Raw genomic sequence first — 49,358 nt, forward strand, 5'->3', positions numbered from 1 at the left:
CAAAATCTAGTACCGAGCGCGCGGCGGCCCCGGTGACCGACGTCGGAGGTCGGCGCCGGGGTCCTTGTCCCGCGCCATCGATACGCCTGAAGGGATCGACTTAGTGGCCGACCCCGAGCAGGAACAAGAGAACGATGAGCAGGAGCGGCGCGCCGAGCAGCCAGAGCAGGATCAGGATCATCGCTCGCCTCCTCTATCAGATGCGCGTGGTTCGGTCGCCGCGGAGCGGCTCGACCCGCACGCGGTAACTGCCGACGGTCATCGGCTCACCACTGGCCATCCAGGCCCCGACCACGGGGCCCATCAGGCCCATGAGGAGCGCGGCTGCCGCTGCGAGCGCGCCGTTTCGGGCAACGATGGCGACACTCGGGTCCACCGGCGAGCCGGGCACCGCTGGGACGGCCGGCGTCGGCGCGAGGCTTGTGTACCAGCCGTTGAAGATGGCGCCGGAGAGCCCGGCGACGATGAACATCACGAACACTGCGACCACCCAGCTGGTCGCGCCGGTCAGGATGGCGGGTTCCGCGCGCCGGATGCCCGCGACGCGCACAGCCGCCCAAGCGCCGATGACGAACGCGAAGAACGATGAGATCACCGCGAATGCGAGCCCTGCGAAGCCGACGCCGCTCCACGAGGTGATGCGGCCCTCGGCCCCAGCCTTGTGCGCACCGATCGCGGTGCCGATGAGCCCGAAGAGCACGGTCGCGACGACCGCGGCCATCGCGCCAAGGATCACCGGACAAAGGAACACCCCCGCCGAGTGCGTTTTGACACGGCGGGGGTGCAGAGGTCATGCCAAGCTGCGCTGGCCCGGAGACCCCGGGCGCCTGGTCAGCGGCGGCGGAGGAAGCTCGGCACCTCGAGGTCGTTCGGGTCGAATTTCTTCTCCTCGTGGACCTTCGTCACGGTCGGCGCCGGTGCGACGGCGGCCATCGGACGCTCGGCGGCACGCTGCTCGACCTGCCGCTTGTACATCGGCTGTTCGATCCGCTTGAGCGGCCGCTGTTGGTCGAAGCCAGTCGCGATCACGCTGATCTTCACGTCCTGGCCCATGCGGTCGTCGATCACGGCGCCGAAGATGATGTTCGCCTCGGGGTCGGCAGCGGCGTGGATGATCTCGGCCGCCTCGTTGACCTCGAAGAGCGCGAGGTCCGGTCCGCCCGTGATGGTGAACAGCACGCCGCGCGCGCCGTCGATCGATTGCTCGAGCAGCGGCGACTGGATCGCCTGTCGCGCGGCGTCCGCAGCACGCGTCTCTCCGGTGCCGTGGCCGATGCCCATGAGCGCGGATCCGGCGTTGGTCATGATCGTCTTCACGTCCGCGAAGTCGAGGTTGATCAGACCGGGCACCGTGATGAGGTCGCTGATCCCCTGTACGCCTTGGCGCAGAACGTCGTCGACGATGCGGAACGCGTCGACCATGCTGGTGCGCTTCTCGACGACCTGCAGCAGACGGTCGTTCGGGATCGTGATGAGCGTGTCGACCTTGTCGACGAGATCCGCGATCCCCTGCTCGGCCAGCAGTCGCCGCTTCGCGCCCTCGAAGGCGAACGGCTTCGTGACCACGGCCACGGTGAGCGCGCCGATGTCCTTGGCGATCTCGGCGATGACCGGAGCGCCGCCGGTCCCCGTTCCGCCACCCATACCGGCGGTGACGAAGATCATGTCGGCTTCCTTGAGCGCCTCGTACAGCTTCTCGCTGTCGTCCTCGGCGGCTTTGCGCCCAATACTGGGATCGGCGCCGGCGCCAAGGCCCTTGGTGACCTTGTCGCCGATGCGGATCTTGTGTGGTGCGTCCGAGAGGAGCAGCGCCTGAGCGTCGGTGTTCACCGCGATGAACTCGACGCCCATGAGCTCCGCGCGGATCATGCGATTTACGGCGTTCGAACCGCCGCCGCCAACACCGACGACCTTTATGAGAGCGAAATTCTCGATGTCGCTCCGGAGGGGCATGGGCACACTCCAAACCAGTTCCCTGCTGCTGCCCCTCCCCTGACGGCCCCAGCACGGAGTTCTTAAGTTGTTGACCTGACTCTATACCCGAACGCAGCACCAGGTCGAGCGTTAGGGCCCGATCACCACGATGTTCACGGCATGAGCGAGCGGAAAAGTCGCGAGAGGCGGCCGCCCACACCGTCGAGAGAACGGGAAGCGACGCGGTCTTCGTCCGCGGACCAGTTCTTCGCACCCCAGACAAGGAGTCCCGAGGCCGCGGAGTAGGGCGGCGACGAGATCGAGTCGGTCAGACCGCCCAGCCCGTCCGGCGCCATCACTCGCGCGGCCATGCCGAGCTGGTCGCGCGCGGCCCGGGCGATGCCGGTGAGGAGCGAGCCGCCCCCCGTGAGCACGACACCGGCCTGGAGCCGGTTGGTGGCCCCGGCCGCCTCGATCTCCCGGGCGACGTGGTCGAACAGCTCCGCCGTCCGTGCCTCGATGATCTGGGCCATATGCCGGCGCGTGATCGGCCGCGGCACCTCTTCGCCGATCGACGTGATCTGCATGACCTCGTCGGGATCGACCTCCAGTGGCAGGGCCGTCCCCTGCTTGATCTTGAGGCTCTCCGCCACGTCGGGCGTGACCCGGAGGAGGAGCCCGAGGTCGCTCGTGACGCTTCGTGCGCCCATCTGGATGGTCGCGCAGTGACGGATCGAGCCGTCCTGGAAGACCGCGACGTCGGTCGTGTCGCCGCCGATGTCGCAGAGGACGACGCCGAGCTCTTTCTCCTCGTCGGTGAGGACGACCTCGGCCGTCGCGAGCGGTGTCAGGACCAGCTCGTCGATCTCGACACCGGCCTTCTGAACGCACTTGGTGAGGTTCGTGACGCTCGAGGACGACGCCGTGACGATGTGCGCCTCGACCTCGAGACGGACGGCGCTCATCCCGATCGGGTCGCGCACGCCTTCCTGCCCATCGACGACGTAGCCACGCGGGATGACGTGGAGGATCTCACGCGTGTTTGGGATCGACACCGCGCGGGCCGCCTCGATCGCCCGCAGGGTGTCCTCCCGCGTCACGTCGTGCTGGCGGCCCGACACCGCGATCATCCCGCGCGAGTTCTGGGAGCCGACATGCATCCCGGAGATCCCCACGAACGCGGACCGCACCTTGAGTCCCGAGAGGCGCTCGGCCGCGTCCACGGCGGCGGCCACCGACTGCACGGTGCGGTCGATGTCGATGACGACGCCCTTGCGGAGGCCATCCGAGGGCGCTTGCCCGATGCCGATGACGTCGACCCCACCGCTGCGACCGCCCACCTCGCCGATGAGCACGCAGACCTTGGTGGTGCCGATGTCGATCGCGACGAGCACGGTCTGGTCAGTCACGGGCGTCCGCCTTCCTTGACTCTCCTTCTGCTCCCCGCCCGCGTCCGCGTGACCGCCCGCCCGAGATTAAAGGAAATGCCGCCTGATTACAGCGACGTTCTGGAAGATCCGCCAGCCGAAGGCGAACAGGGCCACGAGATAGAGGTCGATACCCAGCCTGTCGCCCAGGAACGTGAGCGCGGCCGCGAGCAGCGCGTTCGTGTAGAAGCCCGAGAGGAAGATGCGGGTGTCGAAGTGCCCTTCGAGCTCCGCGCGGAAGGCACCCAGGAGCGAGTCGAGGGCCGCCAGGATGCCGACAGCGGTGTAGCGCGCCCACTCGATCGGGAGGTTGAAGCGGAGCGCGAGTCCGAGCAGCACCCCGGCGACCAATCCGAGGAGCGGAAGCCACACCTAAGCGCTAATTCGGGCTGAAGACGATGCGGTCGGGGCTGCGCACGTCGACGTAGTCTAAGCGCCGCGTCGGGTTGTCCCTGAGGAAGCGCTTCGCGAGGGACAGCTTCTCGTCGAAGCGATCGGCGCCCCCGAATCGGATCTCCCACTTCGCGCCGGTGCGGAGCACAAGGCCGTTCGCGCCCGCCGTCATCACGACCCGCAGGTCCGTCGCATCGGTTCGCAGTTCGCCTGGCGCGAGCGCCGCGAGGCGCAGCGCGGCCTCGACGAGGGCGGGTGGGTCGATGAGCTCGCCCGCGCTCCGCGGACCGCGCTCGTCGAACACCCGCAGGTCGGGCGCACCCGTCCGATCGATCGAGGGGAACAGCACGCCACGGGCGTCGATGAACCACTCCACGTTGTCGCTTGCGACCCAGCGGCCGACCGCCTCGCGCTCGACCAGCGTGATGCGCGCGGCGGAGGGCAACAGGATCTCGACCCGCGCGTCGCGCACCGCGGGCAGCGTTCGCAGCTGGGCGCGAGCGTCCGCCGCGCTGGCGCGGAACGTCGGCGCCCCGTCCAGCCCGCTTTGCGACCGCGCGGCGTCGCGCGACACGTGCTTCGCGCCGACCACGACGACCTCCTCGACGCGCGCGAGATCAGCGAGGCTCACGACGAGCAGCGCGGCGGCGCAGGCGATCGCGATCACCGCGGCGAGCGCGCGCCCCGGATCCTTGATGCGGAACGCGGGCCGGCGGCGGCGGGCGGGTTTGCGGGTGGTGCGTCGGGAGCGAGTACTCAGCGCGCGCGCCGGCGCGCGTCCTCGAGGGCCCAGTCGACGAAGCGCGCGAGGAGGTCGCCGAACTGGATGCCGGCGGCGCGCGCCGCCTTTGGCAGCAGGCTGTTCGCGGTCATGCCCGGGATCGTGTTCACCTCGAGGGTGACCATGCGATCGCCGGCCCACATGAGGTCGGTGCGAGACATCCCTCGACAGCCCAGAGCCTTGTGCGCGCGGACGGCGATGTCCTGCGCGCGGCGCGCGACGTCGTCGGGGATGCGCGCGGGAACGATCTCCTCGCTCTCACCGGTGCTGTACTTCGCGGTGTAGTCGAAGAACTCGCGCTTGGTGACGATCTCGATGACCGGCAGCGGCACGAGCTCGTCGTTGCCGATCACCGCGACGGTCAGCTCCGTTCCGCCGACAAGCTCCTCGACAAGTGCGCGCTCGTCATACTTCAGCGCCTCGACGATCGCCGGCGCGAGCTGCTCGGCGGACGTGACGATCGCCGCGCCGACGCTCGAACCGCTCGCGACCGGCTTCACGAACACGGGAAGGCCAACGGATCGCGCGCTGGTGAGGTCCGCGCCAGAAGCCGAGGTCACGACGACGCCCCGCGGGACATCGAGACCCTCCGATGCGAGGACGCGCTTGGCCATGACCTTATCCATCGCGAGAGCAGAGGCCAGCACGCCCGACCCTGTGTACGGGATGCCGATCGTGTCGAGCAGGCCCTGGATCCGACCGTCCTCGCCCCACGTTCCGTAGACGGACAGCAGGACCACGTCGACCGGGCCGCCCGCGTTCGACATCGCGGTCGTTGCCGGCACGAGCGATCGCTCAGCGCTCTCGATCTGCTGTTCGAGACCTTTCGGTAACGCGCGGGGTCGTTGGATCACGCCACCATCCAACAGCGCGCGAGCCTGATCACGCTGGTGTTGGGTCAGCGCTGGGTTGCGGACCATCAGCGCAAGCGGGTCGAGGAGCACCGTTTCGAAACGATCCGCCGGAAGGCTGGCGGCTATCTGCGATCCGGCAGCAAGAGAGATATCGCGCTCGGCGGATGCCCCACCAGTGAGGATGCCGACGCGGATCTTCTTCACCACTCCCCCACCAGCTCGACCTCGGGCACGAGATCCACGCCGAACTTCTCCTTCACCTCTCGCTGGCAGCGCTGCATGAGCTGCCAGACATCCATCGCGCTCGCGTCGCCGACGTTGACGATGAAGTTCGCGTGCTTCGTGCTGACCATGGCCCCGCCGATGGTCGCGCCCTTGAGCCCCGCGGCTTCGATCAAACGGCCGGCGTGGTCGCCCGGCGGATTGCGGAAGATCGAGCCCGTGTTCGGCTGCGCGAGGGGCTGCTTGGCGATCCGCTCGTTGGCGATCTCTTTGATGCGCTTCACCGCGGCCGCGCGATCGCCGGGCGATCCGCGGAAGCGTGCACGCGCCACGACGATCGGCGTCTTTTGAAGCTTCGACGTCCGGTACGCGAATCCGAGCTCGGCCGCCGTCTCCGTCCAGCTGTCGCCGTTCAGATCCATGAGGGTCACGTCGACGAGCACGTCCTTCGTCTCACTACCGAAGGCACCGGCATTTCCATGAACGGCACCGCCGACGGTCCCGGGCACCGTGGCCATCCACTCAAGCCCGACGATGCCGTTCCGTGCCGCAGCAGCGGCCACCGATGCCAGCGGTGTGCCGGACGCGGCGGTGATCGTCGTACCGTCGACCGACGTCTCGCTCCAGTCGTTCTGCAGCACGACACCCCGCACGCCGCGGTCCGAGACGAGCATGTTCGTGCCGCCGCCGAGCATCGTCACCGGAAGCTCGTGCTCACGCGCGACGGCGATCGCGCCCACGAGGTCGCGCTCGGTCGTGACGCGCACGAAGTAATCGGCCGGCCCACCGATGTGCAGCGAGGTGTGCTTGCGCATCGGCTCGTCGCGCACACCGAACGGAAGAAGCTTCACACCGGTGTCCGCAGCAGCTCGAGTAGCCGTTCTCCGACAGGCCTCACGTCCCCCGCGCCCATCACGAGGACGGTATCGCCCGGCGCCACGAGCTCGGCGACGATGTGCGCCGCCTCTTCGCCATTGCGGGCGTATCGGCCGTCGACCGCCTCCGCGAGCGCCATCGCGCGCGAGCTCTCTTCGGGTCGCTCGCGGGCGGATGAGAAGGTCTCGACGATCACGACCGCGCGAGCGCGACGAAGCACCGCGGCGAACTCGTCGAAGAACTTCGCCAGCCGGCTGGGCGTGTGTGGTTGGAACACGACGACCGCGTTCTCGAACGCGTTCAGCCCGACCGCGATCTCGGCAGGGTGGTGGGCGTAGTCGTCGAAGACCCGGACCCCGCCGGCCGTGCCAAGGGGCTCGAGCCGTCGTTCGACCCCGGAGAACTCCGACACGCCGAGCGCGGCGGCGGACCTGGTGACGCCGAGGGTGTGGGCCGCGAGGACCGCGCCGGCCGCGTTCAGCGCGTTGTGCTGACCGGGGATCTGCAGGCTGATGTGCGTGTCGCCGAGCGTGTAGACCTTGTCGGTGTCGCGCGTGATCGGCAGGTTCGCCTGTTCGCCGAATCCGTAGGTGAGAACTTCACGGCCAAGCTCGGTCGCCGTGTACTCCGCAAGCTCGCGTGCGCCTTCGTCGTCGATGCAGGTCACGAGTGTTCCGCGCGCCTCGATGCCGCGGACGAAGACGCGGAAGGCATCGCGGTACGACTCGCGGGTCGGGAACATGTCGACATGGTCGTGATCGACCGTCGTCACGACCGCGATGAGCGGCTGGAGTGCGTGAAAGGTGTTGTCGTATTCATCGGCCTCGATCACGAGAACGTCGCTGGTGCCGGCATGGGCGTTGGACCCGAGACCTCGCAAAACGGCACCGCAGATGAGGGAGGCATCGACGTCCCCCGCCCGCAGGGCCGCCCAGACGAGGGCCGTCGTGGTCGATTTGCCGTGGGTTCCCGCGACCGCGATGACGCGCTTGCCTTTCGCGAGGAAACGCCAGGCGTCCTCGCGCTTCCAGACCGGTATGCCCCGCCTCAGCGCCTCGGCTACCTCGACGTTGTCCTCCTTATAGGCGCTTGAGCGCAACACGAGGTCGGTACCCGGCACGTTCTCGGCCGCGAAGCGCTCGTGGACCGCGGCACCCTGCCGCGCCAGGGCCTCCGACAGCGGCCAGCGACCGCTGTCCGAGCCGGTCACGGCGTGACCGCCCGCGAGGAGCAGCTTTCCGATCGCCGACATCCCCGCGCCGCCGATGCCGACGATGTGGATCCTCAACCGCACTTCCCAAGCGCGAGGAGCTCTCGTGCGATCTCCTGCGCGGCGTGAGGGCGACCCGCCGCGCGGGCCGCGTTCGCCATCCGGCGCAGGCGATCCGGGTTGTCGATCAGCCCACTCACCTGCGCCGTGAAACGGTCACCGTCCAGCTCGCCCTCGCGCATGCTGATCGCCGCGCCCGTCTCGACCATCGCGCGCGCGTTCGCATCCTGGTGGCCCTCCATCGCGGCGCCGAATGGCACGAGCAGGAGCGGTCTGCCGAACGCCAGGGGCTCGGCGATCGACGACGCGCCCGCGCGGCCGATGACCAGATCCGCCGCGGCGAGCGCCCCGCCCATCTCGTCCCCCAGGAACGCACGCACGATGTAGCGATCCCGCACCTCCGCGGCGAGATTCGCGCGGCGCGCGTCGGCGCGCGCTCCGTGCTTCTCCCCCGTGATGTGGAGCACGTATGCGCGCCGGAGGATGCGGCCGAGCGCGGACCACAGGGCGTCGTTGATCCTCTCGGATCCCTGGCTTCCCCCGCTGACGACGACGAGCATCGCGTCCGCCGGGACCGCGAACGTCTCGCGGCCTCTCTCGCGCGTCCACTTCAGCAGCGACGCGCGGATCGGTGTGCCGGCGAGGACGGTGCGCCCTCGCGGCAGCGAGCGGCGCGCCTGCTCGTACGAAACGCCGATGCGCGAGCAGAACGACGCGAGCAGCCGCGTCGCGCGGCCCGGCAGCGCGTTGCCATCCCAGAGATAGACCGGCACAAGCGTGAGACGCGCGGCCAGCGTCACCGGGATCGCGACGATGCCGCCGGTCGTGCAGCACACGTCGGGACGAAATCGCGCCAGTTGAACGAGCGCGTCGAAGAACGCGAGCGGCACGCTGACGAGCGTGCGCAGGAACGCGAGGCGCGAGTCCGGGTCTCGCAGCGACGGCATCGGTGTCGCGTGGAACGGGATGCCCGCGGCCGGCACGAGCTCAGCTTCTTTGCCGCGACGCCCACCGAGGAAGAGGAATCCCACGTCCGGATCGATCTCGCGTAGCGCCTCCGCGATCGCGAGCAGCGGGCTGACGTGCCCGCCCGTCCCGCCGCCGACGAGGAGCACGCGACACGGTCGCTGACGCCGGCGCGGCCTGCCGTCCAACATTGAGGAGGATACCGACCGCGATGAGCCCGACGCAGAGTGACGATCCGCCATACGAGATGAACGGAAGCGTGATCCCCGTCATCGGGATGAGGCTCGCGACGACGGCCATGTTCACCCACGCCTGGAACACCAGCCACGTCGTGATGCCCGTCGCGACGAGCGCGCCCATCGCATCGGGCGCACGCAGCGCGATGCGCACGCCGCGATACGCGAAGACGAGGAACAGCATGATCACCGCGAGCGTTCCGATGAGACCGAGCTCATCGCCAAGGATCGCGAAGATCGAGTCGGTGTACGGGAACGGGAGGAAGCCGAACTTCTCACGGCCGGCGCCAAGTCCCTCGCCAGACAGGCCGCCAAGCGCGAGACCGTACAGAGCCTGGATCGCCTGGTAGCCCGCGTCGCGCGGATCCTTCCACGGATCGATGAACGTCATGAGCCGCTCGACCCGCTCCGGATGCGCGAGCGCACCCGCGAGAGCGAGGACGCCGGAGAGCATCGCCAGCGCGGCGAACATCCAGAGGCGCGCGCCGGCGACGAAGTACATCGCGAGTGCGACCGCGCCGATGACGATCGCGGTGCCGAGATCCGGCTCGGCGAAGACGAGCACGCCGATGATGCCCGTGACGAGCACGAAGCCGACCGCTGTTCCGCTGCGTTCGATCCGATCGCGCCGCGCGCCGAGCCAGAAGGCGAGATAGAGGATGAGCGCGAGCTTGGCGAACTCCGCCGGCTGGATGCCGACCGGCCCGGCGCGCAGCCAGCGCGCGGCTCCGTTGACGGTCGTCCCGACGCCGGGCACGAGGACGGCGCTCAGCAGCAGGATGGCGACGGCGAGGAGCGGAAGGGCGAGCACGCGGTAGCGGTGATAGTCGACGCGCGCCGCCACGAGCATGCCGACCAGGCCGAGCGTCGCCCACAGCGACTGCCAGCCGAGGAAGTAGCGCGGATCGTCGAGCGCGTCGAGGGCCTTGATCCCGCTCGCGCTGTAGACCATCGCGATCCCCATCAGGGTGAGCGCGAGGACCACGACGAGGAGGACGAGGTCGTACGACGTCGTGCGTGGCATACCAGGTAGGCGCAGCCTCACGAGCGCACCGGTTCCGCGAACGACCGCACCAGCGCCGTGAAGCGGTCGCCACGCTCATCGGCGGAGGAGAACATGTCGAACGACGCACATGCCGGAGATAGCAGGACGACGTCGCCGGAGCGCGCCAGCCTGCGCGCGGCGGTGACCGCGTCTTCGAGCGTGCGAGCGCGCTCCACCGGGAACCCAGCTCGCGCAGCACCGGCGGCATCGAGAGCGCTCGCGATCTCATCCGCGGCGGCTCCGATGAGCACCGCGGCGCGGGCGCGTTTGGTGACCGCGCGCGCGAGCTCGCCGAAGTCGGCGCCCTTTCCGACACCGCCGAGGATCACGACCGCGGGTCGTTCGAACGCCTCGAGCGCTTTGATCGTCGCGTCGGGGGTGGTCGAGGCCGAGTCGTTCACCCAGAGGATGCCGTCGCTTTCGGCGACCGTCTCGAGACGCCGTGCCACCCCCTCGAACGCACGAAGCTCCGCGCCGATGACGTCAGGCGGTATGTCAAAGATGTCACCGACGATCGCGGCGGCGAGCGCGTTGGCGATGTTGTGACGGCCCGGGATGCGGAGCTCGCGCGCCGACACGATCGGCGTACGCCGGTCGCCATCCGTCAACACGAGCCGCCCGTCCGATTCGAGAAAACCACCGTGACGCGGATGCATCGTGAGCGAGAAGCCGCGGACCATCGACGCGGCGCCGGTGTGTATGGCCGTCGTGGTCGGATCGTCGAGATTGAGCACCGCGATGTCGCCCGCGCCCTGCCAGGCGACGATGTTGCGTTTGGCGGCGATGTAGTTCTCGCGCGTGCCGTGATGGTCGAGGTGGTCTTCGCCGATGTTGGTGACCACGGCGACGTGCGGACTGCGCCCGAGCGTTTCGAGCTGGAACGAGGAGAGCTCGAGCACGACGATGTCGTCGCGTGTCAAGGTGTCGAGCTCCTGGATGATCGCACGCCCGATGTTCCCGCCGACGACCACGCGCCGCGTACCGCGCGACAGGATGCGGCCGATCAGTGTCGTCGTCGTGGTCTTCCCCTTCGTGCCCGTGACACCGACGATCGTCGCCGGGCATAGCCGGAAGAACAGGCTGATCTCCGTCAACACCGGGATCCGCCGCTGGAGCGCGCGAAGGATCGTCGCCGAGCGCGGGCGAACGCCGTTGATCACGAACACGAACTCCGCGTCGGCGAGCGCTGCGTCGTCGCTCGATGGCCCGAGCACGAGCTCGACCGGCGTGTCGCCGACACGCCCGATGCCCTCCGCGAGCTGCTCACGCGATTTCGCGTCGGTGATCGTCACGTGCGCACCGGACGACACGAGGAAGCGCGCGAGTCCCGACGCGGTGCGCCCCTTGCCGAGCCCGACGATCGTGACGCGCCTGTCGCGGAAGTCCTCGCGTCGGACGTCGGCGTCGAACAGGAGGCTCACGCCGGCCTCCCGATGAATCCGAGCTGGGTGCCGTACATCCCATCGGGACCGCGACCGCGGTACGACCAGAGATCCGCACCACCCGAGAGCGTGCACACGCCGGACATCTCGATGCGCGTCACGCCCACCGATCGGAGCTGCGCGGTATTCGCCGCCCACAGGTCCATCACGATCCGGTCGCCGACCCTCCGGAGGCAGCTTTCGCCGATGCGCTCGTTCACAGTCGTCGCGCGCTCCATATCGATCACATAGCAGCACGGACCGATCGCCGGGCCCAGCGACGCGACGAGCCGTTCGCGGACGGCGCCTCCGGCGACCATGGCCTCAACGAGCGCCTCGGCGACACGCAGGGTCGTGCCCTGCCAGCCGGCGTGGGCGGCGCCGATCGGTCCCTCCGGATCGGCGACGAGCACCGGCACGCAGTCGGCCGCCGCGACGCCGAGGAGCAGGCCGGGTCGGTCGCTCCACATCGCGTCGGCGGTCGGCCACGGTTCCGCTGGAGCGTCGACGCGCACGACGTCACTACCGTGCACCTGCCTGACGCGTTTGATGCCGTCGAAGCCGAGCGTCCGCGCGAGCGCCGCGCGATTGCGCGCCTGCTCCTCGAGCGGATGGCGCGACCCGGCCATGCTCCCCTGCGCCCGCGTGGTGAAGCCGGCGACCAGGCCGAGCGAGCCCAGCAGCGGCGACCAGAGCATCGCATCACGCTCGACCCAGGTCCCGCGCCAGGTCTTCTTCGGCGCACGCGCGGCGCTCCGATCGGCGCGGCTCACTTCGGCGTCGCATACGCGAGGACCGCCGCCGCGATCCCCGCGACCGCACCGATGAGCCAGAAGCGGATGGTCACCTTCTCCTCGGCCCAGCCGATGAGCTCGAAGTGGTTGTGCAGCGGCGACATGCGGAAGATGCGCTTGCCGCGGAGCTTGAAGCTGCCGACCTGGATCATCACCGAGACGGTCTCGGCGACGAAGATGATCCCTAGAACAGGCAGTAGGAGCACGAACCCGGTGGTCAGCGCGATCGTGGCGAGCGTCGCACCGAGCGCGAGCGCACCGGTGTCGCCCATGATCACTTCCGCCGGGTGCACGTTGAACCAGAGGAACGCGAGGATCGCGCCGACCATCGCGGCGCAGAAGACCGTGAGCCACGGGAAATTGATGGAGGCGGCGATGAAAGCGACGGACAGGAACGCGAATACCGCGGTCCCGCCGGCGAGGCCGTCCATCCCATCGGTCAGGTTCACGCCGTTCGACATCGCGACGATGGTGAAGAGCGCGAGCGCCACGAACAGCGCGCCGCCGATCTCCCACTCACCGACGAGCGGGACGTACACACCGGTGATGCCGAAGTGGCGTTGGATGTAGATCGCCGCGACGAGACCGACGATGAGCTGCCAGACGAGCTTGTGGCGACCGCGGATGCCGAAGCCATAACGCACGTTGACGAGGTCGTCGATGGCGCCGAGCAGACCGACGGCGATGAGCGTTCCGATCGGCACGATCGTCTGCGGGATGAAGACGTCGCGCTGGACCTGCGGCAGCAGTACCAACACGAACAGCCACAGGACGCTCGTGACGCCGATGAAGAGAGCGCCGCCCATCGTCGGGATGCCCTGCTTGACGTAATGCGACTGCGGACCCTCGGGCCGGATGTTCTGTCCGATCCGGAGCCGCCGCAGCGCGCGGATGTACGGCGCGCCGAGCACGAGGCCGAGAAGGAACGCCGAGAGCAGCACTCCAAGAGCGAGGATCTCCACCTAGACCGCGACCGGTCGCACGAGCGTGTCGGCCAACCGGTCGAGCGCGAGCGAGTGCGAGCCCTTCACCAGGATCGTGTCGCCCTGCTGCTGCATCCGTCGCAGGACGACGAGCGCCTCGCCCGGCTCGCTCGCCCAGTACGCCTCCGCTAAGCCGGCCGCGCGCGCCGCATCGACGGCGGTGCGCGCCAGCTCACCGATACCGATGAGGACGTCCGTGCTGCGCGCGGCATCGCGGCCGAGCGCTTCGTGCGCGTCCGCCGAGAAGGATCCGAGCTCGAGCATGTCGCCGAGCACCGCGATCCGCCGTCCGGGCACGTCGCGAAGGACCGCGAGCGCGGCCTCCACGGCCGCGGGACTCGCGTTGTAGCTGTCGTCGATGACCGTCACGCCGGGGCCGCGGCGCACCTCCATGCGATGCGCGGGCTGCTCCAGCGTCCCCAGCGTGAGCGCTGCCTCGTCGAGGGGCACACCCAGGGTGTGAGCCGCTCCGAGCGCCGCGAGTGCCGCAGGGACGAGCTGCCGACCGGGGATCGGCAGCGCAACGGGGACACGCTCGCCCTCGTACTGCGCCGTGAAGCGCAGTCCGGCGAGGCCTTCGGCTCGGATGTCCGTGGCCCGGAGCTGCGCGTCATCGCTCTCGCCAAAAAGCACGACGCGAGCGCGCGTCCGTGGCGCGAGCGCCCGGACACGCGGGCTGTCGGCGTTGAGCAACGCGATCCCATCGTCGGGCAGTGACTCGATGAGCTCCGCCTTTCCCGCGGCGATCGCCTCGACATTCGGTGTGCGCGCGAAGTGGACGGGGATGGCGGGGATCTCCGTGATGATCCCGATGCGCGGACGTACGAGCCGGCAGAGATCCGCGATCTCGCCCGGGACGTAGAAGCCGAGCTCTATCACGGCGACCTCGTGTGTCGGCTCGAGGCGCAAGAACGTCAGCGGAACTCCGATCTCGTTGTTGAACGATGCCGCGGTCCGCAGCACGCGGAACCGCGCGCCGAGCGCTGCCGCGGTCGCTTCCTTCGTCGTGGTCTTGCCGACGTTCCCGGTGATGCCGACAGCCGGGATCGGATGCGCATCGCGCAGGGCCTCGGCCAGGCGGCGCAGCGCGTGGAGCGGCTGCGAGACCTCGATGAGCAGCGCATCGTCGGGAGTGGGAACCGCGCGATCGACGACCGCCGCGCGCGCACCTCGCGCAAATGCGTCGGCCACGAACTCGTGGCCGTCCCGTTGATCGCGGAGCGCGAAGAACACCTCACCTGGCTGAACGATCCGGGAATCGAACGCACCGCCGACGAACCGCTCGTCTGCGCGCGGCGTGCCCTGGATCACACGCCCGCCCGTCGCCGTTAGTAATTGTTCAAGTGTGAACACCAGCGAATGGTAGCGAGCGATCAGGGCCGGTCCGGCTGCACGCGCGCGTTACGGAGCACGTCAAGAGCGAGATCATGGAACGCATCCATCGCCGTGACGGTCCCGAGCAGCTTCGTCTGGGGCCGCTCGAGCACGACGACGACGGCAAAGCGAGGATCGCTCGCTGGGACGAAGCCCGCGAACGACGAGATGTAGGCATCGTCGACGTACCGGCCGTCGTCGCTGGGGATCTGCGCGGTGCCCGTCTTCCCGCCGACGCTGTAGCCAGGCAAGCTCGCTCCATGCGCGATGCCACGATCGACCGTGGACACGAGCATCGTGCGCAGCGTGTCGGCGGTGTCGGCACCGATCGGGCTGCGGATGGCGACCGGCGCGGTGCGGTGCTCCCCATCCGCATCGCGCGTCGCCGCCACCACGTGCGGCCGGTACAGCGTGCCGCCGTTCGCGATCGCCGCATACGCCATCGCGAGCTGCAGCGGGGTCACGGCGATGCCCTGACCGTACGCGACCGTGCCGACATCCACGGGATACCACTCCGCCAGTGGACGTACCGCACCCGAGGCCTCGGCGGCCAGATCGATGCCGGTTGCGTCTCCGAACCCGAAAGCGCGCAGGTACTGGTACAGCGGCTCCTGGCCAAGCTTGGACGCGACGAACACCGCGCCCGCGTTCGCGGAGCGCTCGAGGATCTGCGTGACGGTCGTCGTCCCATAGACCTTGCCCTGCGCGTTGCACAGCCGCCGTCCACCGATGACCATGCAGCCCTTGTCTTCGTAGGTCGTCGTCGGCGTCACGACTCCCTTGTCGATCCCAGCCGCGATCGTGACCGCCTTCATCGTCGATCCCGGCTCGAACGTCCATGACACCGCGCGGTCTTGCAGTGACAAAGGATCTGCGACCGCGACGCGTGCTGGATCGAAGGTCGGCCAGGACGCGAGCGCGAGGATCGCCCCGTCGCGTGGGTCCAGGACGATGATCGAGCCGCCCGGAGCCTTCTCGCGTTCGACCGCGCGTCGGAGCGCCTGCTCGGCCGCGGTCTGCACGACGACGTCGATCGTGAGGACGAGATCCGCGCCGTTCTTCGGCGGCACGGCGGTCCGGAGACCGAGCGCGAGCTCGCGATCCTTCCCGTCACGTTCGACGACGAGCCGGCCTGGGACGCCGCGTAGCACCTTGTCGTACGCGCCCTCGACACCGTACTGGCCGACGCCCTCGTCGTTCACGAAACCCAGGACGTGAGCGGCCAGCGCGTCATTCGGATAAAGGCGCTTCGGCTCGGGCTCGAAACCCAGACCGGGGATCGCAAGAGCCTCGACCGCGCGCGCGACCGGCTCGGGCAGACGCCGTTTCAGGTAGAGCCATTCGGCGCCCGAGTCCAGCGCGGCGCGGATCGTCGCTGCGGGAGTCGCCAGGACAGGCGCGAGCTTCGCCGCCGCGACGGCGTGATCGGGGATCCGTTTCGGTATGGCGTACAGGGAACGGAGGTCGACGGTCGTGGCGAGGACCTGACCGCTTCGGTCGCGGATCACCCCGCGCTGCGCCTCTACCACGAGCTCACTGCGCACCTGATCCGTTGCGCCTTCGAGCAGAGCGGCCCGGCCAATGGTCTGCCAGTACCCGACGCGCAGCGAAAGCAGGAGCGTCGCGACGGCGAAGAGCGCGAACAGGACGCGCAGACGGCTCCGCGAGATCCCTTCCGTCACTCTTCCTCCGTAATGAGGCGCTCGCTCCCCAGCAGCGCCTCCGCGACGTCAGCGCCTGGCGGCGATCGGCTCCGCTTGGACCACTTGGACCGCGGCGGCACGCACCAGGCCGAGGCGCCTCGCCTCGGCTTCGATGCGTGCGGGGGAATCGAGTCGCGCGCTCTCCACCTCGAGAAGGGCGTTCTGCCGTCGCAGCTCATCGCGCTGCTGCTCGAGGCGCTGCGCCTCGTAGCCGCGCGTCGCGACGGTGGTCGCCTGGGAGAGATAGAGGACGGTCAAGAGGAACACCGCGCAGATCGCCGCCGAGACGACGACGAACGTGCGCACTTCCCAGGTGGTGCCGGCCCCGTGCCGTCGGCGCGGAGTCGCGTGCGCGCTGCGCGAGCGCGACGGAAATTGGCGGCGCATCGGCGCCGCCCTGACCGCCTGCGCGGCGATCAGGAGATCTTCTCCGAGATGCGGAGGACTGCGCTGCGGGCGCGCGGGTTGCGTGCGACCTCCGCCGAGTCCGCACGAAGCGGACGCCGGGTAACGACACGCAAGCCCGCGCGATGCCCGCAGACGCAGGTGGGGAGGTGGGGAGGACAGATGCAGTCGCGCGATTCCCGGACGAAGAACTGCTTCGCGATCCGGTCCTCGAGCGAGTGGAAGGAGATGACCGCGAGGCGGCCACCGGGGCGCAGCGCACGCATGGCGGCCTCGAGGCCCTGCTGAAGATTCTCAAGCTCGTGATTGACGGCGATGCGAAGCGCTTGGAACACACGCGTCGCGGGATCGATACCGCGGCGGCGCTGCGTCTTCACGCCCGCGACAAAGCGACCGAGGTCGTCGGCCGACAGGAACGGCTCACGTGTGCGACGGCGCACGATGGCGGCGGCCACACGACCCGCCTCGGTCTCCTCGCCGAGCTCGCCGAACGAACGGCGCAGCTCGCGCTCGTCCCAGCTGTTCACGATGTCTGCCGCCGTGACGCTGAGGTCCGGGTCGGCGCGCATGTCCAGTGGGCCTTCCGCGCGAAAGCTGAAGCCTCGCCGCTCATCCGCGAGCTGGAGCGAGGAGAGACCGAGGTCAAGGAGGACGCCGTCGAGCGGCGCGAGGCCGTGGCGCGCGGCCACGACGTCGAGAAGCGCGAAGTTGGATCGGACGAGGACCGCGCGCTCACCGAAACGTGCGAGAACGCGGTGGGCTTCGGCGAGTGCCGCGGGATCGACATCGAGGCCGATGAGGCGCCCGCTCGGGCCGATGCGTTCGAGGATGGCCTCTGCGTGGCCACCCGCTCCCACCGTGCCATCGAGAAAGCGGCCACCTTCGCGGGGATCAAGCTGGGCGAGTACTTCGGCCAGGAGAACCGGCTCATGAAGCCTCCCATCACCATCAGCTGGAGTTCCACGATCAGATCCCGAGGTCCGCGAGGTCGTCAGCGATCTCGCTTTGGACGTTCGCGAGGTTGCTCCGCCAGCGTCCCGGCTCCCAGACCTCGAGGTGGTCGGAGTTGCCGATGACGACGGCTTCGTTCTTGAGGCCGGCGTACTCGCGGAGGTGCGCCGGGATGGTGAGGCGCCCCTGGGCGTCCGGGTCCGCTTCATGTGCTCCGGCAAGGATGAAGTGCCGGAAGCGGGTTGCCTTCGGATCGGTGCGCGGCCGCTTGGTGATGTCGGTATTGAGGGCGACCCACTCGGACTCCGGGAACACCGCGAGGCATTCCCCACCGCTCACCCAACGGGTCACGACCGCTCCCTCTTTGAAGCGCAGGCGGAACTTCGCCGGGATCGCGAGGCGGCCCTTTTCGTCGAGTGAATGGGCGAATTCGCCCGCGAAGAAACCTTCCAATTACCCTTCTCGTCTCGGGGGAGGATGCCCCACCCTTCCCCACTACTCACCACGCAGTGGGCATTCTCCACCACCCGCCAACTCTGTCAAGAGGCCAATCCGATCCGCGACACCGCTGAGACCGCGCGAGACCGCGCGAGACGCGCTCAGCGAGGAGACGACCCGGACGACGATGCGGAGAACGACTTGGAAGAGCTGAAGGCTCCGCACGCGCATCACACGGTCAAGCGCAGTCAGCGCAGGATGCGCAGCGAGAAGGGCCTGACCGAAGGACGACCCAGCTGCGCGACTAGACCGGACGCACCCGCTCGACGACGTCTTCGATCGCTTCGCGCGCGCGCTCAAGTGCCCCCGGTGGTCGCGCTCCGTCGAGCGTCCCGAACCACTCGAGGACGGATGCGCCCCATGTGAAGCCTCCACCGAAGGCGACCAGAAGCACCTTGTCCCCGCGGCGCAGCCGGCCGGTCGCCTCGGCCTCGCAGATCGCGATCGGTATCGAAGCCGCCGAGGTATTGCCGTAGCGCTGGATGTTCACGAACACGCGCTCCATCGGGAAGTGGAGGCGCTTCGCGACCTGCTCGATGATCCGGATGTTCGCCTGATGCGGGATCATCAGCGCGATGTCATCGAGGCCCAGTCCGGCCTCGGCCAGCGCTTCTTCCGCGGCGTCCGCCATCGACTTCACAGCGAGCTTGAAGACGTCTCCGCCCTGCATCGTGATGAGGTGCTGGCCACGATCGAGCGTGTCCTGCGTCGCAGGGATACGAGCGCCGCCCGCGGGGATCATGAGCTTGTCGCCCTGCGAGCCGTCACTGTGCAGGATCACCGACTCGATCCCGACCGAGGCGTTCGTCGCCTCGAGCACCACGGCGCCGGCACCGTCACCGAACAGCACGCACGTGGTGCGGTCCTTCCAGTTCAGGAATCGCGACAGGGTCTCGGCACCGATGACCAGCGCGTTCTGTATCGCCCCCGAGACGATCATGCCGCGCGCCACCGCGAGTGCCGAAACGAAGCTCGTGCACGCCGCTTCGATATCGAACGCGCCGGCCTTGGTCGCGCCGAGGTCGTTCTGCACGAAGCAGGCGGTGGCCGGGAACACGTAATCAGGGGAGCAGGTGCCGACGATGATCATCTGCAGGTCCTGCGGTCGGAGGCGCGCACGGTCGAGGGCCACGCGCGCCGCGCGCGTCGACATCGACGAGGTGTTCTCACCGTCAGAGGCGATGCGGCGCTCGCGGATGCCGGTGCGGCTCGCGATCCACTCGTCCGAGGTATCGACGATGCGCTCGAGCTCCGCGTTGGTCATGATGCGCGACGGTACGTAGAACCCCCAACCGGTGATGACCGCGTTCTTCGCCACTTGCTAGGTCTCGGTCGAGCCGACGACCTTCCCTCTACCGGCGAATAGCGCACGCACGTCGCCGTCGAAGCCCTCAAGGAACTCGTGCGCGTCGATGACATCGTCCAACGAGACGGGCGGGCGCCGCGCGCGGACCGGCCGTTCGTTCATCGGCGCGAGCGAGGCGCGTTCGCGGTCGACGTAGACGAGCAGCTTGAACTGGGTCTCGCAGCGCGAGCACGTCACGCGGACGATCCATGCGGCCTCGAGTCGGCCGAGAAGGCGGATCTCGGAGTGGGCGTGATTTGCGCCGCAGACGCTGCAGTCGTATTCCTTCGCCTGCTCGCGAAGGCGCCGAAGGATGTTCACCGTCGTTCGAGCATACCCGAGCCCGTCGGCCCGAGGCCCAGCCGCCACGAGAGGAACGAATACTGGTCGGCAAGGTCGTCGATCTGCATGTCAAGGGGCTTTCCCGCACCGTGCCCGGCATCGCGGTCGACGCGCAGGAGGACGATCGCCTCCGGATCTTCGGCCGACTGCGCCTGGAGCAACGCGGCCATCTTACGCGCGTGCATCGGATCGACGCGGCTGTCGCCCTCGGCGGTCGTGAACAGAACGGCCGGATAACGGACGCCGTCGCGAACGTGGTGGTATGGCGAGTACTCGCGCAGCCACGCGTACTGCTCGGGATCTTCCGCGGTGCCGTACTCGGCGATCCAGAGCCGAGCGATGAGGAAGTTCTGGTAGCGGAGCATGTCAAGAAGTGGCACCGAGCAACAGACTGCCCCGAATAACTCGGGCCGTTGCGTCAGCGCCGCGCCCGTCAGCAATCCGCCGTTAGACCCTCCAGTGATCCCGAGGCGTTCGGGCCGCGTCCACCCGCGTGCGATGAGCGCCTCGGCCGCGGCGTGAAAGTCGTCGAACACGTTCTGCTTCCGTTCCAGCATCCCGGCCCGGTGCCAGCGTTCGCCGTACTCCCCGCCGCCGCGCAGGTTCGGGAGCGCGAAGAGACCGCCCGCCTCGACCCAGGCGGCGGCACCGGCGATGTACTGCGGCGTTCGTGAGATGTTGAAGCCGCCGTAGCCGTTCAGGACCGTCGGCACGGCTCCATTCGCGACCACGTCTCGGCGATGCACCATGAACATCGAGACGTCGGTGCCGTCCTTCGACGAGTAGGTCGTCTGCTCCACCACGATCGCGTCGGGATCGAATCCGGTCGGCGATGGAAGACGGACGAGCTCGCGTACGGCGCCTGTGCGCGCATCAGCAGCGAAAGCGATCGGTGGTTGCGTGAACGACTGGTAGGTGAAGCCAACGAGTTCCCCGGCATGATCGCCGCTCACGAACTCGACCATCCCCAGTCCCGGTAGGGCGACCTCGCGGTCGCGGCGGCCATCCTTCGTCCAGACGCTCACGCGCGACGTGGCACGCTCGAGCGTAACGACAGCGACATGGTCACGCGTGACGTGGAAGGCCGCGAGCGCGTGCTCGCTCGGGGGGACGATCGTCCGCCATCGCACGCGCTCGGGTGCCGCGAAATCGGCGCGCGCGACTCGATAGTTCGGCGCATCGAGATTGGTGCGTATCCAGATCGCATCATCGCGGACGAAGCCCTCGCTGATCCCCTCCTCACCTTCGACGAGCACCTGCGGTCCGCGGCCAGGCGCGCGTCGATCGAGGAGATAAAGGTCACTCCGGGTCCAGCCTTTGAAGGCATGAAAAAGGACCCAGCGTCCATCGGGTGAGGTGCGCGCCCACACGATATCCTCCTTCGGCCGCCCCTCGCCGAACACGGTCTCGTCGCGCGCTGGGTCGTCGCCGAGCCGGTGGAAGCGCACACGTCGGTGGTAGTGCTCTTCGCCAGGCGGGACGGAGCCGGGCGCTGGTTTGACGGAGTAGTAGAAGCCTTCACCCGCCCACGCGACGGTCGAGAATTGCGTGTGCGGGATCCGCTCGGGCAGCTCGCGGCCGGTCGCGACCTCGATCACATGGAGCGTCGACATCTCATCGCCACCGCGAGAGAGGCCATAAGCGACGTACTTCGCGTCGTGTGAGGGGTAGTACCAGTCAATGGTCACAAGGCCCGCGGCGTCCATCCGGTTCGGATCGACCAGCGCGCGGTCCGCTCCCGCCACACCGTCGCGGACATACAGGAGCGACTGACGCTGTGTTCCCGCACGGCGCGTGTGGAAGATGCGGCCGTTCACCGGCCGAGGGGTGTCCAAGAGCCCGACGGCAAGCAGTTCGCGCAGGCGCTGCGCGAAATATCCCCGCTGCGGTAGCTGGTCCAAGACCGCGCGCGTGCGCGCGTTCTGTGCATCGGTCCACGTTCGTGTCCGCTCGCTGGCGGTGTCCTCGAGCCACCGATAGTGGTCGATCACGCGATCGCCGTGCCACACGTCGACCGCTTCGTCGCGTGGGGTCACGGGCGGCGTTGGCAGGCGCATCCGCCGAGATTAGAGCAGACTGCGCGCGTGTTCGACCTGAACTCGATCTTCTTCATCTTTTTCATCGCGCAGTTCTTCATCCCGCTGCTGCAGAAGAGGATGCTCGAGGCGCGGCGTCAGGCGGCGATCCGCGCGATCGAGCAGTCGCGGCACTCGCGACTCATCACGATGATCCACCGCCAGGAGACCATGAGCTTCCTCGGCTTCCCTATCGCGCGGTACATCGACATCGAGGATTCCGAAGACGTGCTGCGAGCGATCAGGTTCACTCCGCCCGACATGCCCATCGATCTCCTGCTGCACACGCCCGGCGGGCTCGTGCTCGCGTCGGAGCAGATCGCCTCCGCGCTCAAGCGGCGTCAAGGGAAGGTGACGGTGTTCGTCCCGCACTACGCGATGTCGGGCGGAACGCTGATCGCGCTCGCCGCCGACGAGATCGTGATGGATCAAAACGCGGTGTTGGGCCCCGTCGACCCGCAGCTCGGGACTGCCCAGTCGTCGTTCGCCGCGGCCTCAGTGCTCAAGGCGCTATCTCAGCCGAACCCGAACCGGGACGACACGACGCTCATCCTCGGCGATCTCGCGGAGAAGGCCCTTCGCCAGGTGCACGCGACCGTGCGAAAGCTGCTTCTCGAGCACCACACCGAAGCCGAGGCCGAGCGCATCGCGAGCGCGCTCGCCGACGGTCAGTGGACGCACGACTATCCGCTCGACGTCGACCAGCTCCGCGAGCTCGGGATCAAAGTCGAAAGCGAGCTCCCGCGCTCGGTGTACGACCTCATGGACTTCTACCCACAGGCGACGCAGCGCCGTCCCGGCGTCGAGTACATCCCCATCCCGTATCCGCAGCGGACTCCGGAGCCGAGCAAGACCGAGCGCTAGCCGGAGGCGGGCACGTCCTTCAGGAAGTTGATGCTGCCGACCGATTCGCGGTAGCCCATGGACGCGTTGATGTGGAGGATCGGATCGTTCGCGCCGTCGTTGCCTGTGCGCACGCGGTCCACGCCGAGCGCGATCGCCTGCATCAACGTCTCGCATTTCAGCGCCCGTGCGATCCCGCGGCCGCGCACGCGTCGCGCGGTCGCTGTCCAGGCGGTGCCGACGATGCCGCGAACGGGCGGGTACTCGAGCACGGATACGCCGACGACCTCGTCATTTTCGCGAGCGATCCAGAAACGATCCTCGTGCATGCCCGGTGACCGGAGCCAGCGCATCGTGTCCTCGAACGACCCCTCGACGATCGGCAGGGTCGTCGGCACGTCCTGCGCCGCGTCTTCGTTCATTCGCCAGACCTTGCGGTACTTCTCGGGATCGCGTTCTCGATCGAGGGTGACGAACGCGATGCCCTCGTCTCGCATGCGCTCGCGGCTCTGTCGTGTCATGCGCTCGATGCGGTCGCGGTTCTCACCGAGATCGAGCACCCAGCGACGACCGCGGCGATCTTCACGGAATCCGCGACCGACGATCGCGTCGATGCGCACCTCATCGTCTTCGTTCGCGCGCGCGGCGATGCGCTTCGCGCCGTCGGCCGTGAGCCGGCGCTCCATCTCCGCGAGCAGCGTTTGCAGCGACGCACGATCGCGCTGGTCCGGCAGCAGATCACCGTAGATGTCGCCGTGTGGCACCTGCAGCCGCGCCGGTGCCCATGCCGGATGGTCGAACCCGGCGACGCCGATATCGTGTCCATCGCGCTGAACGATCCAGCGCCGCGACACGAACGTGTCGTCGGGCTGCTCCCACCAGTACCGCTCGATCACGGGATCGGTCGGCCGCGCCGGGAACACCGCGGTCTGAACGTCTGCGCTGAAGGTGGCGTCATCGAGCGTCGCCTCGCGGAACTGGAGGTCGCCCATCACCCGCTGCGCTTCAGACGGCCCGTGCGCTTCGCGTAGCGCTCCACCTCGATGAAGAGACGCAGGCCGAGCGGGACCGAAAGGACGCCGACGACCAGAGCCGGCCACACCTTCGGCCAGAGCGTCACGAGATCGGCACCGTCGAGCAATGCCATGCGCATGCCCTCGATCACGTATGTCGCCGGCGAGATCGTTGAGAGCGCCTGCATCCATCCGGGCAGAACGTCGACCGGGTAGTACACACCGGAGACGAGCAGCACGACGGCCTGGACGATGTACGCCATCTGCAGGCCCTTCTCGGTCCAGAGCAGCGGGAACGACGCCGACGCGATCCCGAGGCCGACGAACGCCATCGCACCGACCGCGAGAAGCACCACCGCGGACAGCACGTTCGCGCGCGACAGGTCGACCGGCACGAAGAGCGTGACCGCGCCGAGGATCGCGATGCTGAACGCGGTTGCGCGAACGAGCGTCGCGCCGCACATGCCGATGAGGTGCGTGAAGCGCGGGACGGGCGACATGAACGTGTGCTCGATCGTCCCTTCCCAGCGCTCCCAGGCGATCACCTCTCCGATGTTCTCGAAGATGATCCCGAGGAACCGCCAGGCGATCGTGCCGACGAGCAGGTAGAGGACGGTCCGCGAAACGACGGCCGGATCGACGGCGCCGCCACTTATGGTCGGCAGGGCGAGGCCGATGTACGCGACCGAGAGCGACGTCACGATGCCGTAGACGAGCCATACGAGCTCCCACGCCCAGTACCGCTTCGAGAGCGCGATCTCGCGCTCGACGAATGCGTAGGCGAGTCCGAGCTGTCCGCCCATAGCGGTCATCACTTCGTCTTCTCTTCAGCCGCCGCATCGGCCTCGTCGAGCCGCCGGCCGGTCACCGACATGAAGACGTCCTCGAGCGCCGTGGCGCCATGACGCGCCCGGAGCTCCTCGGCCGTGCCTTCGGCCACGAGACGTCCGTCGTGCAGGATCCCGATGCGGTCGGAAAGTCGCTCGGCCTCATCCAGGTCGTGCGTCGTCAGCACGATGGTTGCGTCGTGCTCGTCGCGAAGGTCTCGCACGAACGTTTGCACCTCGCGCTTGCTGCGGATGTCGAGTCCCGTCGTTGGCTCGTCGAGGAGCAGCAGCGTCGGAGCGGTCAGGAACGCGCGCGCGATCGCCACCTTCTGCTGCATGCCTCGCGAGAGCTTCTCGAGGGGCTCTTCCACCCGATCCATGTCCACACCGAGTCGCCTCAGGATGGCAAGCGCCTTCCCGCGCGAGTCGTCCGGCCCAACGCCGTAGAGACGCGCGGAGTACACGAGGTTTTCCATCGCCGAGAGCTTCTTGAAGAACGACGCCTCGACGGACACGCGATTGATGAGCCGCTTCACCGCATCCTCGTTTTCGCGGATGTCGAGACCGAACACGCGCACCCGGCCCTGATCGGGCGTGAGGAGCGTCGAGAACATGCGGATCAGCGTCGACTTCCCGGAGCCGTTCGCGCCGAGCAGCCCGTAGATCTCGCCGCGCACGACGCGCAGCGACACGTTGTCGACCGCTCGACGGACACCCTCACGGGAGGACTTGAACGTCTTGGTGACCGCGTCGGCCACGAGCGCGTCGCGGCCGGGCGTTCGTATGACTTCTGGTCTGGTCGCTGTCAGCGTGGCCACTTCGTTCTCCCGTCGTTTCTTAGGAACCAAAAGACCGTGGGTCCTGGCCCACGGTCCGAAGGTCACGAAGCGGGAGTCGGGTCCCTAGACCATTCGGAGAGTGGGCAGGCTCCGCCGCGGGCGGACCGGCCCGACGGCACCAGAGCGCGCATTTGCGCTGATGAGCACTGCGCCACTTCCTTTCAGCAAGTCACGCGTGAGCGTGCGAGTGGGCACGATACCAACGAGGGCGCGCGTCGTCAACGGGATGACGACGGACAGAGCGAAACGGGCGAGGGGTCTCCCCTCGCCCGTTTCAATTCGGCGCTACGCCTAGAGCGCTACGCGTCGGCCGCTCAGCAGCTGCAGCACGAGCACGACAAGCGCGATCACGAGCAGGAGATGAATGAGCGAGCCGGCCGCTGGCAATGCGACGACGCCAAGCAACCAGAGGACGAGAAGGACCAGGACTATGGTCCACAGCATTTGCACGCACCTCCTTTTGTCACGCGACTCGCTCGCAAGGTCCGTGCCATGGGCGACGCGGCGCCCGCTCGCTCGCGTTGGAGCGCAGAATCGTCCACGCGCAGGAGGAGTGGTATGAGCAGCGACTTTTTCACCGAAGTGCCAGAACGGATCGGGTACGGCGGGCCCGAGTCCTCCGATCCACTGTCGTACGCCGTCTACCAGCCTGACCGGGATGTCCTTGGGAAACGGATGGAGGACCACCTGCGCATCGCCGTCTGTCTCTGGCATTCATTCAACTGGCCCGGCTCGGACGTCTTCGGTGTCGGCACATTCGATCGGCCCTGGCTCTCCGGCGGTCTCGATGTGGCGACTGCCTCGCGAACGAAGCTCGACGCGGCGTTCGAATTCATCGAAAAGCTCGGCGTGCCCTTCTTCACATTTCACGATCGTGATGTCGCGCCCGAGGGCCACAGCTACGCCGAGACGCGGTCGAACCTCGCTGCCAGCGTGGACCAGATCGAACGACACATGGCCCGCACCGGCGCGCGTCTTCTGTGGGGCACCGCGAACCTCTTCTCACACCCCCGCTACGCCGCCGGCGCTGCGACGAATCCCGATCCCGCGGTGTTCGCGTACGCGGCGGCCCAGGTCAAGACCATGCTCGAGGTCACCCACCGTCTTGGCGGTGCGAACTACGTTCTGTGGGGCGGGCGCGAGGGCTACGAGACGCTGCTGAACACGGATCTCAGGCAAGAGGAAGCCCAATTCGCGCGTTTCCTGGCACTTGTCGCGGAGCACAAGCACAGGATCGGTTTCAAGGGCACGCTGCTCATCGAGCCGAAGCCACAGGAACCGACGAAGCACCAGTACGACTACGACGTTGCGAGCGTCGTTGGATTTCTCCAGCGCCACGATCTTGCCGGCGAGTTTCGCCTGAACCTCGAGGCCAACCACGCGACGCTCGCGGGCCATAGCTTCCACCACGAGGTCGCCAGCGCGATCGCGCTCGACGCGTTCGGCAGCATCGACGTCAACCGCGGCGACTACCAGAACGGTTGGGACACCGACCAGTTCCCGAACTCGGTCGACGAGCTATCGCTGGCGGTCTACGAATGTCTCGCCGCTGGAGGCTTCACGACCGGCGGCTTCAACTTCGACGCGAAGCTGCGGCGGCAGAGCGTGAGTCGGACCGATCTCTTCCACGCGCACATCAGCGGCATCGACACTCTCGCGAGATCGCTGCTTGTCGCCGCGGATATGGTCGAACAGAGCACGCTCGCGGCCGTGCGCAAAGAGCGCTACGCGGGTTGGTCCGACGACCTCGGCACTGCGATCCAGTCGGGTTCGGTAACGCTCGCCGACCTCGAGCGCAGGGTCGCGGCCGGCGAGATCGATCCGCGACCGAGATCCGGTCAGCAGGAGCTGCTCGAAGGCCTGGTCAACCGCCGCGTCTGGGCTTCCGATCGATCGCGCGAGCGCGCAACGGAGACGCGACGCCGTTAACCGTGTAGCTCGGCGAGCTCCTGTCGCGTGAGCTTCGTCGGCGGCTTGCCCAGGATGATCATCCCGAGGACCTCGTCGGTCGTCACATCGTTCTTGTTCACGGTCCCGACGAGCTTGCCGTGGTACATGACGCTGATCCGCTCCGACAGGTCGAACACGTCGTGGATGTCATGGCTGACGAGAAAGATTCCGATCCCCTCGCTCTTGAGCTGCCGAATGAGGTCGTGCACCTGCGCGGTCTCCGCCGGGCCGAGAGCGGCCGTTGGCTCGTCCATGATCAGGGCGCGGGCGTTGAAGTGGATCGCGCGAGCGATCGCGACGGCCTGGCGCTGTCCACCCGACAGTCGAAGGACCGGCGTTTTGAAGTTCTTGAAGTTCGGGTTCAGGCGACCGATCACTTTCCGCGCGGCAGACTCCATCGCGGAGTCGTCCAGCGTCGCAGCGGTCTGTAGCTCGCGGCCGAGGAAGACGTTCGCCGGCGCATCGAGATTGTCGGCGAGGGCGAGGGTCTGGTAGATCGTTTCGATCCCGAATGTCTTGGCGTCACGCGGATTGCCGATCGTGACCGGCCGGCCGTTGACCAGGACCTGGCCCGAGTCGGGCGGACGTGCGCCGGAAAGGGTCCGCATGAGCGTGGTCTTGCCCGCGCCGTTGCCGCCGACCACGCCAACGACCTCGCCTGGATACAGGTCCAGCGTCACGCCGGCGACGGCTCGGACACCGCCGAACGCGACGTGGATGTTCCGCAGCTCGACCAGCGGAATGCGCTGCGCCGCCACAGCCGGCGTCTCCGGCGTGTGCGTCAGCATCGGCAGCTCAACTCACTCTCCGGCGGAAGACGGCGTCGAGGCCGACGGCCGCAACGAGCACGATGCCGACAACGATGTCCTGGGTTGGCGAGTCGACGAGCAGCAGCACCATGCCTGAGCGTAGCGACTGCATGACGACAGCACCGAGGATCGCGCCGGGGACCGTCCCGATGCCACCGGAAAAAGACGTCCCGCCGATGACCGCGGCGGAGATCACGTCGAGCTCGTTCTGGACACCGAGGCTCGTCACCGCGGCGTTCAGGCGAGCCGTTTGCACCGCGGCACTCACCGCAGCGAGGCTCCCCATGAGCGCGAACGTCAGCATGATCGTTCGACGGACGTTGATGCCGGCGAGCGCCGCGGCGTCGGGGTTACCGCCGATCGCATAGACGTAGCGCCCGAAGCGCCGCCTGGTCGCGAGGAACGTCACGACGAGCGTCACGACGAGCATGATCACGACCGGGAACGCCACGCCTGTCGGAATGAAGAGCCCACCCGGCGGGACCGAGATCCCGTGCTCCTGCGCGTACTGCTCGGCGACGGCGGGCGGCAGCGGATAGCTGTTGGCGACCCACACGGTCCCGAGAACGATGCCGCAGGCCACGGCGCCCACGAGCAACTCCGCCCAGAGCGGGCGGACGGGGAAGCCGTAGCGCCGCTTGCGGCGGCGGGACGCGATCAGCGTGCCGACGATCCCAAGGCAGAGCGCCACGCCGAGGATCCAGCTCGGCCACTCGCCTAGCGCGCCGACGTTCGTTCCTACTGTTCCACCACCCAGCATCTGAAAGGTCCGATCGAGCGGCGCGATCGTCTGGCCCTGCGCGTAACGAAAGAGGAGACCGCGCCAGATCAGGAGGCCGCCGAGCGTCACGATGAATGAAGGCACACCCCCGTAGGCCACCACGAACCCCTGCAATCCGCCGATCGCCGCCCCGAGCACGATCCCGAGCACCAGCGTGAGCACCCACGTGTACGGCTGCTCGAGCCCAAGCCCGAGGCTCTGCGGGACCCATACGGCCTGGAACATCGCCATCGTGTAGCCAAGGAATCCGAGCATCGATCCAACCGAGAGGTCGATGTTGCGCGAGACGATCACCAGGACCATCCCGGTTGCCATGATCGCGATCGAGGCGCTCTGGACCGACAGGTTCCAGAGGTTCCGCGCCGAGAGGAACGTCCCGCCCGACAAGACGTTGAAGGCGACCCAAATGATGATCAGCGCCGCGATCATGCCGAGCATCCGCGTTTCGATCTCGAGAGACCGCAGCACCCCCGAGGCGGGCGCGAGCGCCGAAGTGACAGCCGTCACGAACGAGCGAGTGGAGCGAGCGGGCCCGCTTTCCGCGCCAGTCTCCTGTGGGACCGAAGCTCCCATCAGTCTGCTGCCTCGACCTCCGTCGTACGCCGTGATAGAGACGCGCCCTGCCCGGCGCTAGCCGGGACAGGGCGCGCCATCACACGAGCTCCTATTGCATCAACCGCAGGCGGCGGCCTTCCCGGCTGCCACGCCTTGGCACAGATCGGCCTTGGTGATCCAGCCTGCGTCGAGGACTTCCTTGAGGTTGTCCTTCGTGATCGGGTTTGGCGTCAGAAGGATCGAGTTGAGGCTGTTCCCACCGGGGGTCTTGAACACCGCTGTCGACTTCACCTTGCTCGGATCGGAGTTGTTGCACAGCTGCAGCGCAGCTTCGCCCGCGGTCTTTCCGAGCAAGCGAGCGTCCTTCCAGACGTCGACGGTCTGCGTGCCGAGCGCGACACGGTTGAGGGCGGCCTTGTCGCCGTCCTGACCGGACACCGGCACCTTGCCCGCGAGGCCCTGGGCCGTGAGCGCGGCGATCACGCCGCCGGCCATGCCGTCGTTCTCCGAGAGCACGGCATCGACCTTGTTCTGGTTCGCCGTCAGGATCTGTTCCATGTTGGTCTGCGCCTTCGCCGGGTCCCAGTTGTCCGTGTAGGTCTCGCCGACGATCTTGATCTTGCCAGACTTCACCGCGTCGCCGATGACCTGGTCCATGCCACTGCGCAGGAAGTCCGCGTTCGCATCGGCCTTGTTGCCCTTGATGATCGCGTAGTTGCCTTCGGGCTTCGCCTTGAAGACGGCCTGCGCCTCGAGCTTACCAACGAGGACGTTGTCGAAGGTGATGTACAGCGCCTTCGGATCCTCGATGAGCCGGTCGTAGGCGATTGCCGGAACGCCGTTCTGGATCGCCTTCGCGACCGCCGGCTTGATGGCGGTGCCGTCCTGGGCAAGGATGATCACGACCTTCGCCCCTTGCGAGATCAGGTTGTCGACGTTGCTGGCCTGGGTCTCCGGTGACGACTTCGCGTCGTTGGAGATGTATTTCCCCTGACCGGCAGCGATGGCAGCCTTGATGGCCGGCTCGTCCCACTTCGCCCAGCGCTCTTCCTGATAGTTGTTCCACGAGACTCCGATCGTGCAGCCCGCGGCTGTGGTGGTGCCACCTCCGCACGCCGAGACGATCACGGTGAAGCCTGCTGCGAGCACCGCTAAGTACCTACGCATCGAGCACCTCTCCTCACGTGAGCGCGACCCCGCTCGGATGTCGCGGGCGACACGCTAGCACCCTGCTCCCTGACATACGAATAGGGCGGTGGTCAGTCCGGCGCCTCGGGGCGATTCGCGCGACCATCGACGCATGGGGTGCGATGACGCTGCACGCTGAACCGGGCACGCTCCGGGGGCCCCGCCGATGGCCTGCCACCCGGGTCGTGGTCGTCGTGATCACGTGTGCCGCGGTCGTTGGCGCCCTCGCGTCCGACGGTCTGCCTTCGGCGACACCGCTGGTCGCGCTCGGCACGCCGCATTTCGTCGACGAGACCGCCAGCGCGGGGATCGACCACGTCTACGGCGGCGGCTTCGAGCACGCCGTGGGCGGCGGGGTAGCCGTGTTCGATTGCAGTGGCGACGGAAAGCCTGACCTGTATCTCGCTGGGGGCAGCGCCTCGGCGGCGCTGTATCGGAACGACAGCTCCGTCGGTGGCGCCCTGCGATTCACTCGCCTCCCGGATCCGGCGACAGACCTGACCTCCGTCAACGGCGCTTACCCCATCGACATCGACAGCGACGGGGTCACCGATCTCGTCGTACTCCGGAACGGTGAGAACGTCCTCCTGCGAGGCCTCGGCGGTTGCCGCTTCGACCGCGCGAACGAGAGATTGGGCTTGGGTCTCAGCCCTTCCGCCACCGAGGCGTTCAGCGCGACGTGGGAGGCCGCCGCGACGCTGCCGACCCTTGCCTTCGGGAACTACGTCGATCCCGCCAGCAACGATCCGCACCATCTCTGTTTCGACAACGAGCTGGTGCGCCCGACGGCCACGGCGGCGACCTACGCACCACCGATCCCACTGACCCCGAGCTGGTGCGCGCTCTCCATGCTGTTCAGCGATTGGAGTCGCTCGGGCCGAAGCGACCTGCGCGTGAGCAATGACCTGCACTACTACCTGCCCACGGATGGCCAGGAGCAGCTCTGGCGCGTGAGGCCGCGCGAGCGGCCTTCGCTGTACACGTCGGACGACGGATGGGTGACCGTGCAGATACAGGGGATGGGTATCGCGAGCTACGACCTCAGCGGCGACGGCTACCCGGAGGTCTTTCTCACGAGCCAAACGGACAACCGGCTGCAGACGCTCACCGCCGGTCCGTCCCAGCCGACCTACCGCGACGTCGGGCTGAGACGCGGAGTCAATGCGCCCCGGCCATTCACCGGCGGCGACATCCGACCATCCACAGCCTGGCACGACGAGTTCGCGGACGTCAACAACGACGGCCTCATCGATCTCTTCATCTCGAAGGGCAATGTCACAGAGCAGGCCGACTACGCCCAGCGGGACCCGAGCGACCTTCTGCTCGGGCAGCCGGACGGAACGTTCCACGAGGCCGCCGATATCGCCGGCATCCTTAACTTCGACCGAGGCCGAGGAGCAGCGCTCGCGGACTTCAATCTCGACGGGCTGCTCGATCTTGTCATCGTCAATTACGGCGCGCCGGTCCGGTTATGGCGGAACGTCGGTGCAGGCGACGCATCGCGCTCGCGCGCAATGGGCAACTGGATCGCGCTACGTGTTCAGCAGACCGCGCCGAACGTCGACGCGATCGGAGCGTGGGTGGAGGTCCGCGTCGGCGAGCGCGTCCTTCGACGCGAGCTGACGATCGGGGGCGGTCACGCGGGCGGCCAGCTCGGCTGGGTCCACTTTGGGCTGGGCACGGCCGCGCGCGCCGACGTTCGCGTCGCGTGGCCGGGCGGCGAGATCGGCCCGTGGATCAACGTCACCGCGAATGAATTCGTGATCGTGACCCGCGAGGCGGCCGATGCGCGTAACTGGTCGCCGGGCGGAAGCTGACTTCGGACGTCGCCGGACTTCCGCTAGCGTGGCGTCGCGAGGAGAGGAAGAGCCAGTGCCGGCTTCGTCAACGTGATCCGACGGTTGCCACGGGGTGCGCGGATCCGCGCCCTCGGGGCGGCGCTCGCCGTTGTCGTGGTGACCGGTGCGGTCATCGTGACGACGCGTCCATGGGAACAGACGCCGACGTGCCCGCCGATCGCGGACAACCCGACGTGGTCGGTGGCGCGGCGCTGGGACGAGGCGCTGCTCGACGCGATCCGACGCGCTCTGCCGAATCCTCCGGTGCACGCACGGAATCTGTTCCACGTCTCCGTCGCCATGTGGGATGCGTGGGCCGCTTACGACTCAACCGCATCCGGTTACATCTTCAAGGAGAAGGTCCATGCAGGCGACGTGAACGCCGCACGGAGTGAGTCGATCAGCTACGCGGCGTACCGCGTCCTGACCACGCGCTTCATCAAGGCCGTCGGCGCCGACAAGTCACTGGGCGAGTTCGACGATCTCATGGACGCACTCTGCCTTCCGATCTCGACAACGACGACCGACGGCGATTCACCAGCGGCGGTCGGAAACCGGATCGCGAGGGCGGTGCTCGACTACGGAAAAGCGGACGGCTCGAACGAGGTGAACGCCTACGCCGACCCGAGCTACAGGCCGGTCAACCCTCCGCTCATCGTCGCGAAACCGGGGATCACGCTGGTCGACCCGAACCGCTGGCAGCCGCTCCAGCTGGAGAACATGATCAGCCAGAACGGGATCCCGGTAGCGAACGGCGTTCAGCAGGCCGTCGGGCCGCACTGGGGCCACGTGACCCCGTTCGCGATCCCCGCCGGCGGCACATCCGGTACCCCTATAGATCCCGGGCCGCCTCCGCGCCTGGGTGACTCAGCGACCGATGCGGTCTACCACGCGCAGGCTCTCGAGGTCCTCCGAGACAGCGGCCTCCTCGATGCATCGAACGCGTCACCGATCGACATCTCGCCGCGCGCGATCGGCGCCAACGGTCTCGGGTCGAACGACGGACACGGGTATCCGCTCAACCCCGTCACGGGCAAGCCGTACGCGACAGACCTCGTGCGACAAGGAGACTTCTACCGGGCCGTGGTGGAGTTCTGGGCCGACGGCCCGGCGTCCGAGACGCCTCCGGGCCATTGGAACGTCATCGCGAATTCAGTCTCGGACCAGCTCTCACCGAACCTGCGCATCGGAGGGACCGGTCCCGTCCTCGACCGGCTGCAATGGGACGTGAAGATGTACCTCGCGCTCAACGGCGCCGTCCACGATGCGGCGATCGCGGCGTGGGGCCTGAAGGGCCGATACGACGGGATCCGACCGATCTCGATGATCCGCTACATGGCGAGTCTCGGGCAGTCGAGCGATCCGTCGCGTGCGGCGTACAACACGGAGGGACTGCCGCTCGTGCCCGGGCTCATCGAGCTGATCTCGAAAGATGACACGGCATCCGGCGCGAGGATGGCCGCTCTCGCAGGCCACGAAGGCGAGATCGCGGTACGCGCGTGGCAGGGGAACCCAGCGGATCCCAAGACGCAGAGCTCGCCAGTGGCGTGGATCCTCGGCATCGCGTGGGTGCCGTACCAGCTGCCAACGTTCGTGACTCCCTCGTTCCAGGGTTACATCTCGGGCCACAGCACCTTCAGCCGCGCCGCGGCGGAGGTCCTGACCGGGATCACCGGCAGTCAGTACTTCCCAGGCGGTCTCTACGAGTCGACCATCACACGCGGCTCGTTCAGGGTCGAGGCCGGGCCAAGCGCCGACGTCGTCCTGCGCTGGGCGACGTACTACGACGCTGCGGATCAAGCTGGTCAGTCGCGTCTGTACGGCGGGATCCATGTGCAGGCGGACGACTTCACAGGTCGCATCGTGGGCTCGACGTGCGGCAAGGACGCCTGGATCGTCGCGCAGCGCTACTACTCCGGGCGGTAACGCAGATGCGGCGGGTCTTTCTCGGCGTGGACTGCGGCACGCAGTCGACCAAGGTCGTGCTCCGCGATCCGGAGACGGGCGCGGTCATTGCCGTCGGTCGCGCGCCACATGAGCTCGTCGAGCGCGACGACGGCACGCGCGAGCAGGACCCCGACTGGTGGACCCGCGCGCTCCGTGGCGCGGTGCGCGATGCGATGCGCGGCGAGCGGTTCGAGGTCGGTGGCATCGGCGTGTCCGCGCAGCAGCACGGGCTCGTGTGCCTCGATCAGAGCGACAGACCAGTACGGGCGGCGAAGCTCTGGAACGACACGACGACCGCGCGGGAATGCGAAGAGCTCACGCGCAAGATCGGCGGCGCCGACCGAGTCAGGGAGCTGACGGGCAACCAGTTCCTACCCGGTTACACGGCGCCGAAGATCGTGTGGCTCGCCGCACACGAGCCGGCGTCGTACGCGCGCACCGCTCGGATGTGCCTGCCACACGACTATCTGAATCTGTGGCTCACGGGCGAGTTCATCAGCGAGGCCGGCGACGCATCGGGCACGGCGTACTTCGACGTTCGCGCGCGCCGCTATAGCGAGGCCGTGCTTGCCGCGATCGACGGAGCACGCGACTGGGAACGCACGCTGCCAACGATCGCGCCGTCGCTCAGCATCATCGGCACGCTGCGCCGCGAGGCCGCGGAGTCGCTTGGTCTCGAAGGGGCCGTCCCGGTCAGCGCCGGCGGCGGCGACAACATGATCGCCGCGATCGGCTGCGACGTCGTCGCCCAGGGTCCGGTCGCGGTGAGCCTGGGGACCTCTGGCACCGTGTTCGCGTACCGCGACGAACCCGCGGTCGACCCACTTGGCGAGGCCGCGGCGTTCTGCGACTCGACGGGTGGCTGGCTCCCGCTCGCGGCCACCCTCAATTGCACGAGCGCGACCGAGTGGGTGCGCGCACTGTTCGCGATGGACCATGCGGATGTCGACGCGGCGATCACGCGTGAAGGCGCGCCCGGGCTCTCGTTCCTACCCTACCTCTCCGGCGAGCGAACGCCGAACCGGCCGGAGGGCGCTGGTGTCTTCGTCGGCATGCGTTCCAGTCACGGACGCGACGAGATCGTCCATGCTGTCGTCGAAGGCGTGACGATCGGGCTCGCGTACGCGCTCGATGCGCTACGGCGCACGGGCGTCGCACCGACCGTCGTAACGCTCATCGGTGGAGGGTCGGCGTCGGACCCGTGGGCGCAGCTGTGCGCCGATGTTTTCGAGCTCCCCGTCGTGCGTCCAGCATTCACAGAGGCCGCCGCGTCGGGCGCCGCGCGCCAGGCGCAGTGGGCTGTCGAGCGAAGGCGTCCCGACCTCGCGCCGACATCCGCTCGACGGTTCGAACCGCGGCCCCGACCCGAGCTGCGAGAGGCCGCGGAGCGTATGGCCGCACTTCGCGAGATCGCGAGAGCGAATCGGCTGTGACGCCGTCGCTCCGCCTCGCCTGACGACTCAGACCTTCCATGTCCATCGCTCGGTCGCGCGCAGGCTGTCTCCGGGCTCGAGTATCCGTAAGCCTGTATCGAAGACGCCTGACGCTGCGAGAACGGGTGCGTTCGGCCACATCGTCTGAGGTTCCACGCAGATCCCTTCTCCTGGCGTATGCACGACGACCGTCTGCACGCTCGCGTCATGTTCCATACGTAGCTCCAGATCGGGCCACCGCACGATGGCAGGGCCCTTGGTCCTCACGTAGACATGGTCCAGACGACGGTCGCCCACCAGGGGGCCGGACCGCAGGTCCTCATCACGAGTGACCCGTCGAACCTCGCCGGTCGGCACGAGGTCCGCGTCGAGCACGAGCACTTCGTACGCATCGACGACGACGCCCACGTCGCCGCTCCGCGGTCGAGTGAACCACGGATGCCAGCCGAGGCCCGCGGGCCCCGCCTTCTCGTACCCGCCGACCTCCAGCTCGAGCTCGAGCGCGCCTGCGCCGAGTCTCAGCGTTTGCCGGGCATGGCCACCGAAGGGCCACCCACTGCCGCGCAGCTCACAGCTCATCGTGACCGCGGTCTCACTTCGCTTGACGATGTCCCACGATTTGTCGAAGGCAAGGCCATGAATGGCCGAAGGCGGAAGATTCGGCGCGAGCCGCACCTCACCTTCCTTCGTCGGGATACGGCCTCCCGAAAGCCGCCCCGCCCACGGCACCATCGGATAGCAGCCCCAATAGATCGCCGGCGCGCGCGCGCGAGCGCGCGCCTTCGGGAGGATCCGCTCCACGCCGGCGAGGACCAGCGAAACGATCCTGCCCCCTTCGGCGGGATCGATACGCGTGACGACGCCGCCCGCACTCAGCTCGATCATCACCACAGAGCGTCGAGCATGCACGGTCCTCCGGATACGCGAACGCCCCTCGGCCGAAGCCGAGGGGCGTTCCAGCGGAGGACGGACGGTCGTTACTGCGGCGTGGCGAAGCCACACGCCAGGCAGATGAGCGCCGCAAAGGCGGCGCGATTACTGCTTGACGAGCTGACCTCGGATGACTCCACCGGGGGCAAGCGTGGAGTGCCAGTTCATGTAGTAGTTCGCGGGGTTCGCGATGATGTCTGTCGCGAGGGCCGCAGCGGTAAGCCCTCCCGCATCGACGACGGTCGCCGTCTTGTTGATCTTCCCCGCGCCAGCGGTGAGCGTGAGCTCGCCCGCGGCAAGTCCGGAGTTCACGACGACGCCGCCGTTCGCGCCAGCCGCTGCCTTGTGGATGTGGCCGATGTTGATCTTGGTATCGGCCGGGCAGCCGGTGACGTCCGTCTCGAACAACGCGATCGCCGCGGTGATGACGCCGGCGGCGTCCTTGGTTGTCGTCAGCGTGAACGTGCCCTTACCCGCGCACGTCGCTTCCGGGCCGGTGATCGGAGGAACTTCGTTCGATGGCTTGAGGTCCGCGGTGAAGATGAACTTGAGCTGCGGCGTCGGCGCAGGTGTTGGCGTGGCCGCTACCGTCGGCTGGATCGTGGGCGACGCGGTCGGAGCGACTGCTGCGGGCCCGCAGGCGCCCAGCACGATCACCCCGGCAGTGAGCCCAGCAAGAAGACGCATAGACACCTCCTCGTGTACGGCCGTAGTACGGGCCCAACGCGATTCTGGATGAAGACCCGAGCAGGCCAATAAGCCGGATCCCGTCGTGGACGGTCATCTCTCTGGGACGGAGGTCACCCTCCGCCTCTAGCGGCGCACCCGGGGACGGCGCGGGCCACGCCATCGCCCCCATACATCGCCTTGCTCCGGGAAGAGCTTGCCTCGTTTCACCCGCTTGCGCGGATCGTCACTGTGGCGCTGGTCCTCGCCTCGCGGCGGACGGGTGTTACCCGCTTCCCTGCCCTGTGGAGTCCGGACTTTCCTCGACGGCTTTCGCCGCCGCGACCGTCTGGCCTGCTCGGACCACCATTCTACTGGCGGGACGGGTGGTGAAGCAGGGCGTCCATGCGCTTCGCGGCGCGGACGAGCGCGTCGTCTCTGGGGCCGCCGCTCTCGGCGACGTAGCGGTCGACGACCGCGTCGGCGTCAAGCGGCCGGCCACGGCCACGCAGATCCGCCGCGAGTCGGACCGCATCGAGCAGCCCGCAGCCCAGGTGCGCGCCGGACCAGCGCACCAACACGACGCCACGGTCGGCGCGCGCAGCGTGTGCGCAGCTGAGATCGCCGTGCACCAACGCGACCGGCCAGGCCGCGAGCTCGCGCGCGGCCTCCTCCGCATTCGTATCGCCGCCCGCGTCGCGCACGATGTCGGCTGGCGTGCGCACGGGCACGCCGAGCGCGCGCAGCGCGGGGCCGTCGGCGGCGACGGCGCGCTCGACCGCGATCTTCGCGCGAACGATGTCGGCGACATCGCCTTCGCAGGCGTCCGGCGCGCCGCTCAGATCCTCGAGCAGCAGCCATGGACCCAGCGACACGTGGGGCGGCGGGATCCCACGGGAGTGGACGCGCGGCACCTGATCGGTCTTACGAGCAAGGAACGGGAGCAGCTGCGCTTCGACGACCACGCCTCTGGCGCTGCGCTCGAAGAGGGCGGTCGTATCGCGACCGTCGCGTGTGAAGTGCAGGCGTTTGCGCTCGATCCCGTCTGCCGCGTCGAGCTCTTCGGAGCGAACGCCTCGGACGTCGCCGCCGACACTTCGCGCGACGAGCGAGCCGAGCGGATCGTCACTGTCGGTCATGCGGCGTCGTCGATCGCGCGGTTGGCGAGCAGATCGGCGATGGTGTTCTCCTCGCGTGGGATGTGCCGGATGCGTTTCTTGTGGAACTGCGCGAACAGCTCGCGCGCGCGGATCGCGAGCGGGATGAGCTTCGCGTCGCGCACGCGCCACTTCCCGTTCATCTGCTCGACCACGAGCTTCGAGTCCATGCGGACCTCGAGCTCCTCGACGTCATGCCGTCGCGCCTCCTCGAGGCCGATGATCAGGGCGGTGTACTCGGCCACGTTGTTCGTGCCATGGCCGAGAAAGCGCATCGCTTCGGCGACGACATGACCCTCGCCGTCAACGAGCGCCGCGCCGGACCCCGCGGGCCCGGGGTTGCCGCGGCAGGCGCCATCCGCATACAGCACGGCCCGCTTCACGCGGCGAAGAACTCGGCGAGGCGGGAGAGATCGACGTTGCCGCCGGACACGATCGCGACGACGTTCTCTCCCGATCGCGGAACGACGCGCTCGGCGAGCAGCGCTCCGACGGCCGCGCCGCCGGCCGGCTCCGCAACGAGCCGCGCGCGCGACGCGAGGAAGCGCACGCCGTCGAGGATCACGTCGTCGGGCACGACGACCACGTCGGCGACGAACCTACGGATGATCTCGAGGTTGCGAACGCCCGCGATCGGCGCGGCGAGCCCATCCGCCACGGTCTGAATGCGTTCCAGCGGGACGGGCGAGCCGGCATCGAGAGCGCGCCGCACCGCGTTCGCGCCCTCTGGCTCCACTCCGATCACCCGCGCGCCGGGTCGCTTCGCCGCGACCGCGACGGCGATGCCGGAGATGAGCCCGCCGCCACCGACTCCGACAACGAACAGGTCGGCGTCGGGGAGATCGTCGAGCACCTCGAGGGCGCATGTGCCATGGCCCGCGATCATGCCGTCGTCGTCGTAGGGGTGAAGGAAGTAGGAGCCCTGGCGCTCCTGTATCTCCTTGACGAGCGCACGGAGACCCAGCATGTCCGGCGCGAAGACGATCTCGGCGCCGTAGCCTCGCGTCGCCTCGACCTTCGTCTTGGGCGCGGACTCTGGCATCGCCACCGTGACCTTCGCCCCGACGGCGCGTCCCGCGTAGGCGATGGCCTGCGCTGCGTTCCCGGCGCTCATGGTCACGATCCCGTTCGCGCGCTGCGCGCTCGTGAGGCCCAGGATCGCGTTGACCGCGCCCCGCGGCTTGAACGACCCCGTGCGCTGGAGGTTCTCGGCCTTCAGGAAGGCCTTTGCGCCGCAACGCTCGCCGAGCGACCGGCTCGTCAGGAGAGGGGTTCGGGTGATGTGCGTCGCGACCACGGCGCGGGCGCGTTCGACGTCCGTAAGCGAGACCGTCAGAACACCCTCCCGAGGCAGTGGCCGGTCGTCGGTACCGGTGGGCCCGCTTGGATTCGAACCAAGGACCAGCAGATTATGAGTCCGCCGCTCTAGACCACTGAGCTACGGGCCCTAGGAGTGCCGCCGTGCGAGCTTGCTCGCCCTGGCGGCCGACGACGGGCCCGTCAGCTGAGCGATACGGGCCCACTTGAGCGCATTATCAGCGCCGGATCGTCTGAGGAGGAAAGTCATGGGAGTCGCCCAAAGCGTCATCTCACCCAAGCTGGTCGATCGCGTGAAGGCCATCCTGATGAAGCCGAAGACCGAGTGGCCAGTAATCGCAGCGGAGCAGACGGACATTTCGACGCTCTTCCGGGGCTATGTGATCCCGCTGGCGGCGATCGGACCGGTGGCGACGGCCATCGGCGGCGCGCTCATCGGCACGCCAACGATCGCCGGCGTCGGGGGACGCGTCCCGATCGTCACCGCGATCGTCGGAGCCGTCATCGCCTTCGCCCTCGCACTTCTGGGGACCTACGTCGTGGCTCAGGTGATCGACAACCTCGCGCCGCGGTACGGCGGCACGCGAAACCTGACCCAGGCCTTCAAGGTCTCGGCCTACTCCAGCACCGCGCAGTGGCTGGCGGGGATATTCGCGCTGATCCCCGCCCTCGGCGGGCTCTCGATCCTCGGGCTGTACAGCCTGTACCTGCTGTACCTCGGCCTACCGGTGCTCATGAAGGTCCCTCAGGAGAAGGCCACGAGCTACACCGTGGCCGTGGTGGTCGTCGCCCTGATCGTCCTGCTCGTCATTGCGATCATCAGCGGGATCATCATCGGCGGGGCCGCGATCGCGACCTTGTAGAGGGCAGAAGCAGGGCTGACTGCCGGCCCCGGGCGCCTGCCAGGCGAACCAATTTGCGCTGTCTGTACGTTGTCTTTGCGGAACTCAGGCTATGCTGGGTCGGGCGTCGCGAGGGGAGTCACGTGCACCGCTTCCGCACGTGCGCGTCGTAACCGGGGACGGAAACGACGGGAGGAAGCGCGTGGGAACGGTCATCGCGGTCGCCAACCAAAAGGGTGGCGTCGGTAAGACGACGTGCACGATCAACCTCGGCGGCGCGCTCGCGTCGCTCGGGCATCGCGTTCTCTGCCTCGATCTCGATCCACAGGCGAATCTCACCGTGGGACTCGGCATCGATCTGAACACGGTCGAGAAGAACATCGCGAACGTCCTCATCGACCCCGACCTCAAGCTCACCTCGATCATCCGGCCGACGAAGACGAAGAATCTTGACGTCGCGCCCGCGACGCTCGAGCTCTCATCCGCCGAGGTGGAGCTGTTCAACGCGATCGGTCGTGAGATGGCGCTGCGCGACAAGCTGAGTCAGGACATCGTGCAGCGCTACTCGTACATCCTCATCGACTGCCCGCCGACGCTCGGGCTGCTGACACTCAATGCGCTCGTCGCGGCAAATGGCGTGATCATTCCGGTGCAGACGCAGTACTACGCGCTCAAGGGCGTGGCCGCGCTGCTGAAGATCATCAAGACCGTCCAGGGCCGCCTTAATCCAAAGCTGAGAGTGCTCGGACTCCTGCCGACGTTCTACGACTCGCGCACGATCCTCGGGCGCGACATGCTCGACTCGCTGCGCGAGCTCGGCGATCACCAGGTGTTCGACACCGTGATCCGGCAGTCGGTGAAGATCGGCGAGGCGCCGACAGCCGGCGTTCCCATCACCGTGTATGAGCCGCGGTCGGACGCGGCAAAGAGCTTTGTCGACCTCGCGAGGGAGGTGATCGGTGCTCACAAGTAGTCCGTCGTCACACAGGAAATCATTCCGCGACGCCGGTAATCGGATCTTCCAGCAGGAGACCGAGGCGCAGCCCGGCATCATCAGCCTGCTTGCGGCGCGAACACCGACCGCGGTGCGCGAGCTGCCGCTCGAGAAGGTCATCCCGAACCCGTCGCAGCCACGGATGACCTGGCATGAAGAGACGCTGCAGGAGCTCGCCGCGTCCATCAAGGAACACGGCGTGCTGCAGCCGATCCTTGTCCGGCCGTCGGGCGACCAGTACGAGATCATCGCCGGGGAACGGCGCTGGCGGTCGTCGAAGATCGCGGGCAAGGAGACCATCCCGGCGATCGTCGAACGGTTCGACGACGCAACTGCGCTCGAGATCGCGCTGATCGAGAACCTCCAGCGCGAGGATCTCTCGCCGCTCGACGAGGCCGTGATCTACAAGAAGATGACCGACGAGCTCGGCTACTCGATCCGCCAGCTTGCGGGGAAGCTCGGCAAGGACAAGGGCTACGTAGAGAACCGCCTCCGACTCGCGAGCGCGCCGGACGATGTCCGCGAGATGGTCGCCAAGCGCTACGACACCCTGTCCGCGGCGTACGAGCTGATGAAGCTCGAGGACAAGCGCCGCCGCCGCTCGCTCGCCAAGCAGATCCTCGCCGGTCAGCTGACGCTCATCCGGCTCCACGACCGGGTCGAGCGCATCCTTCACCCGCAGGAGCGCGGCTCGAAAGCCGAGCCGGCGATCCCCGCGCTGCGCGACGACGCTCTCATCACGGCGACGCGGAAGCTGAACGAGGCGCTGACCGAGCTGTCCCGCGCGGCCGGTGACGACGGGAAGCTGACGATCCCGGAGAGCGACCGTCAGAACCTGGCGAAGTTCCTCACGATCTCGCGGGCACGCCTGGACAACCTGGTGGCGCGACTGAAGAGCGGCCGCGCGTGAGCGACCAGCGGCTGTCGGGACGGGGAAGCGTCATGTCCTTCGTCCTGATGACGGGGCTGGTCACCGCGGCCGCGATGGGCCTATTTGTCCTGCTGGATCCCAGGGCGCAGCTGTTCTGGGTGCAGCGGTGGGAAGCGCTGGCCGGGTTCGTCCGCTCGCTGTTCGGAGGCGGCTAGGACTCGAGGCGGACGCTGTTCTGGGCGGTGACGCGCTCGCGCTGGCTGCGGGCGTCGCGAAGGATCGACACGGCCGTCGTGGCGAGGCCGACTGCCCCGAAGAGGAAGATCACGCTGTCGTTCGTCAGTAGTTCAAGCACGTCGCATGTACAAGCAACGCACGTGCCACGAGCAAGCGGCGGGCCGCTCGTTACGGACTGGTAACGGTTTGAGAGAAAAAGGTCACGGCGCCTTCCGCTGAGGTCGCGACTTCTGCACACGGACCTGCGAAACGCGCCGTCCGTCGACGCCGGTGACCTGAAAGCGGTATCCCTCGACCTCGACGGTGTCACCGACCTGTGCCAGCCGGCCCAGCCGGCCGAACACCATGCCGCCGATCGTGTCATACGGCTCGTCATTCAGCTCGAGCCGTACGCGCTCGCGCAGCTCGGCCAGCCCGACCAGGCCGTCCACGAGGTACACGCCGGGGGCTTCCTCGCGGATCGGCGGCGCGGTGTCCTTCTCGAACTCGTCGCCGACCTCGCCGACGAGCTCCTCCAGAACATCCTCGAGCGTCACGAGGCCGGCAGTGCCGCCGTACTCGTCGATGACGATCGCCAGCTGGGCGTGCTGCCGCCGGAACTCGGCGAGCGCCTGGTCAAGACGTAACGTTTCGGGGATCGCCGGCACACGCCGCATGATGTCGTGGGCCTTGGCCTTCGACATGCGATCGACACCGACCAGATCCTTCACATGAACGACCCCGACGATGTGGTCGAGGTCGTCGCGATACACCGGAAAGCGGGAGAGGCGATGCTGCCGCGCCATCGCGATGAGCCCGACGAGATCGAGCTCCTCAGGCACGGCGACGATCTCCGTGCGCGGCACCATGACCTGACGCACGAGCGTGTCGGCGAAGTCGAGCGCGTTCCCGACGATCACACGCTCACTTTCCTGGAGCACGCCTTGACGCGCCGACGCAGCGATGAGCATCTTGAGTTCCTCGTCGCTATGGACGTTCAGGTCGGCGCGTGGCTTGATGCCGATCCAGCGCAGCAGAGAGTTCGCGCTGCCGTTGACGAACCAGATGAACGGGAACATGACTCGATAGAACAGGTCAAGCGGGTACGCACACAGGAGTGCGAGCTGTACCGCCCGCTGGAGTGCGAGGTACTTCGGCGCGAGCTCGCCGACGACGATGTGGACGTAGGTGATCGCGCCGAACGCGAGAAGGAACGCGATGACATGGAACACCGGCTCGGGAAGCCACCGGAAGAGCGGCTCGACGAGCGCCGCGACCGCAGGCTCTCCGATCCAACCGATCGCGAGCGAGGCGAGCGTGACGCCGAGCTGCGCCGCGGAGATGTAGGTGTCGAGGCGCGAGGAGATGTGCGCACCGAGCTTGGCGCGGGCGCTGCCTGCCTTTGCGAGTTCCTGCAGCTGCGTCCCGCGAACGCGAACGAACGAGTACTCGGCCGCGACGAAGAATCCGTTCGCGAGGACGAGAAGGACAGCGATGACGGCGCCCCGAAGTGCCTCGGCCGCGTCCATGCCCGGTGAATTCTCGCACCGAATAGACCTGCGCCGTTCGCGCCTAAACTCAGGTGAATGCACGTGCTGGTGCGGCTATTCGCCTCGTACCGCGAGGCCGCCGGCGTCGGTCGGATGGAGCTGGAATTGCCGCCGGGAGCGACCGTCAAGGACGCGATCGCGAGGATCGTCAAAGACCACCCGCTCATCGCCGAGGGCCGCCAGGTCGTCATCGCGAAGAATCACGAATACGTGGCGCCGGACGAGCCGCTCGCGGACGGCGACGAGGTCGCCCTCATCCCGCCCGTCTCCGGTGGCGCCACGACCGTCGCGCCGATCGTCGTTTCCGGCTCGGCCCTGTCTGTCGACGACGCGCTCGCCGCGGTGCGCGACTCCGGGTTCGGCGGCATCGTCGTGTTCCTCGGGACGGTGCGCGACCGCAGCCGCGGCAAACGCGTGACGCATCTCGAGTACGAGGCCTACGCCGAGATGGCCGAGACGAAGATGCGCGAGATCGCGCAGCGGCTCCAGACCAAGCACGCGCCACTGCGCCTTGTGATGCATCACCGGATCGGCGACCTCGCGATCGGCGACATCGCCGTCATCGTCGCCGCCGGCGCGCCGCATCGAGACGCCGCGTTCACCGCCGCTCGCGCCGCGATCGACGAGCTGAAGACGGTCGTGCCGATCTGGAAGAAGGAGCACTCGGACGATGGGGCGGTCTGGATCGAGGATCATGCCTGAGCTTAAGAATCACTGGCTGATCGTCACGAGCCCCGACAACTACGAGAAGACGCGCAAGCTGCGCTTCACGCAGCAGGGTGTGAAGAGCCGGCACCGGCGCAAGGCCGAGCGCATGGCACCGGGCGATCGCGTGTGCTGGTACCTCACCGGCATCCAAGCGTTCGCGGCGACGGCGACGATCACGTCGCCGTACTTCGAAGGCAGCGAGCCGATCTGGGTGAGCGAGAAGACCGGCGATACGTATCCGTGGCGCTTCAAGATCAAGAAGGATCACGCGGTCGATCCCGATCGCGCGATCAGAGCCGAGTCGCTGCTCGGGAAGCTCACGCACGTGAAGCGCTGGCCGAAGGAGCACTGGCGGCTCGCATTCCAGGGCAACGTCCACGAGCTCGACGCGAAGGACTTCGACGTCATCGAAGCGGCGATCGCCGCGGCAGAGGCCCAGCGGAGCGCGGCCTGACCGCGTTGCGCGGTCTCACCGGGGAGCTCGTCGCGATCTGCGGAGCCGAGCACGTCTTTTCGCAGCCGGACGATCTGCGCGTGTTCGAGTACGACGCGGGCTTCGATCGCCATCCGCCGATCGCCGTCGTCGTACCCGGCACGACTGAGGAGATCGCCGCGTGCGTGAAGGCTGCGGTCCGTGCCGGCGTAGCGGTGGTGCCGCGTGGCGCGGGCACCGGTCTTTCCGGCGGCACGATCGCGTGTGGCGGCGCGCTGGTCGTCGCGACGTCGCGCCTCCGACGCGTGCTCGCGATCGACGCGGTCGGTCAGACCGCCCTCGTCGAGCCCGGCGTGCCGAACCTCCAGATCACGACCGCGGCGCGCGAGGCCGGTCTCTTCTTCGCGCCCGATCCCGCGAGCCAGCGCGTCTCGACGATCGGCGGGAACATCGGAACGAACGCGGGTGGCCCGCACGCCCTCCGCTACGGGTCGATCGTCAATCACGTTCTCGGCGTGGAGATGGTCCTGGCCGATGGCGAGATCGCGGTCTTCGGCGGACGCACCGCGGATCTCCCGGGATACGACTGCGTACCGTTCATCGTGGGCAGCGAAGGGACCATCGGCATCGTGACGAAGGCGTGGGTCCGCTTGCTCCCCCTCCCCGAAGACACGCGCACGTTCGTCGCACTGTTCCGCGACGTCGAGTCCGGCGCCCGAGCCGCGAGCGAGATCATCGCCCGAGGCATCGTTCCGGCGGCGATGGAGATGCTCGACCAGACGACGATCCGCGCCGTGAACGCCGCCTTCGACGCCCACCTGTCGGAGGAGGCTGGGTCGCTGCTGCTGGTGGAGGTCGAGGGCCTCCGCGAGGAGACCGCGGCGGCTGCGTCGGCGATCGTCACGGTGTGCGAGGCGCGGGGCGCGTTCGGCGTGCGCACGGCAGCGACACCGGCGGAGCGCGAGCTCTTATGGAAGGCGCGTAAGCTCGGCTACCCCGCGCTCGCGCGAATCCGCCCGAACAACTATCTCCACGACGCGGTCGTGCCGCGCTCGAAGCTTCCCGAGGTGCTCGCGCAGGTGAACGCGATCGCCGACCGCTACGGCTACGTCATCGCGAACATGTTCCACATCGGCGACGGCAACCTTCATCCGGTGCTGCTCTTCGACGGCGCGGTGGAGCCGATCGAGCGCGTCATGGAGGCCAGCGCGGAGATCCTCAAGGTCGCGATCGACGCCGGTGGGACCCTCTCGGGTGAGCACGGGATCGGACTCGAGAAGAACCACTTCATGTTCTGGGTCTTCGGGCCCGAGGACCTCGACGCGATGCAGCGCGCGCGCGGTGCGTTCGATCCGAACGGCACGATGAATCCTGGAAAGATCTTCCCCGGCGGCTCGACCTGCTCGGACATCCCGACCGAGCGCATCAAGCGCGGCCTCGCTGAGGGCATGTGGGTGTAGCCACGCAGGTCGCGGTCGGTGAGCGAGCGGTCGACGGCATGGTGCCGTCGCGCACGGTGCGGCCCGAGACGACCGAAGAGCTCGCCGGCGTCATCACCGCGGCTGGCGGCGCAGGCGAGGCCGTCGCCCTCTGGGGTGGCGGGACACGCATCGGCGTCGGCGATCCGCCGGAGCGATACGACATCGCGGTCGACCTCACCGGACTCACCGGCATCGTCGAGCACTCGCCGGCGGATCTGGTCTGCACCGTTCGCGCGGGCACGACCCTCGCCGAGCTCGCGAGCGCTCTCAGCGCGAGCGGTCAGCGTTGGCCGGTCGAGGCTCCGCGCCGCGAGCGGGCGACCGTGGGCGGCACGATCGCGAGCGCAGCGGCCGGCCCATCGCGTCTGCGTTACCAGCATCCGCGCGACTGGATCATCGGCTGCACGGCCGTGCTCGGCGACGGCACCATCACCCGCGCTGGCGGACGGGTCGTGAAGAACGCGACCGGGTACGACCTCACGCGCCTGTACAGCGGTAGCTACGGAACGCTCGTCGCGCTCGCCGAGGTGACGCTGAAGCTGATGGCGCTGCCCGAAAGGACCGCGACCCTGCGCGCGACGGCAGCCGACGTTCGCGACGCCCTCCGCGTCGCGGCCGATCTGCGGGCGATGCATCTGCCGCTCGACGCGCTTGCAGTCGTGACGGGCGGCGCAGCCGAACGCGTCGGCGGCTCGCGCACGTGCGTGTTCATCCGCATCGCCGGCCCCGACGCCGCGGTCGAGCGGGTCACGAGCGCGGTGCGTGAACGCTTCGGCGCCACTCCGTTCGACGCCCGCGCCTGGGACGACATCACTTCGCTGCCCGCGACGTCGGATCGGGTCGCGCGGGCCGGGTGGCCCGCGGGCTACGACGTGCCGTCCGGGCTCGACCTTTCGAACGCCCTGATCTATCCCGGCAGTGGCATCGCCTTCGTACTGAGCGCCTTGGATGTCGAGGCGTTCGGCCGCATGCGCGCGAGCCTCGAAGCCGCGGACGGCGCGCTGATCGTCGAACGCGCCGACGCCGACTTCAAGCGCGCGGTGGGTGGAGCGTGGGGCCGTCCGCGCGTTCCGCTGTCGATCGCGCGCGCGCTGAAAGATCGCTTCGACCCGCATGGCGTCCTCGCGCCCGGCCGCGTCCCGTTAGCCTCGAGCACGTGACGCTCGCTCCGCTACGGGCGGTCGAAGGCGGCCTCCGCCAGTGCATCCACTGCGGGATGTGTCTCGAGGCCTGCCCGACGTATCAGATCACTCGGCTCGAGACGGAGTCGCCGCGCGGTCGGATCCATCTCATGATCAACATGCTCGAGGGCGGACCGATCAGCGAGACGACGAAGCTGCATCTCGACCGCTGCCTCGCCTGTCGCGCTTGCGAGGTCGTATGTCCGTCCGGCGTCCCGTACGGCCAACTCATCGAGGCCGCGCGCACGGTCATCTCTGAAGACGCGGCCCCGCGGCGCGGCTGGCTTTCCGGTCGGCTTCGCCGTCTCGCGCTCCTCGTCCTCGCGGATCCGCCATCGCTCGCACGCGCCGCCGCCGTGCTCGGCCTCTACGAACGGCTTGGTATTCGCAGGTTGGCACACGCCATCGGTCTCACGCGCGTGTTGCCGCGCGGCCTGGGTCGCCTCGAGGCGCTCTACCCGCCGTTCGGCCGCCCGCGCTACCGCGCGCCGGTGCCACCGCCCGCACCGCGCGCACGCGTCGCGCTGCTGCTCGGGTGCGTGATGCGCGTCGCGTATGGCGACGTGCATACCGCTGCCGCTCGCATCCTGTCGCGGCAGAATGTCGCCGTCGTCGACGCGCCCGGCCAAACGTGCTGCGGTGCGCTTCACGCGCACGCGGGTGAGCGCGAGGATGCGCGCGCGCTCGCGCGCCGGAACATTGCCGCCTTCGAGGACGCGGAGGTCGACGTGGTCGTCGTCGACGCCGCGGGCTGCGGGGCGCAGCTGAAGGGGTATGGGCATCTGCTCGCCGACGACTCCGTGTGGAAGGCCCGCGCCGCCGCGTTCGCCGCGAAAGTGCGCGACGTCAGCGAATACCTTGTGGAGGTTGCCGGCGAACGGCTCGGACGTCTTGATCTTCGCGCGACGTACCAGGATCCTTGCCATCTCGCGCACGCGCAGGGGATCCGGAAGCAGCCGCGCGACCTCTTGTCGCGCGTGCACGGTCTCGAGCTGCTCGATATGGCCGACGCGGACGTTTGCTGCGGAAGCGCCGGCTCATACAACGTCACGCAGCCGGAGTATTCGGACCGGCTGCTAGCTCGGAAAGTTGATGCGATCCTCGCGACGGGCGC

The 49,358-nt window shown here is 68.1% G+C and carries 49 protein-coding genes, 1 tRNA gene and 1 other RNA gene; 14 read left to right on the top strand and 37 right to left on the bottom strand.

Features of this window, described 5'->3' with window-relative positions; genetic code table 11:
• Positions 1-196: 196 nt before the first annotated feature.
• The 21 genes from VI056_02125 to VI056_02225 all read right to left on the bottom strand — a co-directional run bounded on the left by VI056_02125 (position 197) and on the right by VI056_02225 (position 21,857).
• Positions 197-721: a hypothetical protein gene (locus VI056_02125; protein HEY6201817.1), complete on the bottom strand. Its 525-nt coding sequence runs from the start codon at positions 719-721 to the stop codon at positions 197-199.
• 110 nt (positions 722-831) lie between these two features.
• Positions 832-1,953, bottom strand: coding sequence for a cell division protein FtsZ (gene ftsZ / locus VI056_02130; protein HEY6201818.1), 1,122 nt, complete (start codon positions 1,951-1,953; stop codon positions 832-834).
• Positions 1,954-2,087: 134 nt separating this feature from the next.
• A complete protein-coding gene (ftsA, locus tag VI056_02135; GenBank protein HEY6201819.1) occupies positions 2,088-3,323 on the bottom strand; it encodes a cell division protein FtsA in 1,236 nt (411 codons plus the stop codon).
• Between the two features lie 66 nt (positions 3,324-3,389).
• On the bottom strand, positions 3,390-3,713 hold the full coding sequence (locus VI056_02140; GenBank protein ID HEY6201820.1) for a small basic family protein: 324 nt from the start codon (positions 3,711-3,713) through the stop codon (positions 3,390-3,392).
• A 7-nt stretch (positions 3,714-3,720) separates the two neighbouring features.
• Positions 3,721-4,401, bottom strand: coding sequence for an FtsQ-type POTRA domain-containing protein (locus VI056_02145; protein ID HEY6201821.1), 681 nt, complete (start codon positions 4,399-4,401; stop codon positions 3,721-3,723).
• Positions 4,402-4,490: 89 nt separating this feature from the next.
• Entirely contained in the window at positions 4,491-5,573 is a 1,083-nt protein-coding gene (locus VI056_02150; protein HEY6201822.1) for a D-alanine--D-alanine ligase, read from the bottom strand.
• Entirely contained in the window at positions 5,570-6,442 is an 873-nt protein-coding gene (murB, locus tag VI056_02155) for a UDP-N-acetylmuramate dehydrogenase (protein ID HEY6201823.1), read from the bottom strand. The genes VI056_02150 and murB overlap by 4 nt, the downstream gene beginning before the upstream one ends.
• On the bottom strand, positions 6,439-7,755 hold the full coding sequence (murC, locus tag VI056_02160; GenBank protein HEY6201824.1) for a UDP-N-acetylmuramate--L-alanine ligase: 1,317 nt from the start codon (positions 7,753-7,755) through the stop codon (positions 6,439-6,441). Before murC ends, murB begins: the two co-directional genes overlap by 4 nt.
• Positions 7,752-8,810, bottom strand: a complete 1,059-nt coding sequence (locus VI056_02165; protein ID HEY6201825.1) for a UDP-N-acetylglucosamine--N-acetylmuramyl-(pentapeptide) pyrophosphoryl-undecaprenol N-acetylglucosamine transferase — start codon at positions 8,808-8,810, stop codon at positions 7,752-7,754. Before VI056_02165 ends, murC begins: the two co-directional genes overlap by 4 nt.
• Complete coding sequence (gene ftsW / locus VI056_02170; protein HEY6201826.1) at positions 8,725-9,963, bottom strand: putative lipid II flippase FtsW; 1,239 nt, start codon at positions 9,961-9,963, stop codon at positions 8,725-8,727. The genes VI056_02165 and ftsW overlap by 86 nt, the downstream gene beginning before the upstream one ends.
• A 17-nt stretch (positions 9,964-9,980) precedes the next feature.
• On the bottom strand, positions 9,981-11,405 hold the full coding sequence (gene murD / locus VI056_02175) for a UDP-N-acetylmuramoyl-L-alanine--D-glutamate ligase (protein HEY6201827.1): 1,425 nt from the start codon (positions 11,403-11,405) through the stop codon (positions 9,981-9,983).
• The gene (locus VI056_02180) at positions 11,402-12,178 is read right to left on the bottom strand and encodes a polyphenol oxidase family protein (GenBank protein ID HEY6201828.1); all 777 of its coding nucleotides are present in this window, start codon (positions 12,176-12,178) and stop codon (positions 11,402-11,404) included. The genes murD and VI056_02180 overlap by 4 nt, the downstream gene beginning before the upstream one ends.
• Positions 12,175-13,161, bottom strand: coding sequence for a phospho-N-acetylmuramoyl-pentapeptide-transferase (gene mraY / locus VI056_02185; GenBank protein HEY6201829.1), 987 nt, complete (start codon positions 13,159-13,161; stop codon positions 12,175-12,177). The genes VI056_02180 and mraY overlap by 4 nt, the downstream gene beginning before the upstream one ends.
• Positions 13,162-14,535: a UDP-N-acetylmuramoyl-tripeptide--D-alanyl-D-alanine ligase gene (murF, locus tag VI056_02190; GenBank protein ID HEY6201830.1), complete on the bottom strand. Its 1,374-nt coding sequence runs from the start codon at positions 14,533-14,535 to the stop codon at positions 13,162-13,164.
• A gap of 20 nt (positions 14,536-14,555) precedes the next feature.
• The gene (locus tag VI056_02195; GenBank protein HEY6201831.1) at positions 14,556-16,238 is read right to left on the bottom strand and encodes a penicillin-binding protein 2; all 1,683 of its coding nucleotides are present in this window, start codon (positions 16,236-16,238) and stop codon (positions 14,556-14,558) included.
• Between the two features lie 48 nt (positions 16,239-16,286).
• Positions 16,287-16,646 carry a septum formation initiator family protein gene (locus VI056_02200; GenBank protein ID HEY6201832.1) on the bottom strand — a complete coding sequence of 120 codons (360 nt, stop codon included), beginning with the start codon at positions 16,644-16,646 and terminating at the stop codon, positions 16,287-16,289.
• Between the two features lie 29 nt (positions 16,647-16,675).
• A complete protein-coding gene (gene rsmH, locus VI056_02205) occupies positions 16,676-17,659 on the bottom strand; it encodes a 16S rRNA (cytosine(1402)-N(4))-methyltransferase RsmH (protein HEY6201833.1) in 984 nt (327 codons plus the stop codon).
• Positions 17,631-18,068, bottom strand: coding sequence for a division/cell wall cluster transcriptional repressor MraZ (mraZ, locus tag VI056_02210; GenBank protein ID HEY6201834.1), 438 nt, complete (start codon positions 18,066-18,068; stop codon positions 17,631-17,633). The genes rsmH and mraZ overlap by 29 nt, the downstream gene beginning before the upstream one ends.
• 289 nt (positions 18,069-18,357) lie before the next feature.
• The gene (locus VI056_02215) at positions 18,358-19,431 is read right to left on the bottom strand and encodes a beta-ketoacyl-ACP synthase III (GenBank protein ID HEY6201835.1); all 1,074 of its coding nucleotides are present in this window, start codon (positions 19,429-19,431) and stop codon (positions 18,358-18,360) included.
• Between the two features lie 3 nt (positions 19,432-19,434).
• Positions 19,435-19,779 (bottom strand): hypothetical protein, encoded by a 345-nt coding sequence (locus tag VI056_02220; GenBank protein HEY6201836.1) that lies wholly within the window; start codon positions 19,777-19,779, stop codon positions 19,435-19,437.
• Positions 19,776-21,857, bottom strand: coding sequence for a prolyl oligopeptidase family serine peptidase (locus VI056_02225; GenBank protein HEY6201837.1), 2,082 nt, complete (start codon positions 21,855-21,857; stop codon positions 19,776-19,778). Before VI056_02225 ends, VI056_02220 begins: the two co-directional genes overlap by 4 nt.
• A gap of 45 nt (positions 21,858-21,902) precedes the next feature.
• Between VI056_02225 and VI056_02230 the strand changes: the two genes are divergently transcribed.
• Complete coding sequence (locus tag VI056_02230; protein ID HEY6201838.1) at positions 21,903-22,739, top strand: hypothetical protein; 837 nt, start codon at positions 21,903-21,905, stop codon at positions 22,737-22,739.
• Here the strand turns inward: VI056_02230 and VI056_02235 are convergent.
• From VI056_02235 to VI056_02250, 4 genes are all read right to left on the bottom strand, one after another.
• The gene (locus tag VI056_02235) at positions 22,736-23,710 is read right to left on the bottom strand and encodes a GNAT family N-acetyltransferase (GenBank protein HEY6201839.1); all 975 of its coding nucleotides are present in this window, start codon (positions 23,708-23,710) and stop codon (positions 22,736-22,738) included. The genes VI056_02230 and VI056_02235 overlap by 4 nt on opposite strands.
• Positions 23,710-24,543, bottom strand: a complete 834-nt coding sequence (locus tag VI056_02240; GenBank protein HEY6201840.1) for an ABC transporter permease — start codon at positions 24,541-24,543, stop codon at positions 23,710-23,712. The genes VI056_02235 and VI056_02240 overlap by 1 nt, the downstream gene beginning before the upstream one ends.
• Positions 24,543-25,316 (bottom strand): ABC transporter ATP-binding protein, encoded by a 774-nt coding sequence (locus tag VI056_02245; protein HEY6201841.1) that lies wholly within the window; start codon positions 25,314-25,316, stop codon positions 24,543-24,545. The genes VI056_02240 and VI056_02245 overlap by 1 nt, the downstream gene beginning before the upstream one ends.
• Before the next feature lie 372 nt (positions 25,317-25,688).
• Positions 25,689-25,841, bottom strand: a complete 153-nt coding sequence (locus VI056_02250) for a lmo0937 family membrane protein (GenBank protein HEY6201842.1) — start codon at positions 25,839-25,841, stop codon at positions 25,689-25,691.
• A gap of 114 nt (positions 25,842-25,955) precedes the next feature.
• Between VI056_02250 and xylA the strand changes: the two genes are divergently transcribed.
• Positions 25,956-27,326, top strand: coding sequence for a xylose isomerase (gene xylA, locus VI056_02255; protein ID HEY6201843.1), 1,371 nt, complete (start codon positions 25,956-25,958; stop codon positions 27,324-27,326).
• Here xylA and VI056_02260 read toward each other — a convergent pair.
• The 3 genes from VI056_02260 to VI056_02270 all read right to left on the bottom strand — a co-directional run bounded on the left by VI056_02260 (position 27,323) and on the right by VI056_02270 (position 30,659).
• Positions 27,323-28,105 carry an ATP-binding cassette domain-containing protein gene (locus tag VI056_02260; protein ID HEY6201844.1) on the bottom strand — a complete coding sequence of 261 codons (783 nt, stop codon included), beginning with the start codon at positions 28,103-28,105 and terminating at the stop codon, positions 27,323-27,325. The genes xylA and VI056_02260 overlap by 4 nt on opposite strands.
• Positions 28,106-28,142: 37 nt before the next feature.
• Entirely contained in the window at positions 28,143-29,444 is a 1,302-nt protein-coding gene (locus VI056_02265; protein HEY6201845.1) for a sugar ABC transporter permease, read from the bottom strand.
• A gap of 165 nt (positions 29,445-29,609) precedes the next feature.
• Positions 29,610-30,659: a substrate-binding domain-containing protein gene (locus tag VI056_02270; protein HEY6201846.1), complete on the bottom strand. Its 1,050-nt coding sequence runs from the start codon at positions 30,657-30,659 to the stop codon at positions 29,610-29,612.
• Between the two features lie 206 nt (positions 30,660-30,865).
• Between VI056_02270 and VI056_02275 the strand changes: the two genes are divergently transcribed.
• The 3 genes from VI056_02275 (at position 30,866) to xylB (ending at position 35,898) form a co-directional block, all read left to right on the top strand.
• Positions 30,866-32,497 carry a CRTAC1 family protein gene (locus VI056_02275; protein HEY6201847.1) on the top strand — a complete coding sequence of 544 codons (1,632 nt, stop codon included), beginning with the start codon at positions 30,866-30,868 and terminating at the stop codon, positions 32,495-32,497.
• Between the two features lie 84 nt (positions 32,498-32,581).
• Positions 32,582-34,444, top strand: a complete 1,863-nt coding sequence (locus VI056_02280) for a vanadium-dependent haloperoxidase (protein HEY6201848.1) — start codon at positions 32,582-32,584, stop codon at positions 34,442-34,444.
• 5 nt (positions 34,445-34,449) lie between these two features.
• Complete coding sequence (gene xylB, locus VI056_02285) at positions 34,450-35,898, top strand: xylulokinase (protein HEY6201849.1); 1,449 nt, start codon at positions 34,450-34,452, stop codon at positions 35,896-35,898.
• 27 nt (positions 35,899-35,925) lie between these two features.
• Here xylB and VI056_02290 read toward each other — a convergent pair whose 3' ends face one another.
• The 7 genes from VI056_02290 to VI056_02320 form a co-directional block, all read right to left on the bottom strand.
• Entirely contained in the window at positions 35,926-36,783 is an 858-nt protein-coding gene (locus tag VI056_02290) for a hypothetical protein (protein ID HEY6201850.1), read from the bottom strand.
• A 150-nt stretch (positions 36,784-36,933) separates the two neighbouring features.
• On the bottom strand, positions 36,934-37,515 hold the full coding sequence (locus VI056_02295; protein ID HEY6201851.1) for a CHRD domain-containing protein: 582 nt from the start codon (positions 37,513-37,515) through the stop codon (positions 36,934-36,936).
• A 53-nt stretch (positions 37,516-37,568) separates the two neighbouring features.
• Positions 37,569-37,855, bottom strand: an RNA gene (rnpB, locus tag VI056_02300) — RNase P RNA component class A.
• A gap of 10 nt (positions 37,856-37,865) precedes the next feature.
• A complete protein-coding gene (locus tag VI056_02305) occupies positions 37,866-38,633 on the bottom strand; it encodes a hypothetical protein (GenBank protein HEY6201852.1) in 768 nt (255 codons plus the stop codon).
• The gene (locus tag VI056_02310) at positions 38,630-39,022 is read right to left on the bottom strand and encodes a ribonuclease HI family protein (protein HEY6201853.1); all 393 of its coding nucleotides are present in this window, start codon (positions 39,020-39,022) and stop codon (positions 38,630-38,632) included. Before VI056_02310 ends, VI056_02305 begins: the two co-directional genes overlap by 4 nt.
• 8 nt (positions 39,023-39,030) lie before the next feature.
• Positions 39,031-39,948, bottom strand: a complete 918-nt coding sequence (locus tag VI056_02315; GenBank protein ID HEY6201854.1) for a threonine/serine dehydratase — start codon at positions 39,946-39,948, stop codon at positions 39,031-39,033.
• A gap of 77 nt (positions 39,949-40,025) precedes the next feature.
• Positions 40,026-40,099, bottom strand: a tRNA-Ile gene (locus VI056_02320).
• A gap of 117 nt (positions 40,100-40,216) precedes the next feature.
• Here VI056_02320 and VI056_02325 point away from each other — a divergent pair.
• The 4 genes from VI056_02325 to VI056_02340 all read left to right on the top strand — a co-directional run bounded on the left by VI056_02325 (position 40,217) and on the right by VI056_02340 (position 42,890).
• The gene (locus tag VI056_02325) at positions 40,217-40,831 is read left to right on the top strand and encodes a Yip1 family protein (GenBank protein HEY6201855.1); all 615 of its coding nucleotides are present in this window, start codon (positions 40,217-40,219) and stop codon (positions 40,829-40,831) included.
• A gap of 181 nt (positions 40,832-41,012) precedes the next feature.
• The gene (locus VI056_02330) at positions 41,013-41,783 is read left to right on the top strand and encodes an AAA family ATPase (GenBank protein HEY6201856.1); all 771 of its coding nucleotides are present in this window, start codon (positions 41,013-41,015) and stop codon (positions 41,781-41,783) included.
• Positions 41,770-42,714, top strand: coding sequence for a ParB/RepB/Spo0J family partition protein (locus tag VI056_02335; GenBank protein ID HEY6201857.1), 945 nt, complete (start codon positions 41,770-41,772; stop codon positions 42,712-42,714). The genes VI056_02330 and VI056_02335 overlap by 14 nt, the downstream gene beginning before the upstream one ends.
• Entirely contained in the window at positions 42,711-42,890 is a 180-nt protein-coding gene (locus tag VI056_02340; GenBank protein ID HEY6201858.1) for a hypothetical protein, read from the top strand. The genes VI056_02335 and VI056_02340 overlap by 4 nt, the downstream gene beginning before the upstream one ends.
• Here the strand turns inward: VI056_02340 and VI056_02345 are convergent.
• Entirely contained in the window at positions 42,887-43,030 is a 144-nt protein-coding gene (locus tag VI056_02345; protein ID HEY6201859.1) for a hypothetical protein, read from the bottom strand. The genes VI056_02340 and VI056_02345 overlap by 4 nt on opposite strands.
• A gap of 82 nt (positions 43,031-43,112) precedes the next feature.
• Entirely contained in the window at positions 43,113-44,420 is a 1,308-nt protein-coding gene (locus tag VI056_02350; GenBank protein HEY6201860.1) for a hemolysin family protein, read from the bottom strand.
• A gap of 57 nt (positions 44,421-44,477) precedes the next feature.
• Between VI056_02350 and moaD the strand changes: the two genes are divergently transcribed.
• The 5 genes from moaD to VI056_02375 form a co-directional block, all read left to right on the top strand.
• Positions 44,478-45,143, top strand: coding sequence for a molybdopterin converting factor subunit 1 (gene moaD, locus VI056_02355; GenBank protein ID HEY6201861.1), 666 nt, complete (start codon positions 44,478-44,480; stop codon positions 45,141-45,143).
• A complete protein-coding gene (locus tag VI056_02360) occupies positions 45,136-45,603 on the top strand; it encodes an EVE domain-containing protein (protein HEY6201862.1) in 468 nt (155 codons plus the stop codon). Before moaD ends, VI056_02360 begins: the two co-directional genes overlap by 8 nt.
• A gap of 5 nt (positions 45,604-45,608) precedes the next feature.
• On the top strand, positions 45,609-47,042 hold the full coding sequence (locus VI056_02365; protein ID HEY6201863.1) for an FAD-linked oxidase C-terminal domain-containing protein: 1,434 nt from the start codon (positions 45,609-45,611) through the stop codon (positions 47,040-47,042).
• Positions 47,033-48,223: an FAD-binding protein gene (locus VI056_02370; protein HEY6201864.1), complete on the top strand. Its 1,191-nt coding sequence runs from the start codon at positions 47,033-47,035 to the stop codon at positions 48,221-48,223. Before VI056_02365 ends, VI056_02370 begins: the two co-directional genes overlap by 10 nt.
• On the top strand, positions 48,220-49,358 hold a 1,139-nt coding region (locus VI056_02375), incomplete at its 3' end, for a heterodisulfide reductase-related iron-sulfur binding cluster (protein HEY6201865.1). The genes VI056_02370 and VI056_02375, both read left to right, overlap by 4 nt.

The sequence above is a fragment of the Candidatus Limnocylindria bacterium genome, assembly GCA_036523395.1.
Taxonomy (GTDB): domain Bacteria; phylum Chloroflexota; class Limnocylindria; order P2-11E; family P2-11E; genus CF-39.

What these genes read in the sequence shown, in the direction of transcription:
- VI056_02305 (HEY6201852.1), bottom strand. Translation starts at nt 38,633, where the DNA reads ATGACCGACAGTGACGATCCGCTCGGCTCGCTCGTCGCGCGAAGTGTC.
- VI056_02250 (HEY6201842.1), bottom strand. Translation starts at nt 25,841, where the DNA reads ATGCTGTGGACCATAGTCCTGGTCCTTCTCGTCCTCTGGTTGCTTGGC.
- ftsZ (HEY6201818.1), bottom strand. Translation starts at nt 1,953, where the DNA reads ATGCCCCTCCGGAGCGACATCGAGAATTTCGCTCTCATAAAGGTCGTC.
- xylB (HEY6201849.1), top strand. Translation starts at nt 34,450, where the DNA reads ATGCGGCGGGTCTTTCTCGGCGTGGACTGCGGCACGCAGTCGACCAAG.
- VI056_02270 (HEY6201846.1), bottom strand. Translation starts at nt 30,659, where the DNA reads ATGCGTAGGTACTTAGCGGTGCTCGCAGCAGGCTTCACCGTGATCGTC.
- xylA (HEY6201843.1), top strand. Translation starts at nt 25,956, where the DNA reads ATGAGCAGCGACTTTTTCACCGAAGTGCCAGAACGGATCGGGTACGGC.
- VI056_02295 (HEY6201851.1), bottom strand. Translation starts at nt 37,515, where the DNA reads ATGCGTCTTCTTGCTGGGCTCACTGCCGGGGTGATCGTGCTGGGCGCC.
- VI056_02200 (HEY6201832.1), bottom strand. Translation starts at nt 16,646, where the DNA reads ATGCGCCGCCAATTTCCGTCGCGCTCGCGCAGCGCGCACGCGACTCCG.
- VI056_02240 (HEY6201840.1), bottom strand. Translation starts at nt 24,543, where the DNA reads ATGACCGCTATGGGCGGACAGCTCGGACTCGCCTACGCATTCGTCGAG.
- VI056_02350 (HEY6201860.1), bottom strand. Translation starts at nt 44,420, where the DNA reads ATGGACGCGGCCGAGGCACTTCGGGGCGCCGTCATCGCTGTCCTTCTC.
- VI056_02125 (HEY6201817.1), bottom strand. Translation starts at nt 721, where the DNA reads ATGGCCGCGGTCGTCGCGACCGTGCTCTTCGGGCTCATCGGCACCGCG.
- moaD (HEY6201861.1), top strand. Translation starts at nt 44,478, where the DNA reads ATGCACGTGCTGGTGCGGCTATTCGCCTCGTACCGCGAGGCCGCCGGC.
- VI056_02325 (HEY6201855.1), top strand. Translation starts at nt 40,217, where the DNA reads ATGGGAGTCGCCCAAAGCGTCATCTCACCCAAGCTGGTCGATCGCGTG.
- VI056_02235 (HEY6201839.1), bottom strand. Translation starts at nt 23,710, where the DNA reads ATGGGCGACCTCCAGTTCCGCGAGGCGACGCTCGATGACGCCACCTTC.
- VI056_02360 (HEY6201862.1), top strand. Translation starts at nt 45,136, where the DNA reads ATGCCTGAGCTTAAGAATCACTGGCTGATCGTCACGAGCCCCGACAAC.
- VI056_02290 (HEY6201850.1), bottom strand. Translation starts at nt 36,783, where the DNA reads ATGATCGAGCTGAGTGCGGGCGGCGTCGTCACGCGTATCGATCCCGCC.
- VI056_02225 (HEY6201837.1), bottom strand. Translation starts at nt 21,857, where the DNA reads ATGCGCCTGCCAACGCCGCCCGTGACCCCACGCGACGAAGCGGTCGAC.
- ftsW (HEY6201826.1), bottom strand. Translation starts at nt 9,963, where the DNA reads ATGCCACGCACGACGTCGTACGACCTCGTCCTCCTCGTCGTGGTCCTC.